Source organism: Sphaerisporangium sp. NPDC005289, from assembly GCF_040607455.1.
In the GTDB taxonomy this organism is placed as follows: Bacteria; Actinomycetota; Actinomycetes; order Streptosporangiales; family Streptosporangiaceae; genus Sphaerisporangium; species Sphaerisporangium rhizosphaerae.
This window is the reverse complement of record NZ_JBEXGS010000009.1, coordinates 57106-114776: the sequence shown is the minus strand read 5'-3', so window position 1 is coordinate 114776 and position 57671 is coordinate 57106. Positions and strand designations below refer to the sequence as shown.

51 protein-coding genes (2 of these 51 only partly in view) are annotated in these 57671 nt (G+C 72.1%); 26 read left to right on the top strand and 25 right to left on the bottom strand.

The window, feature by feature from the left end; genetic code table 11:
* The 3 genes in view from ABZT47_RS17840 to ABZT47_RS17830 are tightly spaced (at most 2 nt apart) and all read left to right on the top strand, a layout consistent with a single transcriptional unit that may run on beyond the window.
* Positions 1–1316, top strand: the final stretch of a protein-coding gene (locus tag ABZT47_RS17840) for a nitrate- and nitrite sensing domain-containing protein (protein WP_354842670.1). Its footprint begins 1327 nt before the window's first position; the window shows 1316 of its 2643 coding nt (coding positions 1328–2643); its start codon lies beyond the left edge, outside the window; its stop codon occupies positions 1314–1316.
* A gap of 2 nt (positions 1317–1318) precedes the next feature.
* Positions 1319–1705, top strand: coding sequence for a roadblock/LC7 domain-containing protein (locus ABZT47_RS17835; protein WP_354842667.1), 387 nt, complete (start codon positions 1319–1321; stop codon positions 1703–1705).
* Positions 1705–2064, top strand: a complete 360-nt coding sequence (locus tag ABZT47_RS17830) for a DUF742 domain-containing protein (RefSeq protein ID WP_354842664.1) — start codon at positions 1705–1707, stop codon at positions 2062–2064. The genes ABZT47_RS17835 and ABZT47_RS17830 overlap by 1 nt, the downstream gene beginning before the upstream one ends.
* Before the next feature lie 130 nt (positions 2065–2194).
* Here the strand turns inward: ABZT47_RS17830 and ABZT47_RS17825 are convergent, their stop codons facing one another.
* Genes ABZT47_RS17825 through ABZT47_RS17810 form a run of 4 tightly spaced genes read right to left on the bottom strand, consistent with a single transcriptional unit; the run spans position 2195 to position 6288 of the window.
* Positions 2195–2770, bottom strand: a complete 576-nt coding sequence (locus ABZT47_RS17825; protein WP_354842661.1) for an ATP/GTP-binding protein — start codon at positions 2768–2770, stop codon at positions 2195–2197.
* Positions 2751–3077 carry a DUF742 domain-containing protein gene (locus ABZT47_RS17820; RefSeq protein WP_354842658.1) on the bottom strand — a complete coding sequence of 109 codons (327 nt, stop codon included), beginning with the start codon at positions 3075–3077 and terminating at the stop codon, positions 2751–2753. Before ABZT47_RS17820 ends, ABZT47_RS17825 begins: the two co-directional genes overlap by 20 nt.
* A gap of 44 nt (positions 3078–3121) precedes the next feature.
* A complete protein-coding gene (locus ABZT47_RS17815) occupies positions 3122–3529 on the bottom strand; it encodes a roadblock/LC7 domain-containing protein (RefSeq protein WP_248963046.1) in 408 nt (135 codons plus the stop codon).
* Entirely contained in the window at positions 3526–6288 is a 2763-nt protein-coding gene (locus tag ABZT47_RS17810) for a nitrate- and nitrite sensing domain-containing protein (protein WP_354842655.1), read from the bottom strand. Before ABZT47_RS17810 ends, ABZT47_RS17815 begins: the two co-directional genes overlap by 4 nt.
* Before the next feature lie 110 nt (positions 6289–6398).
* Between ABZT47_RS17810 and ABZT47_RS17805 the strand changes: the two genes are divergently transcribed.
* Positions 6399–7223, top strand: coding sequence for an SDR family NAD(P)-dependent oxidoreductase (locus ABZT47_RS17805; protein ID WP_354842652.1), 825 nt, complete (start codon positions 6399–6401; stop codon positions 7221–7223).
* 58 nt (positions 7224–7281) lie between these two features.
* Here the strand turns inward: ABZT47_RS17805 and ABZT47_RS17800 are convergent, their stop codons facing one another.
* On the bottom strand, positions 7282–8451 hold the full coding sequence (locus tag ABZT47_RS17800) for a cytochrome P450 (RefSeq protein WP_354842649.1): 1170 nt from the start codon (positions 8449–8451) through the stop codon (positions 7282–7284).
* A complete protein-coding gene (locus ABZT47_RS17795; protein WP_354842646.1) occupies positions 8444–9259 on the bottom strand; it encodes a helix-turn-helix domain-containing protein in 816 nt (271 codons plus the stop codon). Before ABZT47_RS17795 ends, ABZT47_RS17800 begins: the two co-directional genes overlap by 8 nt.
* A gap of 365 nt (positions 9260–9624) precedes the next feature.
* Here ABZT47_RS17795 and ABZT47_RS17790 point away from each other — a divergent pair, with 365 nt between their 5' ends.
* A complete protein-coding gene (locus ABZT47_RS17790) occupies positions 9625–11082 on the top strand; it encodes an arabinofuranosidase catalytic domain-containing protein (protein ID WP_354842643.1) in 1458 nt (485 codons plus the stop codon).
* A 370-nt stretch (positions 11083–11452) separates the two neighbouring features.
* Positions 11453–12514, top strand: coding sequence for an acyltransferase family protein (locus tag ABZT47_RS17785; protein ID WP_354842640.1), 1062 nt, complete (start codon positions 11453–11455; stop codon positions 12512–12514).
* 34 nt (positions 12515–12548) lie between these two features.
* Here ABZT47_RS17785 and ABZT47_RS17780 read toward each other — a convergent pair whose 3' ends face one another.
* Positions 12549–14612: an NAD(P)-binding protein gene (locus ABZT47_RS17780; RefSeq protein ID WP_354842637.1), complete on the bottom strand. Its 2064-nt coding sequence runs from the start codon at positions 14610–14612 to the stop codon at positions 12549–12551.
* 292 nt (positions 14613–14904) lie between these two features.
* On the opposite strand from ABZT47_RS17780, the gene ABZT47_RS17775 reads away from it, so the two are divergent.
* From ABZT47_RS17775 to ABZT47_RS17765, 3 genes are all read left to right on the top strand, one after another.
* A complete protein-coding gene (locus ABZT47_RS17775; RefSeq protein WP_354842634.1) occupies positions 14905–15114 on the top strand; it encodes a hypothetical protein in 210 nt (69 codons plus the stop codon).
* A gap of 35 nt (positions 15115–15149) precedes the next feature.
* A complete protein-coding gene (locus ABZT47_RS17770) occupies positions 15150–16655 on the top strand; it encodes an SPFH domain-containing protein (RefSeq protein ID WP_354842631.1) in 1506 nt (501 codons plus the stop codon).
* A 117-nt stretch (positions 16656–16772) separates the two neighbouring features.
* The gene (locus ABZT47_RS17765; protein ID WP_354842628.1) at positions 16773–17093 is read left to right on the top strand and encodes a DUF952 domain-containing protein; all 321 of its coding nucleotides are present in this window, start codon (positions 16773–16775) and stop codon (positions 17091–17093) included.
* On the opposite strand, the gene ABZT47_RS17760 is transcribed toward ABZT47_RS17765, so the two are convergent.
* Positions 17065–18510 carry a PLP-dependent aminotransferase family protein gene (locus ABZT47_RS17760; protein WP_354842625.1) on the bottom strand — a complete coding sequence of 482 codons (1446 nt, stop codon included), beginning with the start codon at positions 18508–18510 and terminating at the stop codon, positions 17065–17067. The genes ABZT47_RS17765 and ABZT47_RS17760 overlap by 29 nt on opposite strands.
* Positions 18511–18557: 47 nt before the next feature.
* On the opposite strand from ABZT47_RS17760, the gene ABZT47_RS17755 reads away from it, so the two are divergent.
* The 5 genes from ABZT47_RS17755 to nrfD all read left to right on the top strand — a co-directional run bounded on the left by ABZT47_RS17755 (position 18558) and on the right by nrfD (position 25342).
* Positions 18558–19058 carry a carboxymuconolactone decarboxylase family protein gene (locus tag ABZT47_RS17755; RefSeq protein ID WP_354842622.1) on the top strand — a complete coding sequence of 167 codons (501 nt, stop codon included), beginning with the start codon at positions 18558–18560 and terminating at the stop codon, positions 19056–19058.
* Entirely contained in the window at positions 19058–19882 is an 825-nt protein-coding gene (locus ABZT47_RS17750) for an isocitrate lyase/phosphoenolpyruvate mutase family protein (protein ID WP_354842619.1), read from the top strand. Before ABZT47_RS17755 ends, ABZT47_RS17750 begins: the two co-directional genes overlap by 1 nt.
* Before the next feature lie 230 nt (positions 19883–20112).
* On the top strand, positions 20113–23340 hold the full coding sequence (fdh, locus tag ABZT47_RS17745; protein ID WP_354842616.1) for a formate dehydrogenase: 3228 nt from the start codon (positions 20113–20115) through the stop codon (positions 23338–23340).
* Positions 23341–23408: 68 nt separating this feature from the next.
* The gene (locus ABZT47_RS17740) at positions 23409–24212 is read left to right on the top strand and encodes a 4Fe-4S dicluster domain-containing protein (protein WP_354843168.1); all 804 of its coding nucleotides are present in this window, start codon (positions 23409–23411) and stop codon (positions 24210–24212) included.
* Positions 24213–24268: 56 nt separating this feature from the next.
* The gene (gene nrfD / locus ABZT47_RS17735) at positions 24269–25342 is read left to right on the top strand and encodes an NrfD/PsrC family molybdoenzyme membrane anchor subunit (protein ID WP_354842612.1); all 1074 of its coding nucleotides are present in this window, start codon (positions 24269–24271) and stop codon (positions 25340–25342) included.
* Positions 25343–25410: 68 nt separating this feature from the next.
* Here nrfD and ABZT47_RS17730 read toward each other — a convergent pair whose 3' ends face one another.
* Complete coding sequence (locus ABZT47_RS17730) at positions 25411–26829, bottom strand: MFS transporter (RefSeq protein WP_354842609.1); 1419 nt, start codon at positions 26827–26829, stop codon at positions 25411–25413.
* A 123-nt stretch (positions 26830–26952) separates the two neighbouring features.
* Between ABZT47_RS17730 and ABZT47_RS17725 the strand changes: the two genes are divergently transcribed.
* On the top strand, positions 26953–27726 hold the full coding sequence (locus ABZT47_RS17725; protein ID WP_354842606.1) for a helix-turn-helix transcriptional regulator: 774 nt from the start codon (positions 26953–26955) through the stop codon (positions 27724–27726).
* 159 nt (positions 27727–27885) lie between these two features.
* Positions 27886–28746: an SAM-dependent methyltransferase gene (locus ABZT47_RS17720; RefSeq protein WP_354842603.1), complete on the top strand. Its 861-nt coding sequence runs from the start codon at positions 27886–27888 to the stop codon at positions 28744–28746.
* A 54-nt stretch (positions 28747–28800) separates the two neighbouring features.
* Here the strand turns inward: ABZT47_RS17720 and ABZT47_RS17715 are convergent, their stop codons facing one another.
* On the bottom strand, positions 28801–29958 hold the full coding sequence (locus ABZT47_RS17715) for an NAD(P)/FAD-dependent oxidoreductase (RefSeq protein ID WP_354842600.1): 1158 nt from the start codon (positions 29956–29958) through the stop codon (positions 28801–28803).
* Between the two features lie 288 nt (positions 29959–30246).
* On the opposite strand from ABZT47_RS17715, the gene ABZT47_RS17710 reads away from it, so the two are divergent.
* Positions 30247–30693, top strand: a complete 447-nt coding sequence (locus tag ABZT47_RS17710; protein ID WP_354842597.1) for a phospholipase — start codon at positions 30247–30249, stop codon at positions 30691–30693.
* 89 nt (positions 30694–30782) lie between these two features.
* Here the strand turns inward: ABZT47_RS17710 and ABZT47_RS17705 are convergent, their stop codons facing one another.
* The gene (locus tag ABZT47_RS17705) at positions 30783–31748 is read right to left on the bottom strand and encodes a DUF5996 family protein (RefSeq protein WP_354842594.1); all 966 of its coding nucleotides are present in this window, start codon (positions 31746–31748) and stop codon (positions 30783–30785) included.
* Between the two features lie 222 nt (positions 31749–31970).
* On the opposite strand from ABZT47_RS17705, the gene ABZT47_RS17700 reads away from it, so the two are divergent.
* Together ABZT47_RS17700 and ABZT47_RS17695 are read left to right on the top strand one after the other, a co-directional pair.
* Positions 31971–32180 carry an SAM-dependent methyltransferase gene (locus tag ABZT47_RS17700; protein WP_354842591.1) on the top strand — a complete coding sequence of 70 codons (210 nt, stop codon included), beginning with the start codon at positions 31971–31973 and terminating at the stop codon, positions 32178–32180.
* Positions 32181–32370: 190 nt separating this feature from the next.
* Entirely contained in the window at positions 32371–32739 is a 369-nt protein-coding gene (locus tag ABZT47_RS17695; RefSeq protein ID WP_354842589.1) for a group 1 truncated hemoglobin, read from the top strand.
* Between the two features lie 26 nt (positions 32740–32765).
* Here ABZT47_RS17695 and ABZT47_RS17690 read toward each other — a convergent pair whose 3' ends face one another.
* The 8 genes from ABZT47_RS17690 to wecB form a co-directional block, all read right to left on the bottom strand.
* Positions 32766–33449, bottom strand: coding sequence for a pentapeptide repeat-containing protein (locus tag ABZT47_RS17690; RefSeq protein ID WP_354842586.1), 684 nt, complete (start codon positions 33447–33449; stop codon positions 32766–32768).
* Between the two features lie 141 nt (positions 33450–33590).
* Complete coding sequence (locus tag ABZT47_RS17685) at positions 33591–33986, bottom strand: VOC family protein (protein WP_354842583.1); 396 nt, start codon at positions 33984–33986, stop codon at positions 33591–33593.
* A gap of 103 nt (positions 33987–34089) precedes the next feature.
* Complete coding sequence (locus ABZT47_RS17680; protein WP_354842580.1) at positions 34090–34452, bottom strand: DUF5615 family PIN-like protein; 363 nt, start codon at positions 34450–34452, stop codon at positions 34090–34092.
* The gene (locus ABZT47_RS17675) at positions 34449–34892 is read right to left on the bottom strand and encodes a hypothetical protein (RefSeq protein ID WP_354842577.1); all 444 of its coding nucleotides are present in this window, start codon (positions 34890–34892) and stop codon (positions 34449–34451) included. The genes ABZT47_RS17680 and ABZT47_RS17675 overlap by 4 nt, the downstream gene beginning before the upstream one ends.
* Positions 34893–34949: 57 nt before the next feature.
* Positions 34950–36470, bottom strand: a complete 1521-nt coding sequence (locus ABZT47_RS17670; protein ID WP_354842575.1) for an MDR family MFS transporter — start codon at positions 36468–36470, stop codon at positions 34950–34952.
* A gap of 473 nt (positions 36471–36943) precedes the next feature.
* On the bottom strand, positions 36944–37624 hold the full coding sequence (locus tag ABZT47_RS17665) for a sulfotransferase family protein (RefSeq protein WP_354842572.1): 681 nt from the start codon (positions 37622–37624) through the stop codon (positions 36944–36946).
* Positions 37625–37849: 225 nt separating this feature from the next.
* Positions 37850–39925, bottom strand: coding sequence for a glycosyltransferase (locus ABZT47_RS17660; RefSeq protein ID WP_354842570.1), 2076 nt, complete (start codon positions 39923–39925; stop codon positions 37850–37852).
* 123 nt (positions 39926–40048) lie between these two features.
* Positions 40049–41182 carry a UDP-N-acetylglucosamine 2-epimerase (non-hydrolyzing) gene (wecB, locus tag ABZT47_RS17655; protein WP_354842567.1) on the bottom strand — a complete coding sequence of 378 codons (1134 nt, stop codon included), beginning with the start codon at positions 41180–41182 and terminating at the stop codon, positions 40049–40051.
* 76 nt (positions 41183–41258) lie between these two features.
* Here wecB and ABZT47_RS17650 point away from each other — a divergent pair, with 76 nt between their 5' ends.
* The 6 genes from ABZT47_RS17650 (at position 41259) to hisC (ending at position 49188) form a co-directional block, all read left to right on the top strand.
* Entirely contained in the window at positions 41259–42920 is a 1662-nt protein-coding gene (locus ABZT47_RS17650; protein ID WP_354842564.1) for a glycosyltransferase family 4 protein, read from the top strand.
* 129 nt (positions 42921–43049) lie between these two features.
* On the top strand, positions 43050–44315 hold the full coding sequence (locus ABZT47_RS17645) for a nucleotide sugar dehydrogenase (RefSeq protein ID WP_354842561.1): 1266 nt from the start codon (positions 43050–43052) through the stop codon (positions 44313–44315).
* A gap of 18 nt (positions 44316–44333) precedes the next feature.
* Positions 44334–45422 (top strand): glycosyltransferase, encoded by a 1089-nt coding sequence (locus ABZT47_RS17640; protein ID WP_354842558.1) that lies wholly within the window; start codon positions 44334–44336, stop codon positions 45420–45422.
* 117 nt (positions 45423–45539) lie between these two features.
* Positions 45540–47348 (top strand): DUF4434 domain-containing protein, encoded by a 1809-nt coding sequence (locus ABZT47_RS17635; RefSeq protein WP_354842555.1) that lies wholly within the window; start codon positions 45540–45542, stop codon positions 47346–47348.
* Between the two features lie 39 nt (positions 47349–47387).
* Entirely contained in the window at positions 47388–48047 is a 660-nt protein-coding gene (locus ABZT47_RS17630; protein WP_354842552.1) for an NUDIX domain-containing protein, read from the top strand.
* Positions 48048–48123: 76 nt separating this feature from the next.
* The gene (gene hisC / locus ABZT47_RS17625; protein ID WP_354842549.1) at positions 48124–49188 is read left to right on the top strand and encodes a histidinol-phosphate transaminase; all 1065 of its coding nucleotides are present in this window, start codon (positions 48124–48126) and stop codon (positions 49186–49188) included.
* Between the two features lie 238 nt (positions 49189–49426).
* Here the strand turns inward: hisC and ABZT47_RS17620 are convergent, their stop codons facing one another.
* The 6 genes from ABZT47_RS17620 to purD form a co-directional block, all read right to left on the bottom strand.
* Complete coding sequence (locus ABZT47_RS17620; protein ID WP_354842547.1) at positions 49427–49783, bottom strand: nuclear transport factor 2 family protein; 357 nt, start codon at positions 49781–49783, stop codon at positions 49427–49429.
* 231 nt (positions 49784–50014) lie between these two features.
* Positions 50015–50953: an EamA family transporter gene (locus ABZT47_RS17615; protein ID WP_354842544.1), complete on the bottom strand. Its 939-nt coding sequence runs from the start codon at positions 50951–50953 to the stop codon at positions 50015–50017.
* A 314-nt stretch (positions 50954–51267) separates the two neighbouring features.
* Positions 51268–52500: a transcriptional regulator gene (locus tag ABZT47_RS17610; protein WP_354843166.1), complete on the bottom strand. Its 1233-nt coding sequence runs from the start codon at positions 52498–52500 to the stop codon at positions 51268–51270.
* Between the two features lie 439 nt (positions 52501–52939).
* Positions 52940–54211, bottom strand: coding sequence for a UDP-N-acetylglucosamine 1-carboxyvinyltransferase (gene murA, locus ABZT47_RS17605; RefSeq protein WP_354842541.1), 1272 nt, complete (start codon positions 54209–54211; stop codon positions 52940–52942).
* A gap of 140 nt (positions 54212–54351) precedes the next feature.
* Positions 54352–55557 (bottom strand): hypothetical protein, encoded by a 1206-nt coding sequence (locus tag ABZT47_RS17600; RefSeq protein WP_354842538.1) that lies wholly within the window; start codon positions 55555–55557, stop codon positions 54352–54354.
* Positions 55558–55640: 83 nt separating this feature from the next.
* Positions 55641–56873, bottom strand: coding sequence for a phosphoribosylamine--glycine ligase (purD, locus tag ABZT47_RS17595; protein WP_354842535.1), 1233 nt, complete (start codon positions 56871–56873; stop codon positions 55641–55643).
* A gap of 417 nt (positions 56874–57290) precedes the next feature.
* Between purD and corA the strand changes: the two genes are divergently transcribed.
* On the top strand, positions 57291–57671 hold the 5' end (the start) of the coding sequence (gene corA, locus ABZT47_RS17590; protein WP_354842532.1) for a magnesium/cobalt transporter CorA. It continues 753 nt past the right edge of the window; only the first 381 of its 1134 coding nucleotides appear in the window; it begins with the start codon at positions 57291–57293; its stop codon lies beyond the right edge, outside the window.

The following is a 57671-nucleotide window of genomic DNA, read 5'->3' as shown; positions in this document are numbered from 1 at the left end:
ACCCCGAGACGCTGCGCGACCTGTTCCGGGTCGACCACCTCACCACCCGCATGCGGCGGCACGCCGAGGGCCTGGTCATCCTGTCGGGGGCCTCGCCGGGCCGCACCTTCCGCCAGGAGGTGCCGGTGATGGACGCGCTGCGCGCGGCGGTCGGCGAGGTCGAGGACTACACGCGGGTCCGCGTCCACCCGATGCCCGAGGTGATGATCGTCGGCAACGCGGTCGCCGACGTCATCCACCTGTGCGCGGAGATGATCGAGAACGCCACCTCGTTCTCCCCGCCGAACACCGAGGTCACGGTGAACGGCGAGATGGTGGCGCGGGGCTTCGCCGTCGAGATCGAGGACCGCGGGCTCGGCATGACGGCCGGGGAGCGCGACGCGCTGAACGAGAAGCTGGCGCGTCCTGCCGAGTTCGACCCGGCCGACACCAAGCGCCTGGGCATGTTCGTCATCGGCCGGCTCGCCGCCCGCCACGACATCCGGGTCGAGCTGCGCGCGTCGCCCTACGGGGGCACGACGGCGATCATCCTGCTCCCCGACCGGCTGATCACGATGCCCGAACGGCCGGCGGCCACGCCCGTGCGGCCCACCCCGCCGCCCGCGCGGACCGCGATCCTGCCCGCCGCGCGTGCCAGGTCCTTCTTCGACGAGCGGCCCGCGAGCCCGCCCTCCGGCCTGCCCGTCCGCACCAGAACCGCCCCCGCGACGGAGGCGGCCCGGCCCCAGGAGGCCGCCGATCCGTCCGCGCCGCTGACGCACGACGCCCCCGAGCCGCCCGCGCCCCTGACACACGGCGTTCCCGAGCCGACCGGCCCGCGCTCCTTGGACCCCGGACCGCGCCTGCCGCGCGAGGAGACCTCCGGCCCGGTGGCCCGGCCGTGGCAGGACGCACCGGAACGGGCGGGCGCGGCGCGACCGCCCGATGCGCCCGCGCCGCAGCCGCCGCCCGCGTCCCGCCCGGCGGCGCCGGGCAAGGGGGCCCTCCCACGGCGCACCCGGCAGGCCAGCCTGGCCCCGCAGCTGCGCCCGCGGAAGGGGCACTCGGACCCGGCCGTGCCCTCGGCCCACGGCGGCCTCGCGCGGGAGGAGCAGCGGGGCAACGGCCGCGCATGGGACGAGCAGCGGGGCGACGGCCACGCGCGGGAGGCGGAGCGGGGCGACGGCCACGCGCGGGAGGAGCACGGCGGCTCGGCGGCGGTCGCGGGGACGCCCGTGGAGCGATCGCCCGAGGAGTCCAGAGCGTTGTTCGACTCGCTCCAGCTCGGCTGGCGGCGGGGCAGGGCCGGCGACCGGCCAGACGGTGAGGAGGTGTGACGATGTCGGCCGAACTGCACTGGCTTCTCGACGACTTCGTGGCCCGGGTGACCGACGTGCGGCACGCGATCATCCTGTCCAACGACGGCCTGCGCGTGGCCGCGTCGAGCAGTCTCGAACGCGAGGACGCCGAACACCTGTCGGCCGTCGCGGCGGGCTTCCAGAGCCTGGCCAAGGGCGCCAGCCTGCGGTTCCAGGGCGGCGCGGTCCGTCAGACCATCGTGGAGATGGAGTCGGCGCTTTTGTTCGTCACCTCGGCCGGCAACGGCAGCTGCCTGGCGGTCCTGAGCATGATGCAGGCCGACGCGGGCGTCGTCGCCTACGAGATGGCCCGCCTGGTCGCCGGGGTCGGCCGGCACCTCGGCACCCACCCGAGAGGCGCCGTGTGATGGACGAGCCCGAGGTGATCGACGACGGTCCGGTGGTGCGGCCGTACGCACTCGCCAAGGGCCGGACGCCGCCGCCCGCCGAGGCGTTCGACCTGCTGGCCCACCTCGCCGCCACCGGGACGCCCCCCTCCGGCGCCGACCTGGGCCCCGAGCACCACCGGCTGCTCGGGCTCGTCCAGGAGCCCCGTCCTCTGGTGGAGGTCGCCGCCGACATCGACCTGCCCCTCGGCCTCGTCCGCCTGCTGCTCGCGGATCTGGTGTCCTGCGGCGCCGTCCAGGCCCGCCCGCAGGCGCCGAGCACCCGCAACCCCAGGGCGGCCCTCCTCCAGGAGGTCATCAAGGGCATCCAGGCCCTCTGACCGGAACCGTCCGGGACCCTTCGACCGAGAACCGTCCAGGCCCTGTGACCGAGAACCGGTGCCAAGGTCCGCGGCGGCGTGGGAACCGTCCGCCGGGGTCGGCGCGCGGCCGTCGCCGCGCGGCGGGCTCCTATCCGGCGGCGGGGGTGAGGGTGCGAAGGGCGTGCTCGACCAGGGTGACCAGCACGACCTTCGCCGAGGCGCGGCGCCGGACGTCGCACAGGATCACCGGGATGCCCGGGTCCAGGTCGAGCGCGATGCGGACGTCCTCAGGCTCGTGCTGCTCGGCCTCGTCGAAGCAGTTCACCGCGACGATGAAGGGCGTGCCGCGCTGCTCGAAGTAGTCGATGGAGGGAAAGCAGTCGGTCAGGCGCCGGGTGTCGGCCAGGACGACCGCGCCGAGCGCGCCGTAGGACAGCTCGTCCCACATGAACCAGAACCGCTCCTGCCCGGGGGTGCCGAACAGGTACACCACCAGGCCCTCGCGGATGGTGATCCGGCCGAAGTCCATGGCGACCGTCGTGGTGGTCTTGCCTTCCACGCCGTCGATGTCGTCGACGCCGATGCCGCGGTCGGACAGGACCTCTTCGGTGCGCAGGGGGCGGATCTCGCTGATCGCCCCGACCAGCGTGGTCTTCCCCACGCCGAAGCCGCCCGCCACCAGTATCTTGAGGGCGACGGGCTCCTCAGAGTGCTCGTAGGCCATTGATCACTTCCTTGAGAATGCGCTCGTTCGGACGCGGTCCCGCGTGGGCGGGCGGCCGAACGCTGATCATGCCGTGATCGTGGAGATCGCCGAGGAGGACCCGGACCACGCCGAGCGGCAGGTCGATCTCGGAGGCGATGTCCGCGACCGACATCGGCCGGTCGGTGAGCTCGAGGATGCGGAGCTCCTCCGGGCCCAGACCGGCCTCGCCAGTGTAGGGAGACCCGGTCGCCGTGACCATAGCGATCAGGTCAAGATCGTCGGCCGATGAGCGGGTACGGCCGCGGATGAGGGCGTAGGGCCGCACGATCGGCCCCGCCTCCTCGTCGATCCACTGCTCTCCGCGCGTCCTCATGACAATGTCCGCCGGGGGTTGGTCGAGATGTGCTGGCCGACGCGCTTGACGAGCATCGCCATCTCGTAGGCGATGTGGCCCACGTCCGCGTCCGAACTGCTGAGCACCGCCAGGCAGGTCCCGGTGCCGGCGGCGGTCACGAAGAGGAAGGCCGACTCCATCTCGACGATGGTCTGGCGCACCTCGCCGCCGCCGAAGTGACGGCCCGCGCCGCGGGCGAGGCTCTGGAAGCCCGACGCCACGGCCGACAGGTGTTCGGCGTCCTCCCGGCTGAACCCCTTTGACGCGCCGACGACCAGTCCGTCGGTCGAGAGGATGACCGCCTGCCGCACGGCCGCGACCCTGCTGATGAGATCGTCGAGGAGCCAGTTCAGTTCGCCGTTCGACGAGACATTGCCGGTCATTCGTCACCCTTCTCGCCACTCGTCTGCTGTACGTAACCCTCACTATGGTTGCGCAGCTCGTGCTTTTGGTCACCTTCGTCAGGCCGGTCGGTGGCGCTCCGACCGGGCCCCGATGTCCGCCGGGGCAGAGGGTTGGCGACGTCACCCCTGTTCGAGGGCGTTTCGGGCCGGGGTTCGCCCGTCGCGGAACTCTCCGGCACTTCTCGCTCGGCTTCCAGCCGCCCGCGCCGGCCGCCGTGCTGGAAGGCGGAGAACATCGCGCGCGCCTCGTCCGGCGAGCGCTCGGCGGCTCCCGGGGCTCCGGTCGCCTGTCCCGCCTCGCCGGTCGGGGCGGGCAGGGGGGTCGGCGCGGCCAGCGGGCCGGTGTTCTCTCGAAGCTGCGGGGCCATGTTCGCCTGACGCACCCGCCGCGGCAGGCCCCGGTGCGTGCCGTTCGGCGCGCTGGTGCGCGAGGACGGCGTGCCGTTCGAGGCGCCCGGACGCGGTGGCCGGGTGGACGCCTGGCCCCCGTCGCGTGGGGAGGCCTCCCCGGCGCCCTGGGACGACGCCTCGCGCGCGTCGCGAGGAGAGGCCGATCCGGCGATCCCGGCGGAGGGCGCGCCCGCCTCCGGGACCGGCGGGGCGCCGGCGTCCGCGGCCCTGCCGCCGTTCAGGGCGATCGGGCCGGTGTCGGCGATGCCGGGGATCACGGTCAGCGCGGGCGGGGCCGGGTCACCGGACCGCTCGTGCGAGGGCGTGAAGAACGGAGATCCGCCGGCCGCGGGCTCGGGGGCGGCGGGCCCGGTCACGGGCCTGGACGTCCGGCCGTGCCGCGGCTCGCCGGCGTGCCCCGCGCCGGTCTCGGCCGGGGCCGCGGAGCCGCCCGCCGACGGGTCGGCCATCAGGTGCTTGGGGACCAGCACGATGGCCGTCGTGCCGCCGTAGGGGGAGCCGCGCAGCACCACGCTGACGCCGTTGCGCGCGGCGAGCTGGCCGACGACGAACAGCCCGAGCCGGTCGCTGTCGGCCAGGTCGAACTCCGGCGGCTCGGCCAGCCGCTCGTTGACCGCCTTGTACTCCTCCGGGGACAGGCCGAGGCCGCGGTCCTCGATCTCGACGACGAAGCCGTTGCCGACCACGTCACCGCGCACCTGCACCGTGGTCTGCGGCGGCGAGAACATCGTCGCGTTCTCGATCAGCTCGGCGATCAGGTGGATGACGTCGGCGACGACGGCCCCGTTGATGTGCGCGTCCGGCAGGGGATACAGGTTGACCCGGGTGTAGTCCTCCACCTCGGCCACGGCGGCGCGCACGATGTCGACCACGGGCACCGGCTTGCGCCAGGCCCGGCCGGGTGCGGCGCCGGACAGGATGATCAGGCTCTCGGCGTGGCGGCGCATGCGGGTGGTGAGGTGGTCGAGCTGGAACAGGCCCTCCAGCGCCTCCGGCTCGTTCGTGCGGCGTTGCATGGTGTCCAGCAGCCTGAGCTGGCGGTGCAGCAGCCCCTGCTTGCGGCGGGCGAGGTTGAGGAACACCTGGCTGACGCCCTGGCGCAGGGCGGCCTGCTGGACGGCGGCCTCCACGGCGGTGCGCTGCACCGAGCTGAACGCCTGCGCCACGTCGCTGACCTCGGAGGAGTCGCCGCCGGTGATGGGCGGCGCCTCGGTTTCGACGTCGACCTCCTCGCCCTGGCGCAGCCGGTCGACGACGCGCGGCAGCCGGACGTCGGCCAGTTCGCGGGCGGAGTTGCGCAGGTCGGCCAGCTCGCGCACCAGGCGGCGGCCGAATCGCACCGAGATGACGATCGAGGCGATGACCGCCACCAGGCCGAGGCCGCCGGCCAGGATGATGCGCATCAGGATGCCGGTGGCGATGGTCTTGGCCCGGTCGGCCAGGACGCGGGTCGCCTTGACGGCGACCTGGTCGAGCGTCGTGGAGAGGTTGTCGATGATCGGCTGCCACTTGCCGAGCGTGTCCGGTAGCGGGCCGCCGGTGTGGATCCTGCCGAAGAGGTCCTGCTCCATGGAGGCGAAGCGCTTGTAGGTCGAGGAGGCGACGACCTCCTCGTAGGGCCTGCGCAGCTCGGGGTCGAGGGCGGCCATGCTCTTGGCCTGCTGGAAGCGCCGGTTGGCGGCCCATTCGGCGAAGGCGGAGAACTCGGGGTGGGTCAGCCCTCCGGAGCGCAGGGCCCCGCCGACCAGCGCGTTCTCCCGCGCGATGATCTCGCGTACGTTGCCCATGCCCTGCATCGCCGCGGCCTGCTCGAAGACCGCGAGGTCGGGCACCGAGGTCATGCGGGTGAAGACGGTGAACAGCGCGTCCATGACGCGGTTGTAGGCCTGGATGGTCTCCAGGCGGTTGGACTGCGCGGTGTCGACGTTGGCCCGGATGTTCGGCAGGCCCTGCAGCTCGTCGATCAGGGAGTCGATGGAGTTGCTCATCGCGTCGGTGAGCGCGCCGCGGGCGCCGTCCTCCGTCGCGGCGGCGCGGAACTTCTCCAGGGAGACATCGGTGGTGTGGCGCTGGGCGGCCAGCTTGTTCTGGTCGTCGAGCCGCACGCTGAGGGCCTCGGCGGACAGGGCGCGTTCACTCTGAATCTGGAGTCCCAGATCTGTTGAAGTGACGCCCACACTCTGATAGATCGTGTTCGCCCGCATGAGGGCGATGCCATCACCGACGGTCAGATTGAGGACGAACCCCCACAGGGCGCTGAGCGATAGCAACGGCAGAAGCAGCAACGCGAAAATCTTGACTCGGATGGACCGCTTTCGGGAACTCATGGTCACTCCTGCATCGCTTGGAGGCTCTGCCGCATTTGGGGGGAAATGCACCTCCGGAAGATCGCACAGCAGGCTAGCACCGATACAGTTTGCGCGTACTGGAGGATCAGATGATATCTGTCGTTACTGGGGCGAGTGCGGGTATTGGGGCAGCTGCTGCGGAGGCGCTGGCCAGAGCCGGTCACGATGTCGTCATCGTCGGCCGCTCGCGCGCCAAGCTCGATTCCGTCGCCGACCGCGTCGCCGCCGTCTCCGGCCGCCGCCCCGATGTCGCCGTGGCCGACTTCACCTCCTTCGAGGACGTCACCCGCCTGGCCGCCGACCTGCTGGACCGCTACGAGCGCATCGACGTGCTGGCCAACAACGCCGGCGTCATGTCCGCCAAGCGGCGGACGACCCGCGACGGGCACGAGGTGATGGCGCAGGTCAACCACCTGTCGCCGTTCCTGCTGACCAACCTGCTGCTCGATCGGATCACCGCGTCCGGCGGCAGGGTGGTCACCACCTCCTCCGCCGCCGCGCGCACCGGCCGGCTCGACCCCCGCGACATCGACCGCGCGCACCGGCGGTGGTCCGCCTGGCTGCAGTACGGCGACACCAAGCAGGCCAACGTGCTGTTCACCGTCGAACTCGCCAGACGGGGAGTGAACGCCACCTGCTTCCACCCCGGCGTCGTCAAGACGGGGTTCGCGCCCGACAGCCTCTACATGAAGGCGGTGCTGATGGTCCCCGGCGTCGCGCGCTCGCCCGAGCAGGCCGCGAGCACGCTCGTCCACCTGGCCACCACGCCCGACGGCGTCGAGCACTCCGGCCGCTTCTTCGCCAAGAGCGCCCTCGCCTCGGCGAGCAGGTCCATGACCGACCCCACCCTGGCCGCCGCCCTCTGGGAGACCAGCCGCGCCGCCACCGGCCTGTCCACCCCCGACCGCACCTGACCTCACCTGACGACGGCCCGCGCCGCGCCACCGGCCCGGCCCGGGCGCCGGCCTCCCCCTATGGGGCGGCCAGCGCCAGATCGAGCACGTCGATGCCGACCGGAGTGCGCCCGGTCGTGATCCGGCTCACCGACCACGGTGCGGGGAAGCGGTCCAGCAGCGCGCGCACCGCGATCGCGGCCTCGTGCCGGGCCAGGTGCGCGCCGAGACAGAAGTGCGCGCCGTGGCCGAAGGAAAGGTGCTCGTTGGGCGTCCGGCCGGGCCGGAACTCGTGCGGCTCGGCGAACACCCGGGGGTCCCGGTTGGCCGACAGGACCATGGCGACCACGCGCCGGCCGGTGTCGATGGCGTGCCCGGCGATGCCGGCCGGGCCGGTGGTGAACCGGTCGGTGCCGCCGACCGGGGGCAGGAACCGCAGCACCTCCTCGACGGCGCCGGGTACCAGCGCGCGGTCGGCGCGCAGCCGGGCCAGTGCGCCGGGGTGGGCCGCCAGGCACAACACCGTGTTGACCAGCAGGGTCTTGGTGCTCTCGTGGCCGTTGACGAGCAGGAGCGTGCAGAAGTCGAGCAGCTCCTCCTCCGAGAGCCGGCCGCCGTCCGGTTCGGCGGCCAGCAGAGTGCCGATCACGTCGTCTCGGGGCCGGGCGCGGTGCTCGGCGAACACCTCCCGCAGGTACTCGCCCAGTTCGGCGCGTGCGGTGCGGAAGGCGGCCCGGCGCGCCGGGTCCTCGGTGAACGAGCCGGCGAATGAGGTGATCGCCTCGCTCCAGCGCACGAAGTCGGCCTGCCGGGACGCCCGGACTCCCAGCAGCGCGGCGATGGTGCGCACCGGCAACGGGTAGCCGAGCCGGCCGATCACGTCGAGCTCGCCGTCCACATCGGTCAGCAGCGTCCGCACGGTGCCGGCGATCGAGGGCAGGAGCGCCTGGATCGCGCGGGGCGTGAAGGCCCGGCCGACCAGACGGCGCAGCACGTGGTGCCGGGGCGGGTCCATCGCGGACAGGCCGCCGAGAAGCGGATTGTCCCGGTGCGGCACGGGCCGGGCGCTGTAGCGCAGCTCGTCGGAGGAGAACACCGAGTGGTCGGTGAGAACCTGCCTCACCTCGGCGTGACCGTGGACCACCCAGGCGCCCAGCGGTTCGACGAAACGCACCCCGTCCCCGGCGGTACCGTCCCGTGCGGTCTCCCGGTACCAGTCGAGGATCTCCCCGACAGCGTCATCAGCCATGCGTCGAGTGTCGTGGCCCCCGGCCGGCCGGGGCTTGGAGAAAACGGACGTCCGGCAGCAACGTGGCCGGCGGCGCCCCCACGGCGTGCCGGAACTCGGCGAGCAGGTGTGACTGGTCGTAGCAGCCGCTGCGCACGGCGATGTCCGCCCAGTCGGGACGCTCCCCCTTGGCCACCGCGACGCGCGCGGCGGCGAGCGCGTGGTGCAGCCGGACCACCCGCACGTAGGACTTGGGCCGCAGCCCGACCGCCACCCCGAACCGCCGCCGCAGGTGCCGCCCGGACAACCCCGCCCGGGCGGCATGCCGGTCCACCGGTGCACCCGGCTCCGCGTGCATGGCCGCCAGCACGATGAGCACGCGCTCGTCCACCTGGCATCGCCCGGCCCGCGCCCGCGCCCGCACCAACGCCAACGCCCCGCGCAGCCGTTCGCTCACCGACCCGCGCAGCCGCTCGCTCACCGACCCGCCGAGCCCTTCGGTCGCCGCCTCGCCGAGCCGTTCGGTCGCCGCCCCGCCGAGCCGCCCGACCTCGAGCGACGCCCCGGTCAGCGGCACCTCGTCGGCCGCCACCCCGAACAGTCCGGTCACCGTCCCCGGCCGCAACCGCACCCCCACCAACGGTCCGCCCTCGGGCAGCGCCCCTTGCCGGCCCCGCGTCTCCGGCCCGGCCAGCCGGCACGCCCCGTCGGGCATGACCAGCAGGTCGACGGTGGGGTGCGGCAACCCTCTCGGCACCGTGTCGCCGTCGAGCACCCAGGTCGCGGCCACGAGGTGGGTCAGGTCGGCAGGAACGGGCAATGCGGTCACCCGTGCAGTCAACCCGGTGGCCGCCGCCTTCGCCAGCGACCAACCGGACGCGGGCACGGCCCAAGGACGGCAGTGGGTGAGGCGGGCGGCTCACCATCCGGCGGCCCGCGATGAAAGTTTCACGACATCTCATCGCAACAGCGCCGAACGCGCCAAGGGAAGAGCCAGGCGGCGCGCTGACGGCACCCCCGAGGCGTCCGGGATGTTCGATCCGCCTTCTTGACGCCGGGGCCCTCAGTGCATTGACTCCGCACTATCCCGCCTACAGCGAATCGGTTCGATCGGGGATGGATGTTAGCGCTAACATTCCTGAACAGGCTGCTGTGGCGGTGCCGTCCCATGATCCCTGATCGAGAGAAGAAGGCATGATGCTGCTCGGAAGCCTGAGAAGGGCGCTCGCGACCGGGGCGAGCGCGTTGCTCGCCACAGTCTGCCTGGTCGGCGGTGGCACGGCCCGGGCCGCCACCACCGGCCCGTGTGACATCTACGCCGCGGGCGGTACGCCGTGTGTGGCGGCGCACAGCACCACCCGTGCGCTGTACGGCGCCTACAACGGCCCGCTGTACCAGGTCAGGCGCGCCTCGGACAACACCACCCGCGACATCGGCGTTCAGAGCGCGGGCGGTGTCGTCGACGCCGCCGCCCAGGACTCGTTCTGCTCCGGCACGACCTGCCTCATCACCATCCTCTACGACCAGTCCGGCCGCAACAACCGCCTCACCCAGGCGCCCCCCGGCTACTGGAAGGGTCCGGCCGCGGGCGGATGGGACAACCTCGCGAACGCGACCGCGGCGCCGATCACCATCGGCGGCCAGAAGGCCTACGGCGTCCGCGTGGAGCCCGGCACCGGCTACCGCAACAACAACACCAACGGCGTGGCGACCGGCGACCAGCCGGAGGGCATCTACGCGGTCGTCGACGGCACGCACTACAACCAGTGGTGCTGCTTCGACTACGGCAACGCGCAGACCGACGGCCAGGCCGACGCCCCCGCCATCATGGAGACCGTCTACTTCGGCGCCGACAAGCAGTGGGGCTACGGGGACGGAGCCGGCCCCTGGATCATGGCCGACCTGGAGTGGGGGCTGTTCTCCGGGGTGAACGCGGGCCACAACACCCTCGCGTCGATCAACCACCGTTTCGTCACGGCCATGGTCAAGGGCGAGCCGAACCACTGGGCGATCCGGGGCGGCGACGCGCAGTCGGGCGGCCTGACGAACTACTTCGACGGACGGCGCCCCAACGGCTACAACCCGATGAAGAAGGAAGGCGCCATCCTGCTCGGCATCGGCGGCGACAACAGCGTCTCCGGCCGCGGCACCTTCTTCGAGGGCGTGCTGACCTCCGGCTATCCGACCGCCGCCACCGAGAACGCCGTCCAGGCCAACATCACCGCCGCGGGCTACGCGCCGGCGGGCGGCGGCAACCCGCAGCAGGGCGTCCAGATCGTGGGCGGCCAGTCGGGCCGGTGCGTCGACGTGCCGAACTCCAGCACCACCAACGGCACCCAGGTGCAGATCTGGGACTGCGGGAGCGGCACCAACCAGCGGTTCACCTCCACCTCGGGCAAGCAGTTGCAGGTGTACGGCAACAAGTGCCTGGACGCCAACGGGGGCGGTACCGCCAACGGCACCCAGGTGATCATCTGGGACTGCAACGGCCAGGCCAACCAGCAGTGGAACGTCAACTCCAACGGCACCATCACCGGAGTGCAGTCCGGCCTGTGCCTGGACGCCAACGCGGCCGGCACCGCCAACGGCACGAAACTCATCCTGTGGGCCTGCAACGGACAGGCCAACCAGCGGTGGACGCTGCGCAGCTGAGCTTCGGCCGCGCCGTGTCCGCCCTCCCGTGATCGCCGCGGCGAGAGATCGGACCACAACAAAGATCATTTCTGTTGGGATCCGAGCCCGTTCGGTCGTTTCGGCGTACCGATGCCCGACGCGGGCCCGGCTTCCCTGCCGTCCCCTACCCGCTACCCGGGTAGGGGACGATCTTCTACCGCGACGTCCGTCACGGACCGAGCGCTACAGGTGGGCGGTCACACCTGCACCGCCCACCTGCTCGCCGGGCAGGACCGTCCACTCCTGTGACGACGACCGGGCCTGTACGGCCGGGGGTGCCGCACTGTTCGCCCAAGGGTCATCCGCCGTTCAACGGGTTCCCAGGCCGTCTCGTTAGGGTGCGTGGGCTGTGACCGCCGCCACCCCCGCCGTTCCGGCCCTGCCCGACGCCCCGGCCACCGCCGTCCGCGCGGCCAGGGCCGCCCGGGACCCGTTCCTGGACAACGCCAAGTACCTGGCGATCCTCCTCGTCGTGATGGGGCACCTGATCGAGGACCTGCGGGACGTCCCGGCCGCGCACGCCATCTACTTCTTCGGCTACACCTTCCACATGCCGCTGTTCATCACGCTGAGCGGCTACCTGTCGCGGAACTTCACCTTCTCGCCGGGCAAGGCGCGCAAGCTGATCACCCAGCTCGCGCTGCCGTACGTGATCTTCGAGCTCGCGTACTCGCTGCCGCGCCTGGTCATGTACGGCAAGCTCGACATCAGCCTGCTCGACCCGTACTACCTCACCTGGTTTCTGATGTCGCTGTTCATGTGGCGGCTGTCGACCCCGGTGTGGCAGCAGCTCCGCCGGCCGCTCGCCGTGGCGGTGGGGTTGTCCCTGCTCGGCGGCATGAGCGAGTTGCCCGACGAGCTGTCGATGAACCGCACGCTCGGCCTGCTGCCCTTCTACGTGCTGGGGCTGATGATCCGTCCCGAGCACCTGGAGTTCCTCAAGCGCCCGTGGGTGCGGGTGGCCGGCGCCGTGCTCCTGGTGGCGGGGCTGGTGGTCGCGTTCGCCGTGCACGCCGACATCGCGACCGAGTGGATCCGCTGGCGGCACAGCAACGCCAAGATCGGCGTGAACGACCTCACGGGCAGTGTGATCCGGCTGGCGATGCTGTCGGCGGGCGCGGTGCTGGTGGCCGCGTTCCTGGCCGTCACGCCCGCGCGCCGCACCTGGTTCTCCGGGCTCGGCGCGGCCACGATGTACGCCTACCTGCTGCACGGCTTCGCGGTGAAGGTGCTGGAGAGGTACGACGCGGGGCTGCGCACCCCGTGGGGCGTCGCCCTGGTGGCCGCGTTCGGCGTGGTCCTGGCCACCGTGCTCTGCACGCCACCGGTGCGCCGCCTGTTCCGCTGGGCCGTGGAGCCGGACCTGTCGTGGGCCTTCACCGCCATCCGCCGCCCCCGGCCCTCACGCTGACCTCGTCCGGTTCGGGCCGGGGTCACCTCCGGGTTCATGCCGGGGCCGCGTCCGAGAGGTCGCGTACCGCGCGGTGGGCCGCGCTGACGGCCGCGCCGGCGTCCCCGCCGGGCACCGTGTCCGCGCCGGCCATCGCGATGCGCCCGAAGCGCCGCCGCGCCGTGTCCGCCGGGAGCGGCACGCCGGGAGCGGAGGCGTCCCACGGCCGGGCGTGCTCGCGGGCGTACCCGTGCCCCCACCGGTTCACCGTGAGCCCCTCCACGTCGCGGGCGGCGTCGAAGCCGAACGGGCCGAGCAGGCGGGCGAGCTGCTCCCTGACGGTGAACTCCAGCGCCGCGTACGGCGTGAGCGCCAGTGCGCGGCGTCCGGCCTCCGCCGCCTGCGCCGGAGCCATGCCGGGCGGGGCCGGGGCGTGCACGAGGTGGACGGTGATCGGCTCGTCCGGGCGGCGCGTGAACCGGTAGGAGCCGGCGCCGACCGGCGGGGCGAGTTCGGCGGCGGCCCAGAACGCCCCGGTGAACCGGACGCGGTGGACGCCGGCCTCGCGGAAGGCGTGCCATGCCCGCAGTTGCGCCGTGGCGCACACCACCGGCATCCGCACGGCCTGCCGCATCGCGTCCCTCTGGGCGGCGGGCAGGTCGCGCACCAGGTGCGGGATCGCCGCCGCCCAGCAGGCCATGACCACGGCGCCGGCCCGGACCGTGCAGACCTGGTGGCCGTCGAAGTACCCCACGGTGACCGAGGCGGCGCTGTGGGGATCGCCGTCGTTGCGCACCAGCACCACCGGGCTGGACAGCCGCACCCGCACGCGGTTGGACGGCCGGTCCAGCGCGCCGTAGTCGAACCACGTGGTGGTGATGTCCTCCAGCGCCGTGGTCCCCGCGAATCCCGGCACCATGCGGCCGACCATCGCGCGCACCAGGGACTGCGGGCCCTCGGGCAGGCAGGGCACCTCGGCGTCGTCGCCCGCCCGTCGTCCGGCCGCCCGCGCCGGGTCGCGGGGCGAGGGCGCCGAGCCGGTCGGCCCGAGTCCGGCGAAACCCGGATAGGCGTGGCGGTCCGCGGCGGCCCAGGCGTCGATGGCGCCCAGCGCGTCCGCGCCGTGGGCCCGGGTCGCGGTGGGCATCGTCCGGCAGAACGCGACGGCGTCGGGGTGGACGTGGCAGACCTCCCGCAGAAAGCCCGTGTAGCTCAGCCCGGCGAGCCGCCGCTTCTTGTCCTCGCCGGACAGGCCCGGGAACCAGTCGGGAGGGTCGTCGTAGAGCATGACCAGGTCCCTCCGGGCCTGCGCGGCGATCGGCAACTCGGCGACCCACTCGGCGGTCGTCCTGCCCGGGGGCAGGGTCACCAGCCGGTCGGCGCCGGAGCCGTAGGTCTCCCGGTCACAGAAGACCCCTTCGTGCATGCCGAGACCCGGATACAGGCCCGGTTCGGCGTGCGCGCGTAACCTGCCGGGTTCGGCGCCGAGGTCGGCCAGGAGCTCCCGCGCCTGCGGCGGCCAGGCGGAGGGGGCGTAGAGCGCGCGGGCGCCGCCGTGCGCGACCAGCGGTCCGGCCCGCCCGGCGGGGTGGAACTCGGTGCGGCGGGCGTGCCCGCCGATGTCGTCGTGGCCGTCGAGGATGAGCACCCGCGCGCCGGGGTGGCGCCGCACCCAGGTGTAGGCGGCGGTGACACCGCTGATGCCGGCGCCGACGACGACCAGGTCGTAGCTCTCCACGGGCGGCCGTGGCGCGTCCACGTGCTTCCAGAACCTGCCGTCGCGCAGGGCGTGCGCCACGCCGGTGGCGTCCGGGGTGTCCCCTCGCAGCCCTTGCAGCGCGGCCGGGTGCGGCCGTGCGCGCCCGTGCCCCGGGTGCGTCCCGTTCCCCGGGGACGGTGAAGATCCGCCCGGGTCGCCGGCCGGGCCGAGGGGCGTACCAGCGGACGCCGGGCCGGCGGGGGAGGCGAAGGCGGCGCACGCGGCGGCCGTCGTGACACCGTCCAGGAACGCCCTGCGGCTGATCGCGCGTCCCGTCCACGGTCCGGCGCTCAGGTCGCCTCCGGACGCGCGGGCCGAGGTCGCGGGGGATCGCCCGCCGGGAGGGAAATGAGCCGTCATTCCGCCGATCCTCACCCCGCACGGGATGGAACAAGGCGCATGTCGCGGGCGGCGAGCCGAGTCTTTTCGGGTTCATTGCGTGGGCCCTACGGGCGCGGCATCCCGCTTTGATGGTGATCGTGCCTCATGTGGGGAACGCCGCGAACACCTGGTTCGTTGGGCCGGACGAAGACGATCCGCGCGGACGAATCGGAGTCGCCGCGAAATGCCAGGGGGCTTTTCGCCGGCCGATGAAGATACGGGGCAAACGGGGTAACGTTCGCGTTCGCGGGTCGATTTATGACGACGGGGTGTGCTGCACGTGGTGGGCAGACAGGGCAGGGTCACCGGCAAGATCGGGCCGGGCCTTGTGGGCGAGGTGCTGGTGCCGATACGCGGGGGCGTTGAGGCCTTCTATGCCCATCCCAGCGTGCCCGAAGAGGAGATCCCGGTGGGAACGATCATCATCGTCGTCGAGTACTCGCCACCACGCACCGTCTACGTGGCGCGCGCGATCGTCTGACTCTCCCACCCCCCTCATCTCGGAGGTCAACACACATGACCGGTACGGAGCTGGCCTTCTGGGCCGGCGGCATCGTCGTCCTGTTCGTCGTCCTGGTCCTGCTGTTCAAGGCCGTGTGGCGGGTCGCCGAGCCTAACGAGGCGCTCATCATCTCCGGCCTCGGCGCCCACACGAGGAACGAACTGGCCGACAGCCTGGGCTTCAAGATCATCACGGGGAAGGGCACGGCGGTCATCCCGGGCTTCCAGACCGCCCGCCGCCTGCGGCTCGACAGCCGCGCCACCAACCTCCAGGTCAACTGCGTGACCCAGCAGGGCATCCCGGTCCAGGTGCGCGGCGTGATCATCTACAAGGTCGGCGACGACTTCGTCTCCATCGCCAACGCCGCCCGCCGCTTCCTGGACCAGCAGGACAGCATGAGCGGGGCGATCCACGAGCTGTTCACCGGCCACCTGCGCTCGATCATCGGCAACCTCACCGTCGAGGACCTCATCCTCAACCGCGAACGGCTCACCGGCGAGACCCGCAGCAGCGCAGCCGACGAGATGAGCAAGCTCGGCCTGGTCGTCGACTCCCTGCAGATCCAGGAGATCGACGACGAGACCGGCTACATCCTCAACCTCGGCAAGCCGCACGCCGCCAAGGTCGCCGCCTCCGCCCGCATCGCCGAGGCCCAGCGCGACCAGGAGGCCACCGAGGCCGAGCAGGTCGCCGCCGCCAAGAAGGCCGCGGCCATCCGCGAGTCCCAGATCCAGCAGGCCGGCTACCAGGCCGAGGTCGACCAGGCGTCCGCCAAGGCCCGGCAGGCCGGCCCGCTGTCGGAGGCCACGGCCCGCCAGGAGGTCGTCGTCCAGGAGACCCGGGCCGCCGAGCTGGAGGCCAACCTGGCCGAGCAGCGGCTCCAGTCGCAGGTCCGCAAGCCCGCCGACGCCAGGGCCTACGAGACGGTCACCCTCTCCCAGGCCGAGCGCGACGCCCGCATCGCCCAGGCCGAGGCCGAGGCCAGGGAGACCGAGCTGCGCGCCGTCGCGCAGGCGTCCCAGGTGAAGCAGGCCGCCGCAGCCGAGGCCGAGTCGGTGCGGCTGCGCGCCGAGGCGGCCGGCGCGGCCTCCCGCGCCACCGGTGAGGGCGAGGCGGCCGCCGCCCAGGCGCGCGGCCTGGCGGAGGCGGAGGCGGCCAAGGCGCGCGGCCTGGCCGAGGCCGAGGCGGCCAAGGCCAAGGGCCTGGCGGAGGCCGAGGCGATCAGGGCCCGCTCGCAGGCTCTCTCGGAGAACCAGGAGGCCGTCATCGCCCAGCAGCTCGCCGAGAACTGGCCGGCGATCGTCGAGGCCGGCTCCAAGGCGTTCGGCAACGTTGACCACATGGTCGTCCTGAACGGCGCCCAGGGCGTCGAGGAGCTGCTGGCCAAGGCGCTGACCCTCGGCGGCACCGGCCTCGGCCTGGCCCGCTCCCTGCTGTCCGGCGCCACCCCGCCCAACCTGAACGGCGCCCCCGCCGCCCCCGAGACGGCCGTCAACGGCGCCGTCCCCCTGGAGAAGTAGCCCAAGGACTCCCGGTCACCCGGACGGGGCCGGGCGCGCACGACGGCGCGCCCGGCCCGGCCGCATGCGTGGGGACGGGCGTGGCGGGCCCTGCGCGGGTGTTCTAGGCTCGGTGCGGTGACGATCCTCCATCTGGCGCTGGCCGCCGACTGGGAGGCCGCCGTGCGTGCCGGTGAGTACCGCGTGTCCACGCTCGGCCGCACCCTCGAGCAGGAGGGGTTCATCCACGCCAGCGCCGACCGGGCGCAGCTGGACGGGGTGGCCCGGAACTTCTACGCGGCGGTGGCCGCCCCCCTCGTCGTGCTGACCATCGACGAGGCGCTGCTGGACGGCGAGGTCCGCCTGGAGGTGCCTCCCGGCGCGCAGGAGGCCTTCCCGCACATCTACGGCCCCGTCCCCGTCCACGCCGTCACCTCCGTGCAGCCCTTCTCCCTCTGACCGGCCTCGGCCCGAGGACCTCGGCCAGGGCGTCCAGTGCAGCGGCGTAGGAATGCTCCGGCGGTGTCCCGTACCCGACGATGACGCCCTGCGGATGGCCGGGGCTCTCCCGGTGCCAGTAGTCGGCCAGGCCGCCCAGGGCCAGGCCGCGTTCTCCCGCCGCCGCGAGGACGGCCCTTTCGTCCGGGCCGCCGGGCGGCAGGTGGATCAGCGCGTTCAGGCCGGCAGCGATGCCGCCTCCGTCGGTGAACGAGGCGCGCGCGGGGCCGAGGCGCGCCAGCAGCAGGTCGCGGCGCCGGCGGTAGTGCAGCCGGCAGGCGCGCACGTGCCGGTCGTAGGCGTGCGAGGTGATCAGGTCGGCCAGGACGAGCTGGCCGAGGGTCTCGGTGTGGTGGTCGGCGTGCAGCTTGGCGTCGGTGACCGGCCCGACCAGGCGCGGGGGCAGGACCATCCAGGCCAGGCGCAGCGCCGGCCCGAGGGTCTTGGAGGCGGTGCCGAGGTAGGCGACGTGATCGGCGGCCATGCCCTGCAGAGCGCCGACGGGCTGGCGGTCGTAGCGGAACTCGCCGTCGTAGTCGTCCTCGATGATCAGGCCGCCGGTGCTGCGCGCCCAGTCGGCGAGGGCGTGGCGGCGTTCGGGGTGCAGGGTGGTGCCGGTCGGGAACTGGTGGGCGGGGGTCACCACGACCGCGCCCACCCCGGCGTAGGCCGCCGTGCTCAGCAGGCCGGTGCGCGCCCCGCGCCCGTCGACCGGCAGGGGCAGGACGCCGGCGCCCGCCCGGCGCACGATGTCCCGGTGGAAGGCCAGCGCCGGATCCTCCATCGCGATGGTGGGCCGCCGACCGGCGGCGACCACCCCGGCCAGCAGCGCGAGGGCCTGCACGTACCCGGTCGTGATGATGATCCGGTCGGGATCGGCGAGCACGCCGCGCGTGCGCCCGAGATAGCCGGCCAGCGCGGTGCGCAGCGCGGCGGTGCCGCCCGGCGCCCCGTAGCCGTGCACGGTGGCCGGCACGGTCGCCAGCACCCGCCGGGTGGCGCGCAGCCACGCCGCCGAGGGGAACGTGGTCACGTCGGGGCTGCCGGGCCGCAGGTCGAACCTGGGCGCCGGGGAGTCCCCGCCGGCGAGCGGCGCGGCCGCGCGCTGCGGGGCGACGTCGGCGACCGAGGTGCCCGAGCCGTGGCGGGCCGTCAGGTAGCCCTCGGCGATGAGCTGGTCGTAGGCGGCGCTCACCGTGCCGCGCGAGAGCCCGGTCTCGGCGGCCAGCGCCCGGCTGGACGGCAGGCGGGTGCCCGGCGCGAGCCGGCCGTCGCGGATCGCGTCGCGCAGCGCGTGCTCGAGGCCGGTGCGCCGACCGGCGACGGCGTCCATCTCGACGAGCAGGTCGACCCCGAAAGTGGCCCAATCTCCTGACACAACACTGGATCTTACCGCCGGTCCACTGGGCTTCTACCATGGATTTCATGACGACGACGAACACCACGAGCGCCCCCGCCACCACGCGGCCGCAGCCCCGTGTCAACTTGAAGAAGCACACCGCCGAGATGTACAAGGCCCTCGGCGAGCTGGACGGCCTGGTCGCCGGCAGTGGTCTGGAGGCCCCGCTGCTCGAACTGGTGCGCATCCGCGCCTCCCAGATCAACGGCTGCGCTTTCTGCGTCGACATGCACACCATCGACGCGCGGGCCGCGGGTGAGCGGGAGCAGCGCCTCTACGCCCTCACGGTCTGGCACGAGACGCCGTTCTTCACCGACCGCGAGCGCGCCGCGCTGGAGCTGACCGAGGCGATCACCCTGCTGCCGCAGAGCGGGGTGGGCGACGAGGTCTACGCCCGGGCCGCGGAGCAGTTCGGCGAGGAGGAGCTGTCCAAGCTCATCTGGGCGATCATCATGATCAACTCCTGGAACCGTATCGGCGTCACCTCGCGGCTGGTCCCCGGGAACTACCACCCCTCCGCGCACTGATGACCTCTCCCAAGGCGGCGGAGCTGCGGGCGCTGCACGTGCCCGGACGGCCGCTGGTGCTGCCGAACGTCTGGGACGCCGCCTCCGCGCGCGCCGTGGTGGAGGCGGGCTTCCCCGCCGTGGCCACCGGCAGCGCGGCGGTGGCGCCCGTCCTCGGCTACGCGGACGGTGAGGAGGCGCCGGCCGGCGCGATGCTGGACGCGGTCGCCCGCATCGCCCGCGCGGTGCCGGTGCCGGTCACCGCCGACCTGGAACGGGGGTACGGGCTCGCGCCCGCCGAACTGGTCGAGCGGCTGGTCGCGACGGGGGCGGCCGGTCTCAACCTGGAGGACTCCGACCCCGGCACCGGCACGCTGGTCGATCCCGATGAGCAGGCCGGCTTCCTGGCGGAGGTGCGGGCCGCCGCCGCGGGTGCGGGAGCCGACCTGGTGATCAACGCGCGGGTCGACACGTACCTGCGCGGCGCGGGGACCTTCGGCCCCCACGGTGCGGGGGCCGCGGAGCCACGCGACGAGGGGACCTCCGACCGGCGGCTGGCCGACGCCGTGGAGCGCGGGCGCCGCTACCTGCGGGCGGGAGCCGACTGCGTGTACCCGATCGGCGTCGCCGACCCCGAGGTGATCAAGACGCTGGTCGCCGAGGTGGGCGGGCCGGTCAACGTGCTGTTCCGCCCGGGCGCCCCCTCCCTCGCGGAGCTGGCCGCCCTGGGCGTCGCCCGGGTGAGCTTCGGGCACGGCCTGCACGCCGCGACCCAGCGGTACCTGGCCGCGATGCTGTCCGCGATCGCCTCCGGGGAGAGCCCGTACGAGATCGGCGGCCCGTAGGCGCCCTGACCAGCCCGAACGCCGGCGTCCTGCCCGGGGAGGAGGGGGACGCGGTGCCACCACGCCCACCGCGACGGCGGTGGGACGTGGCGCGTCCGCGACGACCCGCGACGCCGCCGGCCGGCCGTTGAGCCCGTACGGGACGCGTGCGATTGGAGCTCTCCGCACAGGGGCAGGTACCGGCAGGAAGCGCACGCGCCCCCCGGCGGCGACATCGAGCGGGGGGCTGTATGGGCATGAGCGGGTTCCTGGGCAGGTGGCCGGTGCTGCGGCAGCTCACCGGCCCCGACCGCGGCGGCCTCGGAGCGGCGGCCCGCTCGCCCCGCACCGACGCGCTGCGCGCCCGCGTCGCCACCGCCGACCGCGTGGTGAAGTCGGTCTGCCCCTACTGTGCGGTGGGCTGCGCCCAGAACGTGTACGTCTCCGGGGGCAAGGTCGTGCAGATCGAGGGAGACCCCGACTCTCCGGTCAGCCGCGGCAGGCTGTGCCCGAAGGGGTCGGCCTCTCTCCAGCTCACGACCGGCCCGGGGCGCGAGCACGCGGTGTTTTACCGCAGGCCCTACGCCACCGAGTGGGAGCAACTCGACCTGGACACGGCCATGACCATGGTGGCCGACCGGGTGGTGCGCACCCGGCGCGAGACCTGGCAGCAGGAGCGCGACGGCAGACGCGTCGCCAGGACCCTCGGCATCGCCACCCTGGGCGGCGCGACGCTGGACAACGAGGAGAACTACCTCATCAAGAAGCTGATGACGGGGCTCGGCGTGATCCAGGTGGAGAACCAGGCGCGGGTCTGTCACAGCTCCACGGTCACCGGGCTCGGCACCTCCTTCGGCCGGGGCGGTTCCACGACCTTCCTGCAGGACCTCCAGTTCTCCGACTGCATCGTCATCGAGGGCTCCAACTTCGCCGAGGCGCACCCGGTGGGCTTCCAGTGGGTGATGGAGGCCAAGCTGCGCGGCGCCACGATCATCCACGTGGACCCGCGCTTCAGCCGGACCAGCGCGATGGCCGACCTGTACGTGCCGATCCGCCCCGGTTCCGACATCGCCTTCCTCGGCGGGATCATCAACCACGTGCTCCAGGAGGGCAAGGACTTCCGCGAGTACGTCCTCAACTACACCAACGCGTCGAGCATCGTCACCGACGACTACGCCGACACCGAGGACCTGGACGGGGTGTTCTCCGGCTGGGACCCCGGCACCCGCACCTACGACGTCGCGACCTGGCAGTACAAGGGGCCCGCGGTGAAGGCCGCGTCGGGGCGGCGGCTGCGCCTTGACGAGTACCACGTTCCCGGCCGCAGCGAGGCGCACGGCTCGGGCGGCGCCCCGGTCAGCTTGCACCCGCAACGCGACGAGACGCTCACCGACCCGCGCTGCGTGTACCAGATCCTCAAGCGCCACTTCGCCCGCTACACCCCGGAGTTCGTCCACCGGACGTGCGGCATCCCGCCGGAGCTGTTCCACCGGGTCTGCGACGCGCTGACCTCCAACTCCGGGCGCGAGCGCACCAGCGCGTTCGCCTACGCCGTGGGCTGGACCCAGCACACCGTGGGCACGCAGTACATCCGCGCGGCGAGCATTCTGCAGTTGCTGCTCGGCAACATCGGGCGGCCGGGCGGCGGCATCATGGCGCTGCGCGGCCACGCCAGCATCCAGGGGTCCAGCGACATCCCGACCCTGTACAACCTGCTGCCCGGCTACATCCCGATGCCGTACGCGCACAGCGACGAGGACCTGGACACCTTCGTCGAGGTGATCAGCACGCAGAAGGGGTTCTGGGCCGACGCCCGCAACTACGTCGTCAGCCTGCTCAAGGCCTACTACGGGGATGCGGCGAGGCCGGACAACGACTTCTGCTTCGGCCACCTGCCCCGGCTGACCGGCTCGCACAGTACCTACGACACGACGATGGCCCAGCTCGACGGCGTCTGCAAGGGCTACTTCCTGTTCGGGCAGAACCCGGCGGTGGGGTCGGCCAACGCCCGCCTGCAGCGCCTCGGGATGGCGAACCTGGAGTGGCTGGTCGTGCGCGACTTCTCGCTCATCGAGTCGGCGACCTGGTGGAAGGACGGTCGCGAGGTGCAGAGCGGCGAGTTGCGCACCGAGGAGATCGCCACCGAGGTGTTCTTCTTCCCCGCCGCCGCGCACACCGAGAAGAGCGGCACCTTCACCAACACCAACCGCCTGCTCCAGTGGCACGACACGGCCGTCGAACCCGCGGGCGACCGCCGCAGCGACCTGTGGTTCGCCTACCACCTGGGCCGGATGGTCAAGGAGCGGCTGGCCGGCTCGGACGAGCCGGGCGACCGCGCGTTCCTCGACCTGGCCTGGGACTACCCGGTCGAGGGCCCGCTCGCCGAGCCGAGCGCCGCCGCCGTGCTCCAGGAGATCAACGGGTACGGCCCCGACGGGCGGCTCCTGTCGGGCTACACCGAGCTGCGCGACGACGGCTCGACGCGGTGCGGCTGCTGGATCTACTGCGGGGTGTACGCCGACGGCGTCAACCAGGCGGCGCGCCGCAGGCCGCACACCGAGCAGAGCTGGACCTCCCGCGAATGGGGCTGGGCCTGGCCGCTCAACCGGCGCATCCTGTACAACCGCGCGTCGGCCGACCCGGAGGGCGCCCCATGGAGCCCCCGGAAGGCGTACGTGTGGTGGGACGCCTCACTCGGCCGGTGGACCGGGCACGACGTGCCGGACTTCGTCGAGGACCGGCCCCCCGACCACCGGCCGCCCGAGGACGCCGAGGGCGTGGACGCGCTGTCGGGCATCGACCCGTTCATCATGCAGGGCGACGGGAAGGGCTGGCTGTTCGCGCCCGCCGGGCTGATGGACGGCCCGCTGCCGACCCACTACGAGCCGCAGGACACTCCGTCGGAGAACCTGCTGCACCCCGCGCAGCGCGGCAACCCGGCCCGGCTGACCTACGACCGGCCCGGCAACCGCTACCACCCGCCCGGCAGCGAGGTCTACCCGTACGTCGTCACCACCTACCGGCTGACCGAGCACTTCACCGCCGGGGGCATGAGCCGCTGGGTGCCGTACCTGTCGGAGCTCCAGCCGCAGATGTTCTGCGAGGTGTCGCCGGAACTGGCCGAGGAGCGCCTGCTGGAGCACGGCGGCTGGGCCACCGTCATCAGCGCGCGCGGCGCCATCGAGGCCAGGGTCATGGTCACCGACCGGATGCCGTCGTTGCACCTGGACGGCCGGGTCGTCCACCAGATCGGCCTGCCCTACCACTGGGGACCGAACGGCCTGGCCGTCGGCGACCCCGCGAACGAGCTGACCTCCATCGTGCTGGACCCGAACGCCGACATCCAGGAGACCAAGGTGCTCACCGCCGACATCCAGCCGGGACGGCGGCCGCGCGGACCCGGCCTCCCGCGCCTGGTGGAGACCTTCCGCCGCCGCGCCGGCATCGACCAGCCCGCACACCAGGGTGGCGCGCGATGACGGCGCCTCCGGCCGCCGGGCTGCCCGCGGTCCAGGAGGAGACCGGCTACCCGGAGCATCCACCGCGGATGGGCTTCTTCACCGACACCTCGGTGTGCATCGGGTGCAAGGCGTGCGAGGTGGCCTGCAAGGAGTGGAACCGGCTTCCCGCGGACGCGCCTTTCGAGCTCACCGCCATGTCCTTCGACAACACCGGGCAACTGTCGGGGTCCACCTGGCGGCACGTCGCCTTCATCGAACAGCGCAAGCCGGTGCGCGCGCCGCAGGCCCCCGGCGGACGGCCTTCCGGCGACCAGGGGGCCGGTGACCTGCGCTGGCTGATGGCCTCCGACGTGTGCAAACACTGCACCGACGCGGCCTGCCTGAACGTCTGCCCCACAGGCTCGCTGTTCCGCACCGAGTTCGGCACGGTCGTCGTCCAGGAGGACGTGTGCAACGGCTGCGGCTACTGCGTCTCGGCCTGCCCGTACGGGGTGATCGACAAGCGCGAGGACGACGGCCGGGTGTTCAAGTGCACGCTGTGCTACGACCGCCTCGGCGACGGGCTCGTCCCGGCCTGCGCCAAGGCGTGCCCGACCGAGTCCATCCAGTTCGGGCCGGTGGACGAGCTGCTCGAACGGGCCGAGGCGCGTCTGCGCTCGCTGCACCGCGACGGCGTCCAGGACGCCCGCCTCTACGGCGAGGACCCCGAGGACGGGGTGCGCGGCAACGGCGCGTTCTTCCTGCTGCTGGACGAGCCGGAGGTGTACGGCCTGCCGCCCGCCCCCATGGACCCCACCCGCGACCTGCCGTCGATGTGGCGGCACGCGGCCGTCGCCGCGGCGGCCCTGGTCTGCGGGGTCGCCGCCGCCTTCCTCACGGCACGCCGATGAGGCTCGGCGGCGCCCGCCCTCAGGGGGACACCGGCGCGACGAGAGCGAGGAGCGAGATGACGACGCGTGGACGCGCCGGCGGTGGGGCGACCCTGATGGCCGATTCGATCGCGGAGGAGTTCACCTCCTACTACGACCGGCCCATCCTCAAGCCGCCGGTCTGGCGGGAACTGCACATCGGCGGGTACCTGTACCTGGGCGGGCTGGCCGGCGCCTCCTCGGCGCTCGCGGCCGGCGGTGAGCTGACCGGCCGCCCGTCCCTGGCCCGCGCGACGAAGCTCGCCGCGCTCGCCGGCATCACGCTGTCGCTGGCCGCGCTGGTCGCCGATCTCGGGCGTCCGGCCCGCTTCGTCAACATGCTGCGCGTCGTCAAGCCGTCCTCGCCGATGAACATGGGCTCCTGGCTGCTGGCCGCGTACGCGCCGCTGGCCGGGGTCAGCGCGCTCACCGACCTCACCGGCAGGTTCCCCCTGGTGGGACGGGCCGCCGGGTACGGCGCGGCGGTCCTCGGACCGGCGGTCAGCACCTACACCGCGGTGCTGATCGGCGACACCGCCGTGCCCGCCTGGCACCAGGGGCACCGTGAGATGCCGTTCCTGTTCGCCGGCTCGGCCATGGCCACGGCGGCCGGGGCGGCCCTCATCGCCACGCCGGCGGCCGAGAACGCCCCGGCGCGCCGCGCGGCCGTGCTCGGCGCCGCGCTGGAACTGGCAGCCGGGCGGCTGATGCGCCGCCGCCTCGGCATGGTCGCCGAGGCGTACGAGCGGGGACGGCCCGGCACGCTGACCCGCGCCGGCGAGCTCCTGAGCCTGGCCGGCGCCCTGACCGCCCTGGCCGCCGGCCGCGTCTCCGCCGGCCGTGTCTCAGGAGGCTCGCCCACCGGCCGGGGCCGGGTCCGGGCCGGCTCCCTGGCTTCACTCGCGTCACCGACCTCCAGGCCGCGCGCCTCCCACGCCGTCCCCGGCCATCCAGGGCGAGGACGGGCCCTCGCGGTCGTCTCGGGCGCCGCGCTGATGGCCGCCTCGGTCTGCGTCCGCTTCGGGGTGTTCTCGGCGGGTGTCGCCTCCAGCCAGGACCCCCGCTACACCGTCGTCCCGCAGCGCGCCCGCCTGTCCACCCCGCCGTCCTAGGAGGGTCGCGCACCCGCCTCACCTCCCGCCGTTCTGGAAGCGCCGCGCACCCGCCTTGACCCGCCGTCCTAGGAGCGCCGCGCCGCGCCCGCGGGTGCCGGCGCCGGACGCGTGGCGGGGCGCCAGGCGGCCCGGGCGGCGGCGGCGGAACAGGCTCCGGCGAGGAGCAGGACGGCGATGGCCGCCGCGGTCCAGCCGAGTCCGGCGCTCAGGTACAGCCCGCCGAGCACGGCGATGGCGCCGACGGAGGAGAGCACGGGGCCGGTCGAGTTCAGCGCCGACAGCGCGGACGCCCGGCCGGGGCCGGCCACCGCCGACACCTGGGCGATCAGCGGGCTGTACCCGGCGGCGTGGCCCGCCCCCGCCGCGAACAGCAGCGGCGTCACCAGCGCCACCGGCCACCCGCCGCCCCACAGCCCGGTCACCGCCGCCACCGCCCCCGCGACCCCGGCGAAGACGACCGGGCCGGCGACCGGGAGGGCCGCCTGCGTCCGTTCCGGCAGCCGGGTCCAGGTCAGGCTCAGCGCGGCGAACCCCGCCGCGTAGGGTGCGAAGGCCAGCCCCGCGCCGAACGGGCCGAATCCCAGCCGCCCCTGCAGGTGGAGGGTCAGCGCGAACAGGAAGGCCGCGTAGCAGGCCATCACCGTGAAGCACGCGACCAGCGCGGGCCGCACACCCCTGGGACGCAGCACCGTCAGGTCGAGCAGCGGCTGCCCGCCGCGCAGGGCCATGCGGCGCTCGAACCGCGCGAATCCCGCGAGCAGCAGGGCCCCGGCGGCCAGCGACGCCCACGTCCAGGGCCGCCAGCCGTGTTCCCTGCCGAAGATCAGCGGCGTGATCAGGGCCGTCATCGCCATGGTCAGCAGGCCGACGCCGGCCAGGTCCAGCCGCGCGGCCGTCGCGCCCGCGCGCGGCAGCGCCCGCACGCCGGCGACCAGCAGGACCGCGCCGGCCGGCACGTTGATGAGGAACGCCGGACGCCAGCCGAGGCCGAACAGGTCGGCCCCGACGACGAGCCCGCCGGCCAGCTGGCCGAGCGCCACCCCGAGGGCCAGCACCATCGAGTACAGCCCGATCGCCCGCTTGCGCGCCGCCCCGTCGAAACGCAGCTGGATGAGGGAGAACACCTGCGGCGTCATCAGCGCCGCGGCGGCGGCCTGCACGATCCGCGCCGCCACCAGCGCGGGGGCCGCCCAGGCCAGCCCGCAGAGCAGGGAAGCCAGCGTGAAGCCGGCCAGCCCGCCGAGGAAGGCCCGCCGGTGGCCGAGCACGTCGCCGAGCCGCGCGCCGGTGACGATCAGCAGGCCGAGGGCCAGCATGTACGCGGAGGCGACGAGCTGCACCATCGCCCCGTCGCCGCCGAGGTCGCGCTGGATGGACGGCAGCGCCACCGTGACGATCGAACCGTCCATCGATGCCATCGTCTGGCCGGCGAGCAGGACCGCGAGGACGGTGCCGCCCCGCCGCCGGGTGAGCGTGGAAACCATTCCGACAGGCTCGCCCGCCGCCCCGTCCGGCGTCTTGCACGTATTTGCGCTTCTTCCTTCGGACGTCCGAAATGTGGCCGGATCGGGCGCGGGAGGTGGGGTGGCCGTGCCTAAGGTGGGCGGGTGCGTACGTCCCGACGGGTGGTGGACGGGTCAGACTTCTCCGTCCATGTGGTGTCATGCGGTGAACGGCACGACGGATGGTCTGCGCCGGAGGAGGGCCACGGCAACGGCCTCGTGCTCGTGCGGCGCGGCAGGTTCCGCGTGCGCAGCGACGGCGACGAGGTGAGCGCCGACCCGACGATGGGTTATCTGACGGTCCCCGGCCGCGAGTACGCCTTCGCGCACCCGGCGGGCGGCGATGTGTGCACCTTCATCCACGTGCGGGAGCCGCTGTGGCACGCCGTGGCCGGCGACGAGCCGCCGCGGGCGCCGGTCGCGGTCGACGGCAGGGTCGAGCTCGCCCACCGGCTGCTCCTGCGCGCCACGGCCGACGCCGCCGACCCGGTGGAGCGGCTGGTGGACGCGATCGCCGCCGCGGTGCGCGTCCCCCGGACCCGGCCGGGGCGTGGCCGGGGCGAGCTGGCGGCGCGGGCGCGGGAGGCCATCGTCGCGGGCGACCCGGAGTCGGCCGACCTGGTGCGGCTGGCGCGGGCCCTCGGCGTGTCGCCCTCGCACCTGAGCCGCACGTTCCGCGCGCACGTCGGTATGACCGTCAGCGGCTACCGCAACCGGGTGCGGGTCAGCCGGGCCCTGGCCCGCATCGAGGAGGGCGAGACCGACCTGGCCGGGCTGGCGCTCGCCCTGGGGTTCGCCGACCAGGCCCACCTGACCCGGACGGTCCGCGCCGTCCTCGGCCACCCGCCCGGCCACGTCCGCGGCCTGTTCTCCGGCTGATCTCCGTACGATGATCCGTGCCCGCGCCCGGCCGGGTGGAATCGTCCGCGAATGGCGGCGCGAATGGCCGGAATTGTCATCGGATTGGAATGACAAATGGCCTGAATAAGTTTTTTCGCCGTGATATGATGATGGAAATCATATATATGCTCTCCGGTCGTGAACGAAAACGGAGAACCGAGCCGCACCGCCCTCATGGCGGCCGCCGCCCGCGCCGCGCATCTGATCGTCGACGACCCGCCGCTGATCTTCGCCGACACCCTGGCCCACGCGCTGCTCGCCGACCGCGCCGAGGAACTCCTCGCCTACCACCGGCTGCACGGCGCCCATCTCATCCTCTCCGGCGTCCGCGCCGCGGCCGTCACCCGCGCCCGCCACACCGAGGACCGGCTCGCCGACGCCGTGCGCCGCGGCGTCGCCCAGTATGTGATCCTCGGCGCGGGTCTCGACTCCTACGCCTACCGGGCCGGCGCCGGCGCGCCGGTCCAGGTCTACGAGGTCGACCATCCGGCGACCCAGGCGTGGAAGAGGACGGCCCTGGCGGGCGCGGGCATCGCCGTCCCGGACACCGTGACCTTCGTCCCCGTCGACTTCGAGAACGACGCGCTGCTGGACGGGCTGACCCGCGCGGGCTTCGACCCCTCCCGTCCCGCCTTCGTGAGCTGGCTCGGCGTGACGATGTACCTGACCAGGGAGGGCATCGGCCGCACCCTGGAGGTGATCGGCGGGTTCGCGCCCGGGTCGCAGGTCGTCGTCGACCACATGCTGCCGGAGGAACTGCGCGACGAGGCCGGGCAGGCGTACGTCGAGGGCATCATGCCCATGGCCGCCGAGCAGGGCGAACCGTGGCTGTCGATGCTCGGTCCCGAGGAGATGGCCGCCCTGCTCGCCGAGCACGGGCTGACGGCCGTCGAGCACGCCGGCCAGCGCCAGTCCGTGGACGCCGCCCTGTGGACCCGCACCGACAGCCTGCGCCCGTCGGCCCTGTCCATGCTCACCCGCGCGGTCGTCCAGAGCTGACCTCGGGACGTCCAGGTCCCAGGCGTGCCGGACCGGTTTCTGGGGCTGGGAGGTTCAGGCGTGCCGGGTGCGGAGCCGGACGCCGTTCCAGAGCCAGCGGCGGGCGACGGCGAGGGCGAGGGGCGGCGGCACCGTGCCCGCGCCGAGGCCCACGTCCACGAGCAGGTCGAAGACCTCCTTGCGGCGGGCGGCGGTGGCGATCGCGGCGTCGATGAACCCCGGCGACCGGGCGGCGCGCGAGAGCAGGTCCGTGGTGCGCAGGTGCCGTCCGAGCGCCCTGGCCAGCTTGCGGCGGTAGGCGGGCAGCGGGTCCGCCGCCTCGACGGCGGCCTCCCCGGCCAGCCGGCCGGACAGCAACGCGTAGTAGATGCCCTCGCCGGTCAGCGGGTTGATCAGGCTCGCCGCGTCGCCGGCCAGCAGCACCCGCCCGGCGCCGGGCCTCGGCCGGCCGGGGGACAGCGGCAGGTGGTGGGCGCGCAGGTCGCGAGCGGGCAGGTGGGGCAGCAGTTCGGCGAGCCGGCCGTGCAGGACCTCCCGGCCCGGACGGCCGGTGGCGCGCAGCCGGGGCAGCATCATGCCGAACCCGACGTTCGCCGTGCCGTCCCCGATGGGGAAGGACCAGGCGTAGGCGGGCCACCCGTCCCGTTGCATGGCGATGAACTGGACGTCGTCGTCGGCGGGAACCTCGGCGTAGCCGCGCACCGCGATCGCGGTGTGCCGGTCGGGCGACGGCGGCACCCCGATCAGCCGCCGCACGGCCGAGTTGGCCCCGTCGGCGGCGACGACCACGCGCGCGGCCAGCACGTCGTCCAGGACGACCTGGTCGTCGCGCGCGGCGAGCCCGCGGACGCGGTGCCGGCGCACCTCGACGCCCCTCGCGCGGGCGGCCTCGACCAGGCGGGCGTCGAAGACCGCCCGCGGGACCACGTGATTGGGGCGGGCGACGGCGGCGGTCACTCGTGCGCCGCCCGGGGACACCACCGACAACCCCCGCGCGGGCCGGTAGTCGTCGATCAGATCGGGGAGGCCGAGCAGGGCGAGCTCTTCGCGGCCGTGCGCGGCGATGCCGTCCCCGCACGCCTTGTCACGCGGGAAGTCGGCCTTGTCGACCAGGAGCACCCGGGCGTCTGGCCGTAGTTGCCTGGCGCGGATGGCCGCCGCCGCACCCGCCGGCCCGCCCCCGACCACGACGACATCCCAGATCTCGTCCACCCGCCCAGCCTGCCACAGCGCGGAGTCGGGGGCGTCCAGGAAGAATGTCGATTTTACAGGACGCGGTCAGCTTGTAAAGAGCGATTGTCCGCGAATATCGGCACCGGTATTGATCAGATTATGTTCCGGCGTTCCGGGTTATTTCGCCTCATTGTTGTGCCGTGGCCGATCGCTGCCCCGCGAGCCATCCCCCCGACAAAGCCGGAGCCCCCCATGATGAGACGTGCCCTCGCGACCGTCGCCCTCTCCCTCGTCACGATACTGGGTTTAACAATACCCGCATACGCGGTGACGCTCGAGCAAAAGCTCGCCGCACTTTCCAGTTTCAGCCAGCCCACGGCGGCCAGCTCCTCCGCCTGGCAGGCCGCCTGGCAGAACCAGGGCAACTGGGCGGACTACGCCTTCGACTGGTCGACCGACCTGTGCTCCAGCAGCCCTGACCAGCCGCTCGGCTTCGACTTCAGAATGCCGTGCAGGCGGCACGACTTCGGGTACCGCAACTACAAGGCCGTGAACCAGTTCCCGGCGAACAAGTCGCGCATCGACGACTCCTTCTACTTCGACATGAAGGCGGTCTGCGCCGGATATTCGACCATCCCGCGGGCCACCTGCAACAGCGTCGCCTGGACCTACTACCAGGCGGTCAAGGAATTCGGCTCCCTGAACGTCACCGACGCCCAGCTCGAGCGCATCCGCCAGACCGCCGAGAAGGCCGCCCAGAACACCACCACCTGACCGGCCCGCTGGTCTCCGAGAGGTGCCGGGCGGCCGTATCGTGCCGCCCGGCACCTCTGCCGCGTCCTCAACGGCCCGCGCGAAGCCGTTCAGGCAGGCGGAAGCCCGCCCCGCGCGCCGCCGACGCGAAAAAGCGGATCGGTGACGCCGCCGGGGCAGGCCAGGCGGGCGATGTCCCAGCCGGCGAGCCGGGCCCCCGCCCGGTAGGCGCTCTCGTAGAAGGCGAGCACGGCGGCGTGCGGGTCGGTGTCGGTGTGGGCGTCCGCGTGGCGCAGCACCGCGAGATGGCTCGCGCCCCGCTCGGTCCACCGGGCCGCCGGCGGCAGCAGCGGCTCGTTCGCCAGCCCCGCCGGCTCGGGGGCGGTGTAGGAGTAGAAGGCGGGCTCGGGAAAGGCGTCGTCGCCGAACCAGAACCCCGAGCTGATCACTTCCCGTGAGTACGCCTCGCGCGTCACGGGGTCGGCGTCGGGTGACGGCTCGACCTGGCGGTCGGAGAAGCGGGTGCAGGCGATGTCGAAGGTGTGCCAGAAGTGGTGCACCGGGCTGATCTTGCCCGAGAACCCCGCCGCGAACTCCTCCAGCAGCAGGTTCACCTGGCTCAGGACCCGCCAATATCGGGTGACCGCCGCCGGCTCGTAGGCCGCGTGCTCGGTGTCCTCGGCGAACGGCCGGCCTGCGTCGGGCAGGTCGAACGGCCTCGGGATGTCGATGTGCACGTCGATCCCGAGGTCGTCCAGCGCCCTCATGGTCTCCCGGTAGAAGGACGCCACCGAGTGCCCGTACAGGGGGAACGAGATCATCCTGCCGTCGCCCCTGGCCACCTCCAGCCGGTGGCCGACGAAGTCGAAGTCGATGGTGAAGATCGGGTTGCCGTCGGCCTGTCCCATCGGACGCGTGGTGAGCCCGCGCCCGGTCAGGTGGAAGGGCGCGTTCCACCAGTGGTTGCGCCGCACTCCGGCGGCGAGCCGGATCTTGCCCACCACCTGGGCGAAGCGGTGCAACGTCTCCTTGGTGTCCTGCCAGTCGGCCACCGGCACCTGCGGGAACAGCTCCATGACACCAGCCTGCCCCATGCGGCCCGCGCGCCGCGGCGCGACTCCCCGTCCGACCGGTGCGGGAAGGCGGCGGCGGACCAGGGACGGGCGCGCGGGCGCGTCATAAGATCGCTACCAGACGGAAGGCGAGGAAATGACGTTCGAGGACCCCTTAGTGGCGGGAATCGACCCGTCCATCCCCTGCTCGGTCACTTCGACCTGTCCCGGCCGGTGGCCGTCCTGATGGTCGCCATCCTGACTCACCCACGCCCGCGCGTTGCTCGCCGACAGCACCGGGACGATCGTGGTGTCGCCCGCTACTTCGAGGGCATGGACCTGCTCGAACCCGGCCTGGTGCCGGTGTCCGGCTGGCGGCCCGCCTCCGAGCCCGACGTCGAGATCGACCTGAGCCGGCCCACCCTCATCGGCGGCGTCGCCCACCTGCCGGCCTGACCCCGGTCCGCCGCAGGACCGGCACTTCGCGGGAAGAGGCGGGCAGCCGGTGACGGACCGCCCGCCGCCCATTACCGGCATGTCTTTCCGGTGATACACCGGCTACACAGAACGATTTCCGCTGTTTCCGCGGAGCAACGCTCGGTGGTCATCCTCATCTCGACGGCGGTACAACGTCGAGGAGGACACCATGGCGTCGATCTACGATCAGGTCGGGGGCGCGAGCGCGGTCGCGGCGGTCGTCGAGGAGTTCTACACCCGCGTCATCACCGACCCCACATTGGCCGGCTACTTCAACGACGTCGACATGGGCAGGCTGAAGGCCCACCAGCGCAGCTTCGTCGCCGCGGCGCTCGGCGGGCCGCAGGAGTACCGGGGCAGGTCCATGGACCAGGCCCACGCGGGCCGCGGCATCACGGCGGGCGCTTTCGACACGGTGGTCGGCCACCTGGCCGGGGCCCTGGCCGCCTGCGGGGTCCCGGCGGACACCATCGCCACCATCGCCTCCGCCCTCACCCCGCTGAAGGACCAGATCGTCCAGGACCAGGCCGCCGCCTGACCTGACCTGACCCGGACGAGGGCACGTCAATCCTCGATGGTGATCCCCAGTGCGCCGGCCAGGCTGTGGAGGAGTCCCTGGGCGTCCCGGCTCCTGACGGTCACGCCCGCGAGGCTCGTCACGCCGCCGATGCCGAGCAGGACGCAGTCGGCGAAACGCGCGCCCGCCATCCTGGCGCCGGAGAACTGCGCGCCGGACAGGTCGCAGCGCTCGAAGCGGGTGCCGGTCAGGTCGGCGTTCTGGAAGTTCGCCTCCAGCATGGTGCAGTCGCGGAAGACGGTGTTCTTGAACGTCGAGAACCGGAACGCCGCCAGGTCGGCGCGGCAGTCTTCGACCAGCACGTCCCGGAACGCGCACTCCGGCCACGTCATGCCGGTGAGGCGGCCGGCGCTCACTCGGGTCCGGAGCATGGTCGAGGACGTCGCGGCCATGTTGGACAGGTCGCACCGCTGGAGTTCGACATCGGAGAAGCCACCGCGCCGCATCCTCGTGCCGGAGAACGTCGTCTCGACGAAACGGCAGCCCTCGAACTCCACCGCGCCCGCGTCGCGGAAGGACAGATCGGCGCCCTTGTACTCCAGCGCCCGGTACAGCCCGTCGTCCACCATGTCGAGCGCCGACCCTTCGGCGCTCGTCAACGACGCCCCGAGCTTCGGCCGCAGCGGCTCTCTGACTCTCGAGGACCGGCCATCCGGCATCCGCGAAGACATGGGCGGAGCCTAGAGGAAGATCGCACGTGACACTGGCGCGACCGGGAGCGGGGAGGTGGGCGGCGAAGGTCGGCGCCCCAAGCGGGCATGTGGAGAGACGGTGACGGACGGCCGGCAGTGCCGGACTCAGGCACGGACCGGTCAGGAGGAGGTGACGGTCAGGACCTCCATGATGTGGCCGTCGGGGTCGTCGAAGTAGACCGCGCGGCCGCCGCGCCAGGTGTTGATCTCCCCATGGCGCTTGGGCTCGTGGGGCTCGGCGTAGAAGTCGAGGCCCGCGTCCATGATCCTGCCGAAGATCTCGTCGAACTCCGTCTCGCCGACCGCGAAGGCGTAGTGGTGCGGGGAGATCTCGCTGACCCCTCTGGTCGCGAAGTCGACGTCGGCGAAGTCCAGCGTGGTCAGCTCCCCGACCCGCACGGGGATGAAGGGCCCCACCTGCTCGCCGACGGCCAGCCCGAGAATGCCCGCCAGAAAACCGGCCGAGGCCCGCTTGTCGCGCGCGGGAACGATCGTGTGATTGAGAGAGATCGCCATGTCCGTTCCCCTCTCCATCAGGGGGGTGCCGTCCCTCTCATCGTATTCGGCGGCCCTGCCCACGGCGAGAGGCACGACAACGGCACACCGCCGAGGCCGCTTCTCAGGGGAGCCAGTCGACCTGGCCCGATGGAGGCAGACGGTCGCACGAAAGCCTTTCCTCCAGCGCGTCGACCAGTCGGCCCATCGCCGACTTGGTACGGGGGAAACGGCGAGCAGCGCTGTAGAGCAGGCCCGCACACGGCCGTCCCTGTGTGAGCCTTTGGACTCGCAGCATCTCGAAGTCACGGACGTTCTCGGTGAGGACGCAGCGATCCTGACCGATGGCCGATTCGATCACGCCGTCATCTGGAGTGCCCGGCCCCCCGTCACACTCTGCCACGGCGATCACGTCGTACCCCCTGGCTCTGAGTTCCGCTGCCAGATATGGCGCGAACATCTCGTCCAGAAGAAGCCGTGCGCTCACGAGGCCAGCAGGCCCTGCTCGCGACGCCACCGCTCCTCTGCGGCCGTGGCGGCATGCTCCGCGGCCTCTATCTGCTCGTCAATCTCCTCGGGGTAGGCCGACCAGTAGCGAATCGCGGTTGTGATCTGCTGCGGCGTTGTGCCCGAATGCTCGCTCACCATCTCGATGATCTCTTGGGCCGACGCATCCGTGTCGGCTGCGCGAGTCGTTTTGACCGCTTGGATGATCTCCCAGACGTCCGGGCCGTTCACTGTCACCGCACGTCTGCCGGAAGGACCGGACCGGAAGAGGACGCCAGGATGCTCTTCCATCCGCAGTGCCTCCGCGACGAGCAGGTTCACCGCAGCCGACACCGACAGACCTGGGTGCTCCATCACGAACCGCGCGAGCTTGTCGAGGACGGCTTCCTCGAACCTGATCGATCTGGGAGACGGTGCCATGACTACATTGTAGTCAGAGATGAAGCCGAAGGTGGGCGCGTGAGGCGCCTCCGATGGTCAGTCGAAGGTCAGTTCTTCTGTTTTGCGGGGCATGAGGAGGAAGGCGCCGACGCTGAGGACGGCGACGACCAGGACCGTGAGGAAGACGTGGTGGCTGGCGTCGTACAGGGCCTTGCGGATGTAGGCGGCCGTGGGCGACTGGGCGGTGGCTCCCTGGGCGCCGAGCACCAGGCTGGTGGCGTCGAGGCTGTTGGGCAGCTTGCCGGCCAGCGCCGCCGGCGGGTGCGTGAAGCGGTCGGACAGGGTGGCGTTGGAGATGGCGCCGAGGACGGCGGCGCCGACCGCGCTGCCGATGGAACGGCTGAACATGTTGGTCGCCGTGACGACTCCGCGGCGTTCCCAGCCGACGACCGACTGGATGGCGACCATGGTGGGGCTGGAGGACAGGCCGAGTCCGGCGCCGACGACGAAACACGCCGCGGCGACCTGCCAGACCTGCGCGTGCTCGCCGAGGAAGGCGCACATCACCGAGCCGACCAGCACCACGGCCGCGCCGATGAGCGCGGTGTCGCGGAAGCCGATGCGCATGTACAGGCGGCCGGAGAACGTCGCGGCGAGCGGCCAGCCGATGGTCAGGGCCGCCAGGGCGAAGCCCGCGACCAGGGCCCCGGTGCCGAGGACGCCTTCGGCGAAGGTCGGCACGTACGAGGTGAGGCCGATCATGAGCGCGCCGACGCTCAGCCCGACGAGGTTGCCGCCGATCAGGACGCGGCGGCGGAAGACCCACAGCGGCAGGATCGGCTCGACGGCCCGGCGCTCCACCAGCACGAAGGCGACGATCATCACGATGCCGGCCGCGAAGATGGCCAGGCTCGGCACCGAGTCCCAGGCCCACGCCACTCCGCCTTCGAGTAGCCCCAGGATGATCAGCGAGGAGCCCGCGGTGAGCAGCGCCGCGCCCAGATAGTCGATCTTGTGGGTGCTCCGGGTGACGTTCTCCTTGAAGCGGCGCGCGAGCATCCAGGCGGCGATCGCGCCCAGCGGGAGGTTGATGAAGAAGATCCAGCGCCAGGAGATGTACTCGGAGAACAGGCCGCCGAGCGTGGGGCCGATCACGGCGGACACGCCCCACACGCTGGCCACGTACCCCTGCACGCGCGCCCGTTCCTCGACGGAGTACAGGTCGCCGACCATGGTGATGCTCATGGGCTGGACGGCCCCGGCGCCGATGCCCTGGAGGGCGCGGAAGATGATGAGCGCCGGCATGCTCCAGGCCACGCCGCACAGCACCGAGCCGAGGAGGAAGACCGCGATGCCGAAGAACATCACCGGCTTGCGGCCGAAGATGTCGGCGAACTTCCCGTACAGCGGGACGGTGACGGCCTGGGTGAGCAGGTAGATCGAGAACAGCCACGGGAACTGGGAGAAGCCTCCCAGGTCGCTGACGACCGAGGGCACCGCCGTCGCGATGATCGTGCTGTCGAGTGCGACCAGGCTGGTGCAGAGCATGATGGCGGCGAGTACCGGACCGCGCTCCGACCTGAGACCGATGCTTTTGGACGTCGTTGCCGTCGTCACGTCGGGGAACTCTCCTTGCGGGTTGGTCCTGAACGTCGAAGCGGACGCCCTGCGCCGGCAGCACGGACGTCCTAAAAGTACGCAACTCTGTCATCACCGTTCAGATTCCCCATAACCGCATAAGTACGGCGAATGCCGCACACGCCCAGGAGAAAGACACCGTCAAGCTTCCCCGCACCCCCGACCGTGCGACGTGGCGCTCCGCCTACGCTCGGCGCTCCCCGGTCGTCGACCCGCGACCTGACGACGCGCCGTCCATCCAAGGTGGCGCGCGCCGCTGGACGGCCCCGCGGAGAATCTCCTCTGAGCGGCGGGCCGCATCCGGCTCGTCATCGACGATGCCCGCGAATGACGGTCGCCGACGGCGACCGGCAGCGGGCGGTTCTCGTCGCCCATGTTCGGCGGACATGTGTCCAGGGTGATCTTGGCGGCCCTGGTGCCGGGCGTCGGTCAGCTACGGCGTAGGAGCTCGGTCAGCTACGGCGTAGGAGCAGGGGGCTGAGCCGGGCGCGGGTCCTGGCCTGGAAGTCGGCGGTGTCGTTGACCCGGGGGAAGGGCTCGTCGGGCACCGGCACCCCGAGGAAGCCGCACAGCGGCTCCCACCCCTGACGAACCTCGAAGACCAGCAGCCGCTCGGGCGGGATCGCCGCCTTGACCTCCGCCACGTGCTGCTCGAACCGCTCGATCAGGTACTCGGAGTCGTCCGCCCGGCCGCCGAACTCGCGTTCGGTGACGATGCGCCGGGTCATCTCCATGAAGGCGGCCAGGTCGGTGCCCAGCACCTTCGAGAACCACATCGTCATCCGGAAAGGCAGCGTGGTGCCGCGCTCGCGCTGCTTCAGGATGGTGGCCCGCATGCTGTCGAGCCATCGGGCGGGGTCCCGCACGGTCAGGACGATCTTGGCCTCGGGATAGTGCGCGGCCAGTTCGCGCCAGTACGCGGCGGCCGGCCAGTCGACACACGACCGGTAACCCGCGAACACGGAGTCCCAGTCGGGGGTCTCGCCCCGCGACACGGCGAGCCAGCGCCGCACCTGCCGCGAATCGCCGATCACCTCGGTCATGTGGTGACACGGCCCGAACCCCAGCCGCTCCAACGCCGTCTTCAGCGTCAACGTCCCCGTACGCCCGAACCCTGCCCCGATGACCCGCATAATCCGCACCATTCCGATCGGAAACTGCCGATTGCGTATAGAAACAATCTTCCACCGTCGACCGGATCGGGCAAGTGCTCCAGATACGCGAAACCCGGCCGGCTCACCGTCCGGAGAGCCGCCGGGTTCACTTTCGCGAGCTGATGCTCACGACACCTTCATGGCGCCCCTGGGCCACGGCCTGCGCAGGTCATCGCCGGGTTGATGGGCACTCTGGAGCGGAGGTCAGATCATGACGTGGGCTTCGGGGTGGCCGACGAAGCAGAATTGGGCGTTGCGGGTGAGTTTGTAGTCCTGGGCCTTCCAGGTGTGGGCGGAGGCGTCGGCGCCGCGCATGTAGACGAAGTTGAAGCGGTCGCCCGAGTAGATGCGCACGCCCTCCTCCTTGCAGCGGCGCACCAGACGGGTGTCCTCGCCCGCGTTGACCGCCTCGAAGGCGAACGTGCGCAGCAGGTCCGCCTTGGCGAGGATCGTCGCGCCCTGCACGAGGTGGGCGTACCGGTGCTCCAGGCCGGGCAGGCGCATCACCGTGGTGTTGGTGGCGGGGAAGTAGGTGTAGTGCGCGCCCTTGCCGACCATCTCGGCGTCGGCGTAGTCGAATGCGCGGAGCAGGTCCGACAGGTAGTGGTGGCCGTAGAGGTTGTCGTCGTCCATCTTGGCGATGTACTCGCCGTCCGCCTGGGCGATGCCGAGGTTGAGCACCTCGCCGAGCGTCAGCGCGGGGTCGGCGGTGAGCACCTTGACGGCGGGGACGCCGGCGGCCAGCGCCTTGTCGCGCACGACCTCGGGGTCGATCGACAGGCCGTGCAGGACGAGGATCAGCTCCAGGTCGCGGTGACGCTGCCGGGCGACCTGCGCGATGGCGTGTTCGAGCTGGCCCGCGCGGTTGGTGGGCAGGACGATCGAGACGCTCTTCGTGCGGGGGACGACCGGGCGGCCGAGCGCGGTGAGGATCTGGTCGACGCGGTGGGTGAACAGGTGCTTGTCGAAGACCTCGCGCATGGCCAGGTGGGCCTGCCGGGCGCGCAGCTCGGGGCTGTTGATCAGGTAGAGGGCCTGGTTGTAGGCCTCCTCCTGGGTGTGGGCGATCGGGATCAGCGGCCCGAAGGTGCCTTCGATGGCCCGCGACCAGCCCGACAGCACGGTGGTGGAGCACGCCGACAGCTCGAACACGCGCCGGGCGCACATGGTCGGCGAGTCGATCACCGAGTTCACGTTGAGGAAGACCTTGTACATCTTGTACGCGGCCAGCATCTGCTCGTAGGGCAGTTCGCCGACGATGTGCGGCCGGTACTCCTCCGGCCAGGCGTACTTGTCGCCGGCCTTGTCGTTGCGGGCGAAGATGTGCAGGCCGAGCTCCCGCGTGGGGGCGATCACGGTCTCCATCTGCTCGCGCCGCTCGGGGTGCTTGTCGCGGAAGTACATGCCGGCGAACACGACGTCGTAGGGCCGGCCCTGCTTGGTCTGGATGGGGTTGTGCACCCGGGGCTGCGCGGCGAACTGCAGCACGTCCACCCGGTCGTGACCCAATATCTCGCGATATTTCGGCACCATGTCGCCGTCGCACGTGTACACGAAGTCGAACAGCTTGGCGGTGTCGATGAAGAAGTCGAAGTTGGGCGGGTCTTCCTTGTTCCAGAAGACCGTGGGGATGCCCTGCTCGCGGCACCAGGCCACCAGCTCGCGCAGCTCCTGCTTGGGCGCGTTGGTGCCGGTCATCTGGTAGCGCCAGCGTCCCTGGTTGCCGTGCCAGGCCGACTCGCAGAACAGCACGTCAGGACGCTTCTCGGCGAAGACCTCCTGCCAGTCCTTGAGCCCGAACTCGATCTGGTCCCACTCGTACTTGAACGCCATCCGGGAGAAGTCGTCCAAGATGACCGCGACCTTCAGGTCGGGGCGGTTGACCGGCCCGTCCGGCCAGGCGAGGTTGGGGATCTTGACCTCGGGCGCGTGCGCGAGCACCGCGTCGATGGCGGCGGCGCTCGCGGTGACGGTCGCGGGCGGCTTGGGCGCCTTCTTCGGCTTCATGGCCTGCGACAGGTCGCGGGGGAGCCGGACGAGCCTGGCGGGGCGCTTGGCGCCGGCGAGCGCCGTGCTCACGCGGTACGGACGCTGGGCCTTGGTCGCCGACAGCTGCCACTGGGCGTACTCGGCCTTGGCCTCGGCCGTGGCCAGACGCCGCTCGAGATCGCGGATGCGGTCTTCGTAGCGCTCGACGACCTTGCGCTCCTCGGGCAGCCAGTTGGCCGCGCCGAGACGCTGGAAACGCGGCTCGTCCGGATTCTTGTCGTCATCGGCCATGGTCGGACTCGCTCCCTCGTTGTCCGGGACTTCTCACGCGCGCGTCACCCCCGCATGGCCCGGGAATGTCCGATCGTACGGCGTCCGGTCCGCGAAGTCGGGCAATTCGCCCAAACGCGCAGGTCAGCTGTTCGGCACCGTACCCTGCGCGGCCGGCGAGAGGTTGTCGCCGCGCAGCCACGCCTCGATGACGCGGGCGATGCGCGGCCCCGCCTTGCCGTCCCACAGCGGCGGCAGGTCGCCGCTCGGGGTGGCCGCGCCGTCCGCGAGCGCCTTGGACGCCGCAGCCGGCAGCGTCGCGGGGGTGACCAGCCGGTTGGTGCCGTGCGTGATCGTGACCGGCCGCTCGGTGTTCGGCCGCACGGTCAAACACGGCACGCCCAGCATGGTGGTCTCCTCCTGCACGCCGCCGGAGTCGGTCACGACGAGCGCCGCGCCGCGCACCAGCGACAGGAACTCGACGTACCCCAGCGGGTCGATGATGGTGAGCCCCTCGCCGGTGACCAGCCCCGCCTGTGCCAGCCGCTCGCGCCCGCGCGGGTGCAGCGGCACCACGACCGGCACCTGCTCGCCCACCGCCAGCACGGCCTCGACCAGCTCGCGGGCCGACTCGGGGTCGTCGACGTTCGCCGGGCGGTGCAGGGTGGCCACGGCGTACCGGTCGGGCAGGCCGAGCCGGGCCTTCAGCGGCGCGGGGTCGAGCTTGGGCAGCGCCGAGAACAGGCTGTCGATCATCGGGTTGCCGACCAGGTGCGCCTTGGCGGGGGAGACGCCCTCGTTCGCCAGGTGGGACAGCCCGTCGGGGCTGGTGACCAGCAGGATGTCGGCGAGCGCGTCGGTGACGACCCGGTTGACCTCCTCGGGCATCTCGCGGTCGAAGGACCGCAGGCCCGCCTCGACGTGCGCGGTCGGGACGTGCAGCTTGGCGCACACCAGGATCGCGGCGAGCGTGGAGTTGACGTCGCCGTACACCACCACCAGGTCGGGCCGGTGGGTGAGGACGACCTCCTCCAGGCCGGTGAGCAGCGCGGCCGTCTGGCGCGCGTGGCTGCCGGAGCCCACGCCGAGGTTGGCGACCGGGTCGGGCAGGCCGAGGTCGGCGAAGAAGACGTCGGACATGAGCGCGTCGTAGTGCTGCCCGGTGTGGACGATGCCCTGCCGCACCCCCAGCTCGTCCAGGCCGCGCACGACCGGAGCCGCCTTGACGAAGTTCGGGCGAGCGCCGAGCACGTGCAGGACGAGGGGATTGTCCCTCATTGACCTCGCCTTTCAGCCGGGAGTGGGTCACATGTTGCCCCGATGGACCAAGCGTTGCCTATGGTACGGTCACGGCGTGGTTTCCGAGGCCAGCCGGCCCGAGAAGGTCTCCCCCAAGTCGGCTCGCGCCGGCCTGCGCGGCTTCCTCAAGGGCTTCGTCCAGCATCCGGTCATCGTCTCCAGGGTCTTCGTCACCAGGGTCAAGTCCGACCCGATGCGGGTGGCGCAGGCAGCGGCGGAGGCCATGCCGCCAGGTCTGCGTCCGGCCGTGGGCAAGGTCGCCTGGCCGGTGGCCCGCGTGGTCAAGGTCACGGCGCGCAAGATCGCGCGGCGGATGGCCGACGGCCCGCTCGAGGCGGCCAAGGTCGAGTTCGAGCGCGGGCGCATGACCAAGGCCGTCGAGGTGCTCCAGCCGCACGCGCGCTGGCCGTTCATCCGCCGGCGCATCGCCTACTACGAGGGCGAGAAGGCCGCCATCGGCGCCTCCCCGATCCCGCCGAAGTCCAAGGTGATCGTCGGCGAGCGGGTCGCGGGCCGGGTGCTGCACTGCGTGACCAACGCGCTGCCCTACACCCAGGCCGGCTACACCGTCCGCACCCACCGCATCGTGACCGCGCAGCGCGCCGCCGGGCTCGACCCGCACGTGGTGACGAGCTGGGGCTGGCCGATGCTCCAGGGGCACGCCGACGCCGAGCCGTACGAGGAGATCGACGGCGTCCCCTACCACCGCCTGCTGCCGAGCGGCGAGGTGCCGTTCGAGAGCCGCGGCCGCATGATCCGCGGCGCCGGCGAGGTGACCGAGCTGGTCAGGACGCTGCGGCCGCAGGTCCTGCACGCCGCTACCGACCACCGCAACGGCTCGGTGGGGCTGGCCGTGCGCGAGCGCACCGGCACGCCGCTGGTGTACGAGGTGCGGGGCTTCCTGGAGGAGACCTGGGCCTCGCGCGACGCCGCCCGGGTCGGCAGCGAGCGCCACCTGCTCCAGCGCGAGCGCGAGGCGCACATCATGCGCTCGGCGAACGCCGTGGTCACGCTGGCCGAGACGATGGCGTCCGAGATCGTCGAGCGCGGCGTCCCCCGGGAGAAGATCTTCCTGGCGCCGAACGCCGTGGACGACTCGCTGCTGACCGCCGACTACGACGGCGCGGCCTTCCGCGCCGCGTACGGCATCGCGCCGGGCGAGATCGTGGTCGGCTCAGTGTCGAGCATCGTCGGCTACGAGGGCTTCGCCACGCTGCTGTCGGCCGCCGCGCAGTTGCGCGACGCCAGGACGCCGGTGCGGGTGCTCATCGTCGGCGACGGCGCCGAACGGCCCGCGCTGCTCGCCCAGGCCGAGAAGCTCGGGCTCGGCGACCTCGCCATCCTGCCCGGACGGGTGGGGCCCGAGGAGGCGCTGCAGGCCCAGTCGGCCATCGACATCTTCGTGTGCCCGCGTGAGGACCTGCGCGTGTGCCGCCTGGTCACCCCGCTGAAGCCGGTGGAGGCCATGGCGCTGGGCAAGCCCGTCGTGCTGAGCGACCTGCCCGCGCTGTCGGAGCTGGTCGGGTCGGACGGCGCGGGGCTGCTGGTTCCGCCGGGCGACCCGGCGGCGCTGGCCAAGGCGCTGGCCGGGCTCCGCGAGGACCCCGCGCGCCGCGCCGAGATGGGCGAGGCGGGCCGCGCCGAGGTGGCCGCGAAGCGCACGTGGAGCCGCATCGCCGAGAACTACAAGACGATCTACCAGTCCGTCGCCGGATGACAACCCCGAGATGACCCTTGTGAAACCTTCGCTTGGTTACCCGTTCAATCGCATTAGACGTGATCTGTGCGGACTTGAGATAGCCTTTCCCACCATGCAGTGTTGTTTCGGACTCCCTCAGGTCGTCACGTGAGCGCATACGATCTCGCGGTCATCGGCCTCGGGTACGTGGGCATGCCCCTCGCCAAGGAGGCCTCAGGCGTCGGTTTCCGGGTGGTGGGGCTGGACATCGACCCGCGCAAGGTCGACGCCCTGACCTCAGGCCGCTCGTACATCGACGACCTGAGCGACGCCGACCTGGACACGATGCTGACGAACGGTTTCACCGCCACGCTGGACCAGACGGTCCTGACGGGCAGCGACACCATCGTCATCTGCGTGCCGACCCCGCTCGACGAGGACCACCGCCCGGACCTGTCCGCCGTGCGCGGCGCGGTCGAGACGGTGGGGCGCCACCTTCAGCGGGGCACGCTCGTCGTCCTGGAGTCGACCACCTACCCCGGCACCACCGACGACGTGGTCCGCCCCATCCTGGAGGACGCCTCCGGGCTCACCGCGGGCGTCGACTTCCACCTCGCCTTCTCGCCCGAGCGCATCGACCCGGGCAACCCCAAGTTCGGCCTGCGCAACACGCCCAAGGTCGTCGGCGGCTACACCCAGGCCTGCCGCGACCGCGCGGCGGCGTTCTACGGCCGGCTGGTCGAGCAGGTGGTGACGGTCAGCGGCACCCGTGAGGCCGAGATGGCCAAGCTGCTGGAGAACACCTACAGGCACGTCAACATCGCGCTGGTCAACGAGATGGCCATCTTCTGCGACGAGCTCGGCGTGAACCTGTGGGAGTCGATCGAGGCGGCCGCCACCAAGCCGTTCGGGTTCCAGAAGTTCCTCCCCGGCCCCGGCGTCGGCGGGCACTGCATCCCGGTCGACCCCTCCTACCTCTCCCACGCCGTGCGCAAGCTCGGCTACCCGTTCCGCTTCGTGGAGCTGGCGCAGGAGATCAACGAGCGGATGCCCGCGTACGTCGTCGCCCGCGTGCAGCGCCTGCTGAACCGCGCCAAGAAGCCGGTGAACGGCTCGCGGGTCCTGCTGATGGGCGTCACCTACAAGCCCGACATCGCCGACGAGCGCGAGACTCCCGCGGTGCCGGTCGCCCGCGCGTTCCGCGACCTCGGCGCCGAGCTGCTGTTCGCCGACCCGCACGTCAAGCAGTGGTCGGTCGACGGGGTCGAGGTGCCGCGCGAGGACGACCTGGCGGAGGCGGTGCGCAAGGCGGACGTCACCGTGCTCCTGCAGCAGCACTCCGAGTTCGATCTGGACATGGTGCAGCAACGAGCCCATCTCATTCTCGACACCCGGGGCGTCCTCTCCGAGGGCGATCGCGTCGAGCGGCTCTGACGGGCGGAGGGTCGGCGCGTGCACGTGCTTGTCATGACGGTGGTCCACCACCCTGAGGACGCCCGGATCCTGCACCGGCAGATCCGCGCGCTCGTGGACGCCGGTCATGTGGTCACGTATGCCGCGCCCTACACCGCACGCGGTGTCGTGCCGCGGTCGTGGGTGACCGGAGTGGATCTGCCCAGAGCCGCCGAGCGCAAGCGACTGGCGGCCGTGCGGGCGGCGCGCCGGCTCTTCAAGAGCCTGCGCGGCCAGGTCGACCTGGCGCTCATCCACGACCCCGAGCTGCTGCTCGCGGTCGCGGGGGTGCGCAAGCGGCCGCCGGTGGTCTGGGACGTCCACGAGGACACCCCGGCCACCCTGTCGCTGAAGCCCTGGCTGCCGTCCTTCCTGCGGCCCCCGACGCGCTTCCTCGCCCGGCTGCTGGAGGGCACCGCCGAGCGCCACCTGCACCTGCTGCTGGCCGAGACCGCCTACGCGGGCCGCTTCCGGCAGGCGCACCTGGTCGTGCCGAACGAGACCTGGGTGCCCGACCACGTCAGCGAGCCGTCCGACGACCGCGTGGTGTACCTAGGGTGGCTGTCGGAGGCCCGCGGCGTGCGGGAGGCGGTGGAGGTGGGCCGGCTGCTGCAGCCGCACCGCGTCGCGGTGGAGCTCATCGGCTACGCCGACCCGCAGAGCAGGCCGATGCTCAACCAGGCCGTCGCCGAGGGGGTGCTGGAGTGGCGCGACTTCATGCCCAACGACGAGGCGCTCAAGCGGCTCGACGGGGCGCTGGCCGGGCTCTCCCTGCTGCACGACGAGCCCAACTACCGCCACTCCATGCCTACCAAGATCGTCGAGTACATGGCGCACGGCATCCCCGTGATCACCACTCCGTCGCCCAGGGCGGTGGAGCTGGTGGAGCGTTACCAGAGCGGCATGGTCGTGCCCTGGCGCGATCCACAGGCCGTGGTGCGGGCCGTCCTGCGGTTGCGGAACGATCCGGAGGCGCGCAAGGGCGCCGGGGCGCGCGGGTACGCCGCCGCCCGGGCGAACCACCACTGGCCGAACTCGGCGCGCAGGTTCGTGACACAGCTCGAGGCCTGGGCCGGTGTGAAGAAATAGGCCACCGGACGCCGCCCGCCGGGCGGTGCACGCCCGTGCGCGGGCGCGCCGGAACGCCGATGCGGCCCTGATCGACTTTTATGAGGGCCACAACTTAAGGACGGTAATCTCCTGAAGGTGCGCGGCCTCACACTGCTGCTGGGTGCGGCCCTTCTGGCCGCTGTCGCGGCGATCGTCATGGTTCTTCCGCATTCTCCCGGCGACTCGAAGAGCGCGGCGACGACCCCGGCGCAGAAGACGAAGACGGCGAGCCCCACGCCCTCGACCAGCGTGTTCAGCGATCCCTGCGGAACCTTCGACACCACCAGCCCGACCCCGTACGCGGTCACCGGCTACTGGCTGGTGCCGACCTCCGACCACTGCACCTGGCGCAGACAGCTCCAGGCCATCCACAGCGTCGGCGGGGACACCGTCGTGCGCCTCGGCTTCGGCCTGCAGCCGCGCTCCGTGGACGGTGACGGGCACGTCCTGGACGCCCAGGGCAAGGAGCCCGACCCGCGCTTCGACAGGTGCCAGGAGAACGGCCTGACGTGCGTGCAGGCCGCGGAGTCGGCCCTGAAGGCCGCCAACCCCGGCAACCGCATCACCTGGACCTACATCTACCGCACCGACGAGGCGTTCGGCCCCGACCTGTTCCGGTGCCCGCAGATGGAGCACACCGTCACCGTCGGGGACGACGTCTTCTACCGCGTGATCACCCCCGACGACGGCTCGGACAACCCGACCTGCGACTTCACCTCCAAGGGGCTCGGCTACCACCTGATCCTCGTGGACGGGGCGCCCAAGGACAGCCTGACCGAGATCCTCGACCTGGCCGACCGCTTCGCCATGAAGGTCTTCCCGGCGCTGCCCGTGGCGCCGCGCGACCGCGTCGAGCCCACCAGGGCCGACCCCCGGCACATCGGCACCCTGACCACGCTGACCAGGCGCGTCCTGCAGGACTACGGAGACCGCTTCAAGGACCGCGCCTCGCTCGGCGGCGTCTACCAGCCGTTCGAGCTGCAGATCAGAGACTGGCCCGACCCGTCGGTGGTCCCGACGCTGCAGGTGTACGCCGAACAGCACGACATCGTGCAACAGGAACTGCCCGGCAAGCCCATCATGGTCAGCCCCTATCTGGACGGGCGCAGGGAGAAGAAGTTCACCTCCACTCCGGCGCAGGTCAAGGCCGGGTTCAAGGCGCTCGCGCGGACCGGCGTCGGCATCGTCGCACCGCAGGACAGCCGCGGCACCGGCAAGGTCGGGCTGTTCTGGCCCAACCTCAAGGGGCAGCAGGTCGACTCCCGGCTCAAGCCCATCGTGGGCGACACCACCTACGGCAAGGCGTACTACGGCGCCACGCGCGACTACTACCGCGCCATGGCCGAGGCCCTCGCGGAGCTGCGCGCCGAAGGGGACGACGTCCAGCTGTGGGCCAACGTCGAGGCGTTCGAGCCCGAGGGCGACGGCGCCTGCGAGGCGGGCGGCAAGCGCGGCGTGACCGACAAGAAGCGCCTGGACTCGGCGGTCACCTTCGTCGGGCCGTACGTCTCGAAGATCATCTCCTACAAATGGAGCAGCTTCTTCACCTGCGGGACCCCCACGCTCGCCGACCAGGTCGCCGAGGACTGGAGCCGCCCCATCCCCATCCAGGCCATCGTCGCCAAACGCGGCATCCAGGACGGACTGGAGGTGCGCGGCTACAACGTCGCCGGCGCCAAGGTCACGCTGAGCTGGTACGGCGGGTCGGAGCCGCGCGAGGTGGACGCGGCCGACGCCGGATGGTCCGACCCTTCGCCGATCCCCGGCCTGCCCGGGGCCGTGCGGAAGATCTGGGTGCCGGTCGACTGGTCGTCCATCCCCGCCGACGCCTGGGTCCGCGTGGACGTGACCTCGCCCGACGGACGGCAGAGCAACGCCCCGGTCTACCTCAATCGGGGCACATGACGGTCTTCGGCCCTCCGTCACCGGTGTAACGTGCCTGCCATGGTCCCGCGCATTCCCGTCAGCGTGGATCTCGTCGTGCTCACCGTGCGCTGCCAGCAGCTCAGCGCCCTCGTCTGGCGGCGCGACCGCCCGCCGTACCAAGGGTGCTGGGCGCTCTCCGGCGGCTTCATCCAGCTCGAGGAAGATCTGCCCGCCGCCGCGTCCCGCGTCCTCGCCGAGCGCGCGGGGCTGCCGGGCGCCCCGGTGCACCTCGAGCAGCTCCGCACCTACGGCTACCCCGACCGCGACCCGCGCCAGCGCGTGGTCAGCGTGGCCTACCTCGGGCTCGCGCCCGACCTGCCTGCCTCCACCGAGGCCCACATGAGCTGGCAGCCGGTGTCCTCCCTGCAGACCATGGCCTTCGACCACCGGCGCATCATGCTCGACGGCATCGAACGCGCCGGCGCCAAGCTCGAGTACACCTCCCTCGGCGCGGCGTTCTGCCCGGAGGAGTTCACGGTGGCCGATCTGCGGCGGGTGTACGAGATCGTGTGGGGACGTCCGCTCGACCCGCGCAACTTCCACCGCAAGGTCACCAAGGCCGACGGCTTCCTGGTGCCCACGGGCCGCACCACCACCCGCGACGGCGGCCGTCCCGCCATGCTCTACCGCCGCGGCCCCGCCGAACTCCTCCACCCCCCGATGCTCCGCCTGGGCTGAGTTGTGTTCGCTTGGCCTGCCCCGCTCTGGCGCGGCCGGGGGTTCTCGTGGGGTCGGCGCGTCATAAGGTAAGGCCATGCCGCGTTTCCGTCCCATCCTCGACGAGATGGCCGCCTATCGGCCGGGCAAGGCCGTGGTCTCCGCCGACGGCCGGTCCTTCAAGCTGTCGTCCAACGAGTCCCCGTACGAGCCGCTGCCGTCGGTGCTGGAGGCCATCGCCTCCGCCGCCGCGGAGGTCCACCGCTATCCCGACCCCGCCTGCGTGCGGCTCACCGAGGCCCTGGCCGAGCGTTTCGGCGTGCCTCCCGAGCACATCGCGCTGGGCGCGGGCTCGGTGACGGTCGCTCAGCAGCTCTTCGCCACCGTGAGCGACCCCGGCGCCGAGGTGATCTACGCCTGGCGGTCCTTCGAGGCCTACCCGCTGCTCGCCGACCTCGCCGGCGCGGTCTCGGTGCGCGTCCCCCTGGCCGATGAGACCCACGACCTCACGGCGATGGCGGCGGCGATCACCCCCGAGACGCGCATGATCTTCGTGTGCAACCCCAACAACCCGACCGGCACGGTCAACCGCGCCGCCGAGCTGACGGCCTTCCTCGACCAGGTCCCCGGCGACGTGCTGGTCATCCTGGACGAGGCCTACCGCGAGTACGTCCGCGACGCCGACGTGCCCGACGGGGTGGGCCTGTACGCCGACCGGCCGAACGTCGCCGTCCTGCGCACCTTCTCCAAGGCGTACGGGCTGGCCGGCCTGCGCGTCGGCTATCTCATCGCCCACGAGCCCGTGGCCGCCGCCGTGCGCAAGACCATGGTCCCGTTCGCCGTCAACAGCATCGGCCAGGCCGCGGCGATCGCCTCGCTGGCCGCCGAGGACGAGTTGCTCGAACGCGTCGAGACGGTCGTCAAAGAGCGCACACGCGTCCGTGAGGCCCTTCTCGGGCAGGGCTGGCAGGTGCCGCCCACCGAGGCGAACTTCGTCTGGCTGCGCCTCGGTGACCGCACGCTGGAGTTCGCCGAACGCTGCGCCGTCGACGGCGTGGCCGTCCGCCCGTTCGCCGGCGAGGGCGCCCGCGTCTCCATCGGCTCCCCCGAGGCCAACGACACCTTCCTCGCCGCCGCGGAGTCCTTCGGCGCCCACCGCTGACCCCCGGCCGCCGACTCCCAGCGCCCGTCCACCCGGCAGAGCAGCGTGTTCGTTGTTCTGGCCGGGTGGTGCGGTGCCCGGCGCGGCCGGTGCGCCGTCCACGAACGTTCACCGGCTCGGGCGCCGTGGCAGGCGTCGGCATCGCCGTACCACGACCCGCCGACCCGGCGCCGATCACTGTGGCACATGGCCGGGGTGGAGAGCCGCGCCCGGTGAACGTATGTGGTCACCGCACTCGTCAGGTGGTGCTGCGGTATGTCCACATTTCGGCCATCTGTTCATCCTCAACCCGAATTAGCCAGATCATGCCGGTCCCCGGCGTGCCGAGGTCCTGTCCTCGGCGAACGCTGCCGATGGCCGCGATCCGATCAGCGTCGGCAAGGATGCGTTCAATGTGGAAGCGAAGGTCCGGCTGCGCCGCTCTGATCTGCTCGATCGCACGTTGAACACCTGCTGGGCCGGCCACCTCGGGGTGGGCGTGATCGATCCAGTCTTGCCGGAGGATGTCCGGGGCGGCGGAGACATCGCCGGTGTTCCACATATCGAAATAGCGTGCCACTACCTGCTTGGATGCCGTGGCGACGGCTTCGCTCATCACCGTTGTGCTCCCATCCGGGGTCCGCTGTGATGTCGAGTCCACCTTATGGCTGACATGTCGGCAGTGATCACCTGGTCACCGACCAGACCGACCGTCAGAGTGCGGTGCCGCGCGTATTGCTGATCATGCGCAGCCGGTTGGTGATCCGCGTGTCCTCAACCGCGCCGGGCCTGCCTTGGACGGAGAATGTCCGGCCGGCCGGGGGGAGCCTCCCGTGTGGGTCGTCGGTCAGGAGCGGGTGAGCTGGGTCTCGCCTGCCTGGTCGGAGGGGCGGGGGCGGCGGGCGTGGCGTTCGGTGGAGACCACCAGGGCGACGCCCAGCACGATCACCAGGCCGCCGGCGATCATCTGGCCGGTCGCCCGCTCGTTGAGCACGACCACGCCGAGGAGCACCGCCACGACCGGGTTGACGTACGCGTAGGTCGACACCAGCGAGATCGGCGCGTTGCCGAGCAGCCAGATGTAGGAGGTGAAGCCGACCAGCGAGCCGGCCAGCACCAGGTAGGCCAGCGCCAGCCACGACCCGGCGCTCACCTGGTCCAGGTGCAGGCGTTCCCCGACGGCCGGGCCGACGATGAGCAGCCCGGCGCCTCCGACGATCATCTCGACGGTGCTGGCCACGAACGGGTCCTCCGGCATGGGGATGCGTCCGGACAGGAACGAGCCGAGCGCCCACGACAGCGAGCCGGCGAGCACGACCACGATGCCGGTCGAGTCGGAGGACCCGCCGCCGGTGAGCGACAGGCCGGCCACGCCGCAGAAGCCGATGAGCACCCCGGCCAGCGAGAGCAGGTGCGGCCGGTCGCGCGCGACGGTGCGGAAGATGACCAGCCAGAGCGGCACCGAGGCGACCAGGAGGGCGGCCAGGCCGGAGGAGATGTGCTGTTCGGCGACCGCCACCATGCCGTTGCCGCCGAGGAGCAGCAGCAGCCCGACCAACCCGCCACCGCACAACTGGCGGCCGTTCATGCGCAGGACCGAAGGACCCTTGCGCAGCACCAGCACGGTGCCGAGGATGACCGCCGCCGCGACGAAGCGCATCCCGGCGCTCACCAGTGGCGGCATGGTCTCGATCGTGAGCCTGATGCCGAGGTAGGTCGACCCCCACACGACGTACACCGCCGCGAGCGCCGCCCACACCTTGATGTCACGAGTGTTCTCGACCATAGCTCATGACAATATCGATCGGCCCGACGGCGGCACACGCGGGTATCGGACCGTGAGATGTACCCCCGCGATCCGCCGCCGGTGCTCACCTGCGCCATCACCCGAGCCGCCCGTCGGAGGCCGCTTTGTCCACAGGCTGTGGAAAACCGGCGATCCGGGCCTCGGCTCTTTTCTCCGGCCCCAGATGCGGAAATGTAACAATTCGTGGCGCAAGTGGGCCCAGTTGTCCACAGGCTGTGGACAACGCGGTGCCGCCGCCGCACCCCTCGGAGGCGCGGGTCGCCCGCCCCACACGGGCGCCCCGCCCCCGGAGGTCAGCGTGGGCCGAGCTTCTCCACGATCAGGCGGTAGAGCTGGCGCGGGCGCCCCGGCTGGGGGGTGCGGTTCGGCGGGAGCGGCCACGCGAGTCCCTCGTCAACCAGCGTGCGCAACAGCCGCCGAGCCGTGCGGGGAGTGACCCCGAGCATCCGCCCGGCGCTCTCCGCGTCCACGATCGTGTCCCCGCCCTCCAGCTTGGCGGCCAGCCTCGCCAGCACCTCGACGCCCTTCGGCCGGCCCTGCCCCGGCGCCTGAGGAGGCATCCGCGGCGCAGGGACGAGCGTCCGGCCCTCGCGGTCCACCGCGAACCCCTGCGGCTGCTTGCCGGCCTGCGAGCGGGCGAGCGCCGCCCTGGCGTGCGTCTCGGCGTCATGAGTCGTGCGTCCCATGCCGACGCCGACCTCCACGGCCAGCCCGAGCTCGTCGCGGATGCGCGCGGCGAAGGGCAGGACCCGGAACCCGTCGGTGGCCGCCGCCATGGAGCCGCGGGTGGCCGTCACCAGGTAGCTGTGGTCGTCGATCGCCCATACGGCGGCGTTCATCCGATTGGCCTCCTGCACCAGCAACCGGTGCAGTGACAGCCGCAGCTCGTCACGCCAGTACCTCGGAGCCGCCCGCCGTACGGGCTCGCGTAACGTCGGCACCTCGATGAGCACCACCGTCAGCTGCGACTCCTCCAGCCTGTGGTGCGCGCCGAGCAGCGCCGCGGTGTGCAGCGCCGTGCGCACCGCCGCGGAGGTCGGCCGCACCCGCACGGTCGGCACCCCGGCCGCCGCGAGCCGGTCGGCCACCGCGGGCAGGCAGGTCAGCGCGCCCGTCGTGGCGCCCTGCCTGATCAGGCGTTCGTGGTAGGCGGCGACCGTGCCGGTCGCCCCCGGCTCCTCACGCGTCTGCACCCCGCCCGTCGGCATGCCGAGGTCGGCATAAGCCTCCTCGACGTCCGAGCGGCTCAGCAGGTCGACGCTGACCCTGCGCGGGTCGATGCGCTCGTCCAGCGCGGCCCTGGCCAGGGCCGCGGTGAGGGCGGGGCCCCCGAGCTGGACGTACGTCGCGGGGATCGTGAGCACGCCCGAGCGCCTGGCCAGTTCGTACGGCACGGGGCTGGCGAACAGGCAGGCGTCCACCCCCGGGCCGAGCCGTACCACCTTGTCGGCCGCCTCCTGTTCGTCACGGTAAGCCGCGGCGACCAGCCGGCACGGAACCGGGGCCGCCGCGTGGCCCATGAGCATCACGCGTTCGACCAGGTCGTGAGGCCCCACCACCCCGATGGTGAGGTCCGGGCCCGATGCGCCCACACGTGATCCTCGCGGAGTTTCTTCGGCCCTTTCGACCAATGTTCGTCCCATCCCGCCATACCTTCGATGGAGGCGCCGCGCCGCGCGGCACCCCGCGGCCGGCGTGTCCGGCCCGGTGGGCGCCCGGCGTGGCTTCCTCGCGAAATCCACTGGTCGAGTCCGCCTCGCGGGGGGCGCCGGTCAGGCCGCCGGAAGGCGGCATGCGGCGTCTCCGGCTCGGGTTCGTCTCCCATCCGGTCTAGTCCTCTTTGGAACGATCGCTCGCCAAGGCACTAATGTCACGCCCGGATTTGCCGGAAAGCGGCTCTCCCATGCCCTGAAGGCATGGCAAGGATGGCTATATGAACAGGTCAGAGGCGGTTTACGGGCTCAGTCAGGTCGTAGGGGAAATCTCTCTTACCACATCTCCACCCAGGGCCTTCATGCGTGCCGCGAGGTCGTGGTGGCCCCGGTCGATGAGGTAGCCGGGCGAGACGACGGTCTCGCCGTCAGCGGCGAGGCCCGCGAGCACGAGCGCGATGCCCGAACGCAGATCGTGCGCCGTGACGTCGGTTCCGGTCAGCGGGGTGGCGCCGTGGACGACCGCGCGGCTGCCCTCGACCTCGATGTTGGCGCCCATCTTGTTCAACTCGCCGGCCAGCGCGAACCGCCCGTCGAAGATGCGCTCGTGGATGTAGCTCGCCCCGTCGGCCAGGCAGGCCACCGTCATGATCGGCGACTGCAGGTCGGTGGCGAACCCGGGGTAGGTGTCGGTGATCACGTTGATCGGGCGCAGCGGCCGGTCGCGGCGGACGTTCAGCACCGCGCCGTCGGTGGCGAACTCGACGCCCATCTGCTCCAGCTTCCAGCGCACGACGCCGAGGTGCGCCAGGGAGGCGCCGACCAGGTTGACCTCGCCGCCCGTGATGGCGGCGGCCATCGCGAACACGCCGGCGTCGAGGCGGTCGGGCATGACCCGGTGCTCCACGGCGGTGAGCTCGTCGACGCCCTCGACGGTGATGAAACCGGTTCCGCCGCCGCTGATGCGGGCGCCCATCTTGGTGAGCATGTCGATGACGTCGAGGACCTCCGGCTCCAGGGCCGCGTTCTCGATGATGGTGGTGCCCTTGGCGAGCGCCGCCGCCATGATGAGGTTCTCGGTGCCCGTGTGCGAGGGGGTGTCGAGGTACAGCGGGGCGCCGGTGAGGCCGGCGGCCTTGACGTGGATGACGCTCTCGCCCTCGTCGACCACCGCGCCGAGCCGCTTGTACCCGAGGTAGTGGAAGTCGAGGTTGCGGCTGCCGAGGTTGCACCCGCCGACGCCCTCGATGACGGCCTCGCCGAGGCGGTGGAGCAGCGCCGGGACGAAGAGCACCGACCCGCGGAAGCGCCGCGCGATCTCGGCGGGCAGCACCGGACTGGTCAGGCGGGATGCGTCGATGACCAGAGTGCGCTCGGCCTCGTGCAGCTCGACCTTCGCCCCCACGGACTCGGCCAGCTCCACCGCCCGGCGGACGTCCTCGATGATCGGTACGTTGCGCAGAACCGTGCGGCCCTCTGCGGCGAGCAGGGCCGCGCCGATCATCGGGAGCACGGCGTTCTTGGCTCCCTGGATGAACGCGGTTCCACGCAGGGCGTTGCCGCCGCGCACGCGGTATCGAACCATATGTAGAGGCTCCTCGAATTCTGGTAAATGACGCGCCAGTTAAGCGGACGGCGGCAGAGTTATCCGCCCACAGTAGCCCTTTCGGGATGGCGGCCCGGCCACTTTGGCGCCACTCCGCTACCCGGTGAAGCGCAGATCATTCAGCGTACGGAGGTGTTGGTCCCGGCACTGGGCGACGCGGCGGTCAGCAGCGTGTTCGCCCGCTGGTCCACGAACCGCGTCACGAGCTGCTGGGCGTATCCGAACACCATCGCCCACACCAAGATCGAGGTCTGCGAGCTGAGCCCGCCGAACCCCGGCACGAAGCCCGAGTTGAGGATCAGCAGGCCGACGATCGCCGTCGCCACGCCCGCCGGGACCTTGAGCAGGTTCTGCGCGACGGCGAGGGAGTAGCGGGTGGACAGCTCCGAGCGGGTCGACAGGCTCGTGGCCGTGGCGAGCGCCGCGCCCAGCATCCCGACGAGCGCGACCAGCGGCACGTCCCCGTGGGTGGGGGTGCCGGCGCCGGTCGGGCACACCTGGCTGCTGCTGCCCATGTTCTGTCCGAGGAGCGCCGTCAGGGTCCCCTTGCCGCACATGGGGATGGCCGCGGGCCAGATCGCCCCGACGGTGACCAGGCCGGCGACGATGAGCGTGAGGATGGCGACCCCGCCGAGCAGCAGGTTGCGGAAGCTGCGCACCCGGCCGCTCTCGATGGAGGCCATGCCGTAGGCCGCCCGGAGCACCGCCTGCAGCAGCGACCGGTCGCTCTCGCCGATGTCGCCCGCGGCGACGCGCGCGGTGAGCCCCACCAGCCGCGCGTCGTCGGCGGGCAGGTAGGCCCGCCCGGTGGCGAGGACCTCGGGGGCGCGGGCGTTGAGCTCGCCGGCCGGCAGCAGCCCGTACAGCAGGATGGTGGCGCCGTAGATGTTGGACCACGCCGCCTCGATGGCCTGCCCGGTCAGCCAGCGCCGCCAGCCCTGCCGCTCGTGCGCGTACCGCGCGGCGGCGGCCAGGTGGCGTTCGATGGCGGTGTGCAGCGGCCGAAGGCCCCGCTCGTCCGGCCGGGCGGCCAGGCAGCGCCCGGCGTCGGCCGCGATCTCCTGGGCGCGGGAGGCGATGTGCACCCGCCACACGCCGGGCCAGCGCAGCACGTCCTGCTCGCTGAGCCCGGCGATGTCGTCCAGCGCGCCAGGCCCGTCGTTCCCGCCGGACTTCGCCGGGCGGGCGGCCTCACCCGGCCCGCGGACGTCGGCGCCGTCCGTCGTGGGGGCGCCGTCCGTAGTTGGGGCGCCGTCCGTCCTGGGGACGGCGTCCGCCCCGTCTTCGGCGGCCTCGTCCGATCGCACGGCCGGATCGGGTGCCATACGTTCCTCCAGGGTTCGCCCGTCCCCCTGGGCTTATCGCGACCGGCCGCCCCAGCGCTACCGGTTTGCGATCATTCGTGCCGTCAGGCGCGGGCGGCGATGTCGGAGCGGTGGTGGGAGCCGCGCAGCCTGACCTGCTCCACCTGCGCGTACGCGGCGGCGCGCGCGGAGGCGATGTCGGAGCCGGTGCCGACGACGTTCAGCACCCGGCCGCCCGCCGACACCACCCGCCCCTCGGCGTCCAGCGCGGTGCCGGCGTGCAGGACGTAGGCGTCCTTCGCGACGGGGTCGAGCCCTTCGACGCGGTCGCCCTTCACCGGGTCGGCAGGGTAGCCCTCGGCGGCGACGACCACGGTGACGGCCGCGCCGTCGCGGAAGCGCGGCGCGGGCTGCCGGTCGAGGGCGCCGGTCGCGCAGGCCAGCAGCAGCCCGGCCAGCGGCGTCTCCAGCCGGTCGAGCACCACCTGCGTCTCGGGGTCGCCGAAGCGGGCGTTGAACTCGATGACCTTCGGCCCGGACGCGGTGAGCGCCAGCCCGGCGTACAGGACTCCGGTGTAGGGGGTGCCGCGCCGCGCGAGCTCGCCGATGGACGGCAGGACGACCTCGTCCATGACCCGCTCGGTGAGACCCTCGGGCGCCCACGGCAGCGGCGTGTAGGCGCCCATGCCGCCGGTGTTCGGGCCCTGGTCGCCGTCGTAGGCGCGCTTGAAGTCCTGGGCGGGCTGGAGCGCGACGGCCGTGGCGCCGTCGCACAGCGCGAACAGCGAGACCTCCGGGCCGTCGAGGTACTCCTCCACGACCACGCGTCCGCAGGCCGCCGCGTGGGCGAGCGCCTCGGCGCGGTCGGAGGTCACCACGACGCCCTTGCCCGCGGCGAGCCCGTCGTCCTTCACGACGTACGGAGCGCCGAACGCCTCCAGGGCGGCCTCGGTCTCCTCGGGGGTGACGCACACGCGGGCGCCCGCCGTCGGCACGCCGGCGGCCACCATGACGTCCTTGGCGAAGGCCTTGGAGCCCTCGATGAGCGCGGCCTCCTTCGACGGCCCGAAGCAGGGGATGCCCGCGGCGCGGACGGCGTCGGCGACGCCGGCCACCAGCGGCGCCTCGGGCCCGATGACGACGAGCTCGGCGCCGAGGCGCGTGGCCAGCGCCACGACCTGGCCGGGATCGGTGGGCACGACCGGGTGGAGCGTCGCCACCGCGGCGATGCCGGCGTTGCCGGGGGCACAGTGGAGGTCGGACACCGCGGGGTCCAGGGCGAGGGCGCGGCACAGGGCATGCTCGCGGCCGCCGCTTCCAATCACAAGAACGCGCACGTGGGGAGTCTACGGGGCGGGTCTGGGGTCGCCGGACGCCGCGCGTGTCGCCGCAGGTCGGGGCATGTAGGGGGGCGTCCGCCGGGAAAGAACGGCCGGTCTTAACAGGCCGGGCGGCGGCGTTTTGTGAACTTCCACATGATCGAGTGATCCCGTGGGGATGTAAGCTGTGGGCTGAAGCCTGCCTGTGGTAAGTTAGGGCGGCTTTGGGCCGTCTCTCGGGAGATTGGAGGTGGAATCGGGATGACATCTGGTGATCCCAGCAGTACGTGCTCGCGCACGTACGTCGTGCGCAAACCCGACCACTCCAATTCGGTGTCCGACTGAGAGCCACACGCCTGTTCTTTTCTGCGACGTTCGTCGTACTTTGATGCTTTCCGCGTGTGGGTTACTGAGGTCGGGCGGGAAGGGACCGCCATGCGCTCGTCCACCCTTTTCCAGCGGATCAACCTGCACCAGCGCACCACTCACGTGCGGTTCGGCGCCTCGGCGCCGGTCACCTCTCTGCGTCGTGAGCCGCTCAACGGCCGCTGCGTTCCGCCGAGTGACTCCCTTGTGCAGTACGGCGCGTACATCGCCGGCAAGCGTGTCCACGTGTCCGGCATCCCGGAGGCCGTGAGGCTGGTCCGCGAGCACAACGCCGCGTCGGAGACCGGCGGCGCCTACGTCTGGGTGGGGCTCCACGAGCCGGAGGCCCCCGAGGTCGAGTGGCTGGCCGAGGTCTTCGGGTTGCACCCCCTGGCCGTGGAGGACGCCATCAAGGCGCACCAGCGGCCGAAGGTCGAGCGTTACGGCGAC

Bases quoted from the DNA above. Each gene is read 5' to 3' on its own strand.
- ABZT47_RS17740 (WP_354843168.1), top strand. From the start codon at position 23,409: ATGGGCTTCTTCACCGACACCTCGGTGTGCATCGGGTGCAAGGCGTGC.
- wecB (WP_354842567.1), bottom strand. From the start codon at position 41,182: ATGAGGGACAATCCCCTCGTCCTGCACGTGCTCGGCGCTCGCCCGAAC.
- ABZT47_RS17800 (WP_354842649.1), bottom strand. From the start codon at position 8,451: ATGGCTGATGACGCTGTCGGGGAGATCCTCGACTGGTACCGGGAGACC.
- ABZT47_RS17610 (WP_354843166.1), bottom strand. From the start codon at position 52,500: ATGCTCATGGGCCACGCGGCGGCCCCGGTTCCGTGCCGGCTGGTCGCC.
- ABZT47_RS17620 (WP_354842547.1), bottom strand. From the start codon at position 49,783: ATGAGCGAAGCCGTCGCCACGGCATCCAAGCAGGTAGTGGCACGCTAT.
- ABZT47_RS17705 (WP_354842594.1), bottom strand. From the start codon at position 31,748: ATGGAGCTGTTCCCGCAGGTGCCGGTGGCCGACTGGCAGGACACCAAG.
- hisC (WP_354842549.1), top strand. From the start codon at position 48,124: ATGCCGCGTTTCCGTCCCATCCTCGACGAGATGGCCGCCTATCGGCCG.
- ABZT47_RS17700 (WP_354842591.1), top strand. From the start codon at position 31,971: ATGGTCGCCATCCTGACTCACCCACGCCCGCGCGTTGCTCGCCGACAG.
- ABZT47_RS17780 (WP_354842637.1), bottom strand. From the start codon at position 14,612: ATGACGGCTCATTTCCCTCCCGGCGGGCGATCCCCCGCGACCTCGGCC.
- ABZT47_RS17675 (WP_354842577.1), bottom strand. From the start codon at position 34,892: ATGGCACCGTCTCCCAGATCGATCAGGTTCGAGGAAGCCGTCCTCGAC.
- ABZT47_RS17600 (WP_354842538.1), bottom strand. From the start codon at position 55,557: ATGGCACCCGATCCGGCCGTGCGATCGGACGAGGCCGCCGAAGACGGG.
- ABZT47_RS17835 (WP_354842667.1), top strand. From the start codon at position 1,319: ATGTCGGCCGAACTGCACTGGCTTCTCGACGACTTCGTGGCCCGGGTG.
- ABZT47_RS17750 (WP_354842619.1), top strand. From the start codon at position 19,058: ATGACCTCTCCCAAGGCGGCGGAGCTGCGGGCGCTGCACGTGCCCGGA.
- ABZT47_RS17665 (WP_354842572.1), bottom strand. From the start codon at position 37,624: ATGCGGGTCATCGGGGCAGGGTTCGGGCGTACGGGGACGTTGACGCTG.
- ABZT47_RS17695 (WP_354842589.1), top strand. From the start codon at position 32,371: ATGGCGTCGATCTACGATCAGGTCGGGGGCGCGAGCGCGGTCGCGGCG.
- ABZT47_RS17660 (WP_354842570.1), bottom strand. From the start codon at position 39,925: ATGGCCGATGACGACAAGAATCCGGACGAGCCGCGTTTCCAGCGTCTC.
- ABZT47_RS17805 (WP_354842652.1), top strand. From the start codon at position 6,399: ATGATATCTGTCGTTACTGGGGCGAGTGCGGGTATTGGGGCAGCTGCT.
- ABZT47_RS17790 (WP_354842643.1), top strand. From the start codon at position 9,625: ATGATGCTGCTCGGAAGCCTGAGAAGGGCGCTCGCGACCGGGGCGAGC.
- ABZT47_RS17730 (WP_354842609.1), bottom strand. From the start codon at position 26,829: ATGGTTTCCACGCTCACCCGGCGGCGGGGCGGCACCGTCCTCGCGGTC.
- ABZT47_RS17815 (WP_248963046.1), bottom strand. From the start codon at position 3,529: ATGACCGGCAATGTCTCGTCGAACGGCGAACTGAACTGGCTCCTCGAC.
- ABZT47_RS17825 (WP_354842661.1), bottom strand. From the start codon at position 2,770: ATGGCCTACGAGCACTCTGAGGAGCCCGTCGCCCTCAAGATACTGGTG.
- ABZT47_RS17630 (WP_354842552.1), top strand. From the start codon at position 47,388: ATGGTCCCGCGCATTCCCGTCAGCGTGGATCTCGTCGTGCTCACCGTG.
- murA (WP_354842541.1), bottom strand. From the start codon at position 54,211: ATGGTTCGATACCGCGTGCGCGGCGGCAACGCCCTGCGTGGAACCGCG.
- ABZT47_RS17685 (WP_354842583.1), bottom strand. From the start codon at position 33,986: ATGGCGATCTCTCTCAATCACACGATCGTTCCCGCGCGCGACAAGCGG.
- ABZT47_RS17690 (WP_354842586.1), bottom strand. From the start codon at position 33,449: ATGTCTTCGCGGATGCCGGATGGCCGGTCCTCGAGAGTCAGAGAGCCG.
- ABZT47_RS17615 (WP_354842544.1), bottom strand. From the start codon at position 50,953: ATGGTCGAGAACACTCGTGACATCAAGGTGTGGGCGGCGCTCGCGGCG.
- ABZT47_RS17810 (WP_354842655.1), bottom strand. From the start codon at position 6,288: ATGAGTTCCCGAAAGCGGTCCATCCGAGTCAAGATTTTCGCGTTGCTG.
- ABZT47_RS17830 (WP_354842664.1), top strand. From the start codon at position 1,705: ATGGACGAGCCCGAGGTGATCGACGACGGTCCGGTGGTGCGGCCGTAC.
- ABZT47_RS17755 (WP_354842622.1), top strand. From the start codon at position 18,558: ATGACGACGACGAACACCACGAGCGCCCCCGCCACCACGCGGCCGCAG.
- nrfD (WP_354842612.1), top strand. From the start codon at position 24,269: ATGACGACGCGTGGACGCGCCGGCGGTGGGGCGACCCTGATGGCCGAT.
- ABZT47_RS17770 (WP_354842631.1), top strand. From the start codon at position 15,150: ATGACCGGTACGGAGCTGGCCTTCTGGGCCGGCGGCATCGTCGTCCTG.
- fdh (WP_354842616.1), top strand. From the start codon at position 20,113: ATGGGCATGAGCGGGTTCCTGGGCAGGTGGCCGGTGCTGCGGCAGCTC.